Source organism: Klebsiella sp. HMSC25G12, from assembly GCF_001807705.1.
Classification (GTDB): Bacteria; Pseudomonadota; Gammaproteobacteria; order Enterobacterales; family Enterobacteriaceae; genus Klebsiella; species Klebsiella variicola.
Window position 1 is genome coordinate 171,510 of record NZ_KV789904.1, and the last position, 55,470, is coordinate 226,979.

The 55,470-nt window shown below is 55.8% G+C and carries 55 protein-coding genes, 6 tRNA genes and 2 pseudogenes (2 of these 63 running past the window's edge); 44 read left to right on the plus strand and 19 right to left on the minus strand.

The window, feature by feature from the left end:
* From HMPREF3096_RS18040 to HMPREF3096_RS18050, 3 genes and pseudogenes are all read right to left on the minus strand, one after another.
* Positions 1–842: the 5' portion of a nucleoside recognition domain-containing protein gene (locus tag HMPREF3096_RS18040; protein ID WP_064144066.1), read on the minus strand. Its footprint begins 91 nt before the window's first position; the window shows 842 of its 933 coding nt (coding positions 1–842); its start codon is at positions 840–842; its stop codon lies off the left edge, out of view.
* A gap of 118 nt (positions 843–960) precedes the next feature.
* The gene (locus HMPREF3096_RS18045; protein ID WP_227538824.1) at positions 961–1,923 is read right to left on the minus strand and encodes an MDR family oxidoreductase; all 963 of its coding nucleotides are present in this window, start codon (positions 1,921–1,923) and stop codon (positions 961–963) included.
* Positions 1,814–2,639, minus strand: a pseudogene (locus tag HMPREF3096_RS18050) (TetR family transcriptional regulator C-terminal domain-containing protein). Before HMPREF3096_RS18050 ends, HMPREF3096_RS18045 begins: the two are co-directional and overlap by 110 nt.
* A gap of 559 nt (positions 2,640–3,198) precedes the next feature.
* On the opposite strand from HMPREF3096_RS18050, the gene HMPREF3096_RS18055 reads away from it, so the two are divergent.
* The 8 genes from HMPREF3096_RS18055 to HMPREF3096_RS18090 all read left to right on the plus strand — a co-directional run bounded on the left by HMPREF3096_RS18055 (position 3,199) and on the right by HMPREF3096_RS18090 (position 11,589).
* The gene (locus tag HMPREF3096_RS18055) at positions 3,199–4,833 is read left to right on the plus strand and encodes a Na+/H+ antiporter (RefSeq protein WP_012541138.1); all 1,635 of its coding nucleotides are present in this window, start codon (positions 3,199–3,201) and stop codon (positions 4,831–4,833) included.
* Between the two features lie 455 nt (positions 4,834–5,288).
* Positions 5,289–6,218: a serine O-acetyltransferase EpsC gene (epsC, locus tag HMPREF3096_RS18060; RefSeq protein ID WP_008804177.1), complete on the plus strand. Its 930-nt coding sequence runs from the start codon at positions 5,289–5,291 to the stop codon at positions 6,216–6,218.
* Between the two features lie 63 nt (positions 6,219–6,281).
* Complete coding sequence (locus tag HMPREF3096_RS18065) at positions 6,282–7,187, plus strand: PLP-dependent cysteine synthase family protein (RefSeq protein WP_064144111.1); 906 nt, start codon at positions 6,282–6,284, stop codon at positions 7,185–7,187.
* Entirely contained in the window at positions 7,180–7,608 is a 429-nt protein-coding gene (locus HMPREF3096_RS18070) for a M67 family metallopeptidase (RefSeq protein ID WP_077266367.1), read from the plus strand. Before HMPREF3096_RS18065 ends, HMPREF3096_RS18070 begins: the two co-directional genes overlap by 8 nt.
* A 59-nt stretch (positions 7,609–7,667) precedes the next feature.
* A complete protein-coding gene (locus HMPREF3096_RS18075) occupies positions 7,668–7,958 on the plus strand; it encodes a MoaD/ThiS family protein (RefSeq protein WP_008804180.1) in 291 nt (96 codons plus the stop codon).
* The gene (gene moeB / locus HMPREF3096_RS18080; RefSeq protein WP_064144068.1) at positions 7,955–9,130 is read left to right on the plus strand and encodes a molybdopterin-synthase adenylyltransferase MoeB; all 1,176 of its coding nucleotides are present in this window, start codon (positions 7,955–7,957) and stop codon (positions 9,128–9,130) included. Before HMPREF3096_RS18075 ends, moeB begins: the two co-directional genes overlap by 4 nt.
* 37 nt (positions 9,131–9,167) lie before the next feature.
* Entirely contained in the window at positions 9,168–10,112 is a 945-nt protein-coding gene (locus HMPREF3096_RS18085; RefSeq protein ID WP_008804182.1) for a family 2A encapsulin nanocompartment shell protein, read from the plus strand.
* Entirely contained in the window at positions 10,099–11,589 is a 1,491-nt protein-coding gene (locus HMPREF3096_RS18090) for a cysteine desulfurase (protein ID WP_064144069.1), read from the plus strand. The genes HMPREF3096_RS18085 and HMPREF3096_RS18090 overlap by 14 nt, the downstream gene beginning before the upstream one ends.
* Positions 11,590–11,661: 72 nt before the next feature.
* Here the strand turns inward: HMPREF3096_RS18090 and HMPREF3096_RS18095 are convergent.
* Positions 11,662–11,737: transfer RNA gene (locus tag HMPREF3096_RS18095), tRNA-Asn, on the minus strand.
* A gap of 330 nt (positions 11,738–12,067) precedes the next feature.
* Here HMPREF3096_RS18095 and nac point away from each other — a divergent pair.
* The 3 genes from nac to ldtA all read left to right on the plus strand — a co-directional run bounded on the left by nac (position 12,068) and on the right by ldtA (position 15,061).
* A complete protein-coding gene (gene nac, locus HMPREF3096_RS18100; protein WP_002911729.1) occupies positions 12,068–12,985 on the plus strand; it encodes a nitrogen assimilation transcriptional regulator NAC in 918 nt (305 codons plus the stop codon).
* 106 nt (positions 12,986–13,091) lie between these two features.
* A complete protein-coding gene (gene cbl, locus HMPREF3096_RS18105; RefSeq protein ID WP_004180456.1) occupies positions 13,092–14,042 on the plus strand; it encodes an HTH-type transcriptional regulator Cbl in 951 nt (316 codons plus the stop codon).
* Positions 14,043–14,119: 77 nt separating this feature from the next.
* A complete protein-coding gene (gene ldtA / locus HMPREF3096_RS18110) occupies positions 14,120–15,061 on the plus strand; it encodes a L,D-transpeptidase (RefSeq protein WP_012967646.1) in 942 nt (313 codons plus the stop codon).
* A 44-nt stretch (positions 15,062–15,105) separates the two neighbouring features.
* On the opposite strand, the gene HMPREF3096_RS18115 is transcribed toward ldtA, so the two are convergent.
* Positions 15,106–16,116 carry a GntR family transcriptional regulator gene (locus tag HMPREF3096_RS18115; RefSeq protein WP_016161421.1) on the minus strand — a complete coding sequence of 337 codons (1,011 nt, stop codon included), beginning with the start codon at positions 16,114–16,116 and terminating at the stop codon, positions 15,106–15,108.
* Between the two features lie 319 nt (positions 16,117–16,435).
* Here HMPREF3096_RS18115 and HMPREF3096_RS18120 point away from each other — a divergent pair, with 319 nt between their 5' ends.
* From HMPREF3096_RS18120 to HMPREF3096_RS18155, 8 genes are read left to right on the plus strand one after another with little or no spacing between them, the layout of a single operon-like run.
* Positions 16,436–17,842, plus strand: coding sequence for an amidase family protein (locus HMPREF3096_RS18120; RefSeq protein ID WP_064144070.1), 1,407 nt, complete (start codon positions 16,436–16,438; stop codon positions 17,840–17,842).
* Positions 17,843–17,844: 2 nt separating this feature from the next.
* Entirely contained in the window at positions 17,845–18,726 is an 882-nt protein-coding gene (locus HMPREF3096_RS18125) for a polysaccharide deacetylase family protein (RefSeq protein ID WP_016161418.1), read from the plus strand.
* A gap of 32 nt (positions 18,727–18,758) precedes the next feature.
* Positions 18,759–20,132 carry an MFS transporter gene (locus HMPREF3096_RS18130; protein ID WP_022065160.1) on the plus strand — a complete coding sequence of 458 codons (1,374 nt, stop codon included), beginning with the start codon at positions 18,759–18,761 and terminating at the stop codon, positions 20,130–20,132.
* A 9-nt stretch (positions 20,133–20,141) separates the two neighbouring features.
* Positions 20,142–20,918 carry an SDR family NAD(P)-dependent oxidoreductase gene (locus HMPREF3096_RS18135; RefSeq protein ID WP_016161416.1) on the plus strand — a complete coding sequence of 259 codons (777 nt, stop codon included), beginning with the start codon at positions 20,142–20,144 and terminating at the stop codon, positions 20,916–20,918.
* A 9-nt stretch (positions 20,919–20,927) separates the two neighbouring features.
* Complete coding sequence (locus HMPREF3096_RS18140; RefSeq protein ID WP_016161415.1) at positions 20,928–21,674, plus strand: SDR family NAD(P)-dependent oxidoreductase; 747 nt, start codon at positions 20,928–20,930, stop codon at positions 21,672–21,674.
* A gap of 10 nt (positions 21,675–21,684) precedes the next feature.
* Positions 21,685–21,996 (plus strand): hypothetical protein, encoded by a 312-nt coding sequence (locus HMPREF3096_RS18145; RefSeq protein WP_016161414.1) that lies wholly within the window; start codon positions 21,685–21,687, stop codon positions 21,994–21,996.
* On the plus strand, positions 21,986–23,008 hold the full coding sequence (locus HMPREF3096_RS18150; RefSeq protein WP_064144071.1) for a CobW family GTP-binding protein: 1,023 nt from the start codon (positions 21,986–21,988) through the stop codon (positions 23,006–23,008). Before HMPREF3096_RS18145 ends, HMPREF3096_RS18150 begins: the two co-directional genes overlap by 11 nt.
* A gap of 4 nt (positions 23,009–23,012) precedes the next feature.
* Entirely contained in the window at positions 23,013–24,203 is a 1,191-nt protein-coding gene (locus HMPREF3096_RS18155) for an ABC transporter substrate-binding protein (RefSeq protein WP_064144072.1), read from the plus strand.
* A gap of 89 nt (positions 24,204–24,292) precedes the next feature.
* On the opposite strand, the gene HMPREF3096_RS18160 is transcribed toward HMPREF3096_RS18155, so the two are convergent.
* A tRNA-Asn gene (locus HMPREF3096_RS18160) sits at positions 24,293–24,368 on the minus strand.
* Positions 24,369–24,468: 100 nt separating this feature from the next.
* Complete coding sequence (gene mtfA, locus HMPREF3096_RS18165; protein ID WP_008804199.1) at positions 24,469–25,269, minus strand: DgsA anti-repressor MtfA; 801 nt, start codon at positions 25,267–25,269, stop codon at positions 24,469–24,471.
* A 90-nt stretch (positions 25,270–25,359) separates the two neighbouring features.
* On the opposite strand from mtfA, the gene HMPREF3096_RS18170 reads away from it, so the two are divergent.
* A tRNA-Ser gene (locus HMPREF3096_RS18170) sits at positions 25,360–25,449 on the plus strand.
* A 274-nt stretch (positions 25,450–25,723) separates the two neighbouring features.
* On the opposite strand, the gene ompC is transcribed toward HMPREF3096_RS18170, so the two are convergent.
* The gene (ompC, locus tag HMPREF3096_RS18175; RefSeq protein WP_012967656.1) at positions 25,724–26,869 is read right to left on the minus strand and encodes a porin OmpC; all 1,146 of its coding nucleotides are present in this window, start codon (positions 26,867–26,869) and stop codon (positions 25,724–25,726) included.
* A 538-nt stretch (positions 26,870–27,407) separates the two neighbouring features.
* On the opposite strand from ompC, the gene drpB reads away from it, so the two are divergent.
* The 4 genes from drpB to HMPREF3096_RS18200 all read left to right on the plus strand — a co-directional run bounded on the left by drpB (position 27,408) and on the right by HMPREF3096_RS18200 (position 30,391).
* Positions 27,408–27,689, plus strand: coding sequence for a cell division protein DrpB (gene drpB, locus HMPREF3096_RS18185; protein ID WP_012541220.1), 282 nt, complete (start codon positions 27,408–27,410; stop codon positions 27,687–27,689).
* Positions 27,690–27,731: 42 nt separating this feature from the next.
* On the plus strand, positions 27,732–28,439 hold the full coding sequence (locus tag HMPREF3096_RS18190; RefSeq protein ID WP_008804202.1) for a phosphohydrolase: 708 nt from the start codon (positions 27,732–27,734) through the stop codon (positions 28,437–28,439).
* Positions 28,440–28,515: 76 nt separating this feature from the next.
* On the plus strand, positions 28,516–29,916 hold the full coding sequence (locus HMPREF3096_RS18195) for a DNA cytosine methyltransferase (protein WP_012967658.1): 1,401 nt from the start codon (positions 28,516–28,518) through the stop codon (positions 29,914–29,916).
* Entirely contained in the window at positions 29,897–30,391 is a 495-nt protein-coding gene (locus HMPREF3096_RS18200; protein WP_023340419.1) for a very short patch repair endonuclease, read from the plus strand. The genes HMPREF3096_RS18195 and HMPREF3096_RS18200 overlap by 20 nt, the downstream gene beginning before the upstream one ends.
* Here the strand turns inward: HMPREF3096_RS18200 and yedA are convergent.
* On the minus strand, positions 30,366–31,277 hold the full coding sequence (gene yedA / locus HMPREF3096_RS18205) for a drug/metabolite exporter YedA (RefSeq protein WP_008804205.1): 912 nt from the start codon (positions 31,275–31,277) through the stop codon (positions 30,366–30,368). The two genes, HMPREF3096_RS18200 and yedA, sit on opposite strands and share 26 nt — an antisense overlap.
* Before the next feature lie 182 nt (positions 31,278–31,459).
* Here yedA and HMPREF3096_RS18210 point away from each other — a divergent pair, with 182 nt between their 5' ends.
* Both HMPREF3096_RS18210 and dgcQ read left to right on the plus strand, forming a co-directional pair.
* Positions 31,460–32,371, plus strand: coding sequence for a DUF808 domain-containing protein (locus HMPREF3096_RS18210; RefSeq protein ID WP_008804206.1), 912 nt, complete (start codon positions 31,460–31,462; stop codon positions 32,369–32,371).
* A 115-nt stretch (positions 32,372–32,486) separates the two neighbouring features.
* A complete protein-coding gene (dgcQ, locus tag HMPREF3096_RS18215; RefSeq protein WP_040975950.1) occupies positions 32,487–34,166 on the plus strand; it encodes a cellulose biosynthesis regulator diguanylate cyclase DgcQ in 1,680 nt (559 codons plus the stop codon).
* Between the two features lie 299 nt (positions 34,167–34,465).
* On the opposite strand, the gene HMPREF3096_RS18220 is transcribed toward dgcQ, so the two are convergent.
* Positions 34,466–34,687 (minus strand): YodD family protein, encoded by a 222-nt coding sequence (locus tag HMPREF3096_RS18220; protein ID WP_032691215.1) that lies wholly within the window; start codon positions 34,685–34,687, stop codon positions 34,466–34,468.
* Between the two features lie 133 nt (positions 34,688–34,820).
* Here HMPREF3096_RS18220 and dsrB point away from each other — a divergent pair, with 133 nt between their 5' ends.
* Positions 34,821–35,012 (plus strand): protein DsrB, encoded by a 192-nt coding sequence (dsrB, locus tag HMPREF3096_RS18225; protein WP_012541227.1) that lies wholly within the window; start codon positions 34,821–34,823, stop codon positions 35,010–35,012.
* A gap of 32 nt (positions 35,013–35,044) precedes the next feature.
* On the opposite strand, the gene rcsA is transcribed toward dsrB, so the two are convergent.
* The gene (gene rcsA, locus HMPREF3096_RS18230) at positions 35,045–35,668 is read right to left on the minus strand and encodes a transcriptional regulator RcsA (RefSeq protein ID WP_008804210.1); all 624 of its coding nucleotides are present in this window, start codon (positions 35,666–35,668) and stop codon (positions 35,045–35,047) included.
* Positions 35,669–36,039: 371 nt separating this feature from the next.
* On the opposite strand from rcsA, the gene yedD reads away from it, so the two are divergent.
* A complete protein-coding gene (yedD, locus tag HMPREF3096_RS18235) occupies positions 36,040–36,474 on the plus strand; it encodes a lipoprotein YedD (protein WP_162823124.1) in 435 nt (144 codons plus the stop codon).
* Between the two features lie 46 nt (positions 36,475–36,520).
* On the opposite strand, the gene amyA is transcribed toward yedD, so the two are convergent.
* Complete coding sequence (amyA, locus tag HMPREF3096_RS18240; RefSeq protein ID WP_008804212.1) at positions 36,521–38,008, minus strand: alpha-amylase; 1,488 nt, start codon at positions 38,006–38,008, stop codon at positions 36,521–36,523.
* Positions 38,009–38,208: 200 nt separating this feature from the next.
* On the opposite strand from amyA, the gene tcyJ reads away from it, so the two are divergent.
* The 5 genes from tcyJ (at position 38,209) to sdiA (ending at position 42,565) form a co-directional block, all read left to right on the plus strand.
* The gene (tcyJ, locus tag HMPREF3096_RS18245; RefSeq protein ID WP_008804213.1) at positions 38,209–39,009 is read left to right on the plus strand and encodes a cystine ABC transporter substrate-binding protein; all 801 of its coding nucleotides are present in this window, start codon (positions 38,209–38,211) and stop codon (positions 39,007–39,009) included.
* 95 nt (positions 39,010–39,104) lie between these two features.
* Positions 39,105–40,091 carry a D-cysteine desulfhydrase gene (gene dcyD / locus HMPREF3096_RS18250; protein ID WP_012541230.1) on the plus strand — a complete coding sequence of 329 codons (987 nt, stop codon included), beginning with the start codon at positions 39,105–39,107 and terminating at the stop codon, positions 40,089–40,091.
* A 15-nt stretch (positions 40,092–40,106) separates the two neighbouring features.
* Complete coding sequence (gene tcyL, locus HMPREF3096_RS18255) at positions 40,107–40,775, plus strand: cystine ABC transporter permease (protein WP_008804215.1); 669 nt, start codon at positions 40,107–40,109, stop codon at positions 40,773–40,775.
* The gene (tcyN, locus tag HMPREF3096_RS18260) at positions 40,772–41,524 is read left to right on the plus strand and encodes an L-cystine ABC transporter ATP-binding protein TcyN (protein WP_008804216.1); all 753 of its coding nucleotides are present in this window, start codon (positions 40,772–40,774) and stop codon (positions 41,522–41,524) included. The genes tcyL and tcyN overlap by 4 nt, the downstream gene beginning before the upstream one ends.
* 318 nt (positions 41,525–41,842) lie before the next feature.
* A complete protein-coding gene (sdiA, locus tag HMPREF3096_RS18265) occupies positions 41,843–42,565 on the plus strand; it encodes a transcriptional regulator SdiA (protein WP_008804217.1) in 723 nt (240 codons plus the stop codon).
* A gap of 67 nt (positions 42,566–42,632) precedes the next feature.
* Here sdiA and HMPREF3096_RS18270 read toward each other — a convergent pair whose 3' ends face one another.
* The gene (locus HMPREF3096_RS18270; protein WP_004122104.1) at positions 42,633–42,857 is read right to left on the minus strand and encodes a DUF2594 family protein; all 225 of its coding nucleotides are present in this window, start codon (positions 42,855–42,857) and stop codon (positions 42,633–42,635) included.
* Between the two features lie 461 nt (positions 42,858–43,318).
* Here HMPREF3096_RS18270 and uvrY point away from each other — a divergent pair, with 461 nt between their 5' ends.
* The 6 genes from uvrY (at position 43,319) to HMPREF3096_RS18300 (ending at position 46,850) form a co-directional block, all read left to right on the plus strand.
* Positions 43,319–43,975 (plus strand): UvrY/SirA/GacA family response regulator transcription factor, encoded by a 657-nt coding sequence (gene uvrY, locus HMPREF3096_RS18275; RefSeq protein WP_002911539.1) that lies wholly within the window; start codon positions 43,319–43,321, stop codon positions 43,973–43,975.
* A complete protein-coding gene (gene uvrC / locus HMPREF3096_RS18280; protein WP_064144074.1) occupies positions 43,972–45,804 on the plus strand; it encodes an excinuclease ABC subunit UvrC in 1,833 nt (610 codons plus the stop codon). Before uvrY ends, uvrC begins: the two co-directional genes overlap by 4 nt.
* Positions 45,805–45,861: 57 nt before the next feature.
* Positions 45,862–46,410, plus strand: a complete 549-nt coding sequence (gene pgsA / locus HMPREF3096_RS18285) for a CDP-diacylglycerol--glycerol-3-phosphate 3-phosphatidyltransferase (protein WP_008804219.1) — start codon at positions 45,862–45,864, stop codon at positions 46,408–46,410.
* A 150-nt stretch (positions 46,411–46,560) separates the two neighbouring features.
* Positions 46,561–46,636, plus strand: a tRNA-Gly gene (locus tag HMPREF3096_RS18290).
* A 40-nt stretch (positions 46,637–46,676) separates the two neighbouring features.
* Positions 46,677–46,750: transfer RNA gene (locus HMPREF3096_RS18295), tRNA-Cys, on the plus strand.
* A 13-nt stretch (positions 46,751–46,763) separates the two neighbouring features.
* A tRNA-Leu gene (locus tag HMPREF3096_RS18300) sits at positions 46,764–46,850 on the plus strand.
* A 263-nt stretch (positions 46,851–47,113) separates the two neighbouring features.
* Here the strand turns inward: HMPREF3096_RS18300 and HMPREF3096_RS18305 are convergent.
* Positions 47,114–48,004 carry a DUF1796 family putative cysteine peptidase gene (locus HMPREF3096_RS18305; protein ID WP_023322903.1) on the minus strand — a complete coding sequence of 297 codons (891 nt, stop codon included), beginning with the start codon at positions 48,002–48,004 and terminating at the stop codon, positions 47,114–47,116.
* A gap of 329 nt (positions 48,005–48,333) precedes the next feature.
* Between HMPREF3096_RS18305 and HMPREF3096_RS18310 the strand changes: the two genes are divergently transcribed.
* Positions 48,334–49,215, plus strand: coding sequence for a dihydrodipicolinate synthase family protein (locus HMPREF3096_RS18310; protein WP_070544540.1), 882 nt, complete (start codon positions 48,334–48,336; stop codon positions 49,213–49,215).
* A gap of 90 nt (positions 49,216–49,305) precedes the next feature.
* Complete coding sequence (locus HMPREF3096_RS18315; RefSeq protein WP_008804222.1) at positions 49,306–49,974, plus strand: YecA/YgfB family protein; 669 nt, start codon at positions 49,306–49,308, stop codon at positions 49,972–49,974.
* Positions 49,975–50,001: 27 nt separating this feature from the next.
* Here the strand turns inward: HMPREF3096_RS18315 and tyrP are convergent, their stop codons facing one another.
* A complete protein-coding gene (gene tyrP / locus HMPREF3096_RS18320; protein WP_012541234.1) occupies positions 50,002–51,213 on the minus strand; it encodes a tyrosine transporter TyrP in 1,212 nt (403 codons plus the stop codon).
* Positions 51,214–51,403: 190 nt separating this feature from the next.
* Between tyrP and HMPREF3096_RS18325 the strand changes: the two genes are divergently transcribed.
* Positions 51,404–51,643, plus strand: coding sequence for a YecH family metal-binding protein (locus HMPREF3096_RS18325; RefSeq protein ID WP_004200338.1), 240 nt, complete (start codon positions 51,404–51,406; stop codon positions 51,641–51,643).
* Positions 51,644–51,679: 36 nt separating this feature from the next.
* Here HMPREF3096_RS18325 and ftnA read toward each other — a convergent pair whose 3' ends face one another.
* Positions 51,680–52,177, minus strand: coding sequence for a non-heme ferritin (gene ftnA / locus HMPREF3096_RS18330; RefSeq protein WP_008804225.1), 498 nt, complete (start codon positions 52,175–52,177; stop codon positions 51,680–51,682).
* A gap of 57 nt (positions 52,178–52,234) precedes the next feature.
* Positions 52,235–52,345, minus strand: a pseudogene (locus tag HMPREF3096_RS31510) (hypothetical protein); the annotation flags it as partial.
* A 244-nt stretch (positions 52,346–52,589) separates the two neighbouring features.
* Here HMPREF3096_RS31510 and HMPREF3096_RS18335 point away from each other — a divergent pair.
* Entirely contained in the window at positions 52,590–53,228 is a 639-nt protein-coding gene (locus HMPREF3096_RS18335; RefSeq protein ID WP_012967669.1) for an RpiB/LacA/LacB family sugar-phosphate isomerase, read from the plus strand.
* 36 nt (positions 53,229–53,264) lie between these two features.
* Here the strand turns inward: HMPREF3096_RS18335 and HMPREF3096_RS18340 are convergent, their stop codons facing one another.
* Entirely contained in the window at positions 53,265–54,686 is a 1,422-nt protein-coding gene (locus HMPREF3096_RS18340) for an MFS transporter (protein ID WP_012541236.1), read from the minus strand.
* A gap of 150 nt (positions 54,687–54,836) precedes the next feature.
* Between HMPREF3096_RS18340 and HMPREF3096_RS18345 the strand changes: the two genes are divergently transcribed.
* Entirely contained in the window at positions 54,837–55,088 is a 252-nt protein-coding gene (locus tag HMPREF3096_RS18345; RefSeq protein ID WP_002911524.1) for a DUF2766 family protein, read from the plus strand.
* 37 nt (positions 55,089–55,125) lie between these two features.
* Here the strand turns inward: HMPREF3096_RS18345 and HMPREF3096_RS18350 are convergent, their stop codons facing one another.
* On the minus strand, positions 55,126–55,470 hold the final stretch of the coding sequence (locus HMPREF3096_RS18350; RefSeq protein WP_070544541.1) for an MFS transporter. Its footprint extends 1,176 nt past the window's final position; 345 of the gene's 1,521 nt are visible here — the last part of the coding sequence; its start codon lies off the right edge, out of view — the gene reads right to left on this strand; its stop codon occupies positions 55,126–55,128.

The window sequence follows — 55,470 nt, forward strand, 5'->3', positions numbered from 1 at the left end:
CTGATGCCGAGAAAAATACCGATACCGGGGAGGTCAAAGGTCTGGATCAGCAGGCCGGCCGAGGCGTTGACCTGGCTGACGGTCACTTTGCCCTGCTGGATCAGCTCAGAAATGACGCCAAAGTAGGCGGTGCCCCCGGCGACGCACTTCACCAGCGCCGGCAGCACAAAGTTCTGCGGGATATGCAGCCAGCCAAGTACCGGCTTCAGCGCCTGCTGTAGCAGGTCAATGGCCCCGGCGCCCTGCAGCAGTCCGACGATGGTTAACGACAGGATCAGCATCGGGACTGCGCCGAGCGCCAGGCGGATGGCGTCGGAGCCGGCGCTGTTGATCACCGCCAGTATGCCCTGGCTGTTTTGCTCGGCGTTGGGCAGCGCTTCCGCGCGGGGATTCTCGGCGACCGATAAGCGCCGTCCGGTGACGTGCCAGGCGACGGCGGCCGCGCACAGCCCGCCGACCACCGAGATAACGATCGAGGCCAGCCAGTGCAGACCAAAAGGGGTGAGGGGATAAAAGACGTTGCCTTGCCCCATGGCGAACACCATGGCCAGCGTGGCGGCCATTTGCCGGTCCGAGACGCCGCGTTTGTCCATAATCGACAGCGTCGCAAGCGGGGCGGCAAAGCTGACAAAGTTAATCTGGATCAGGGCGAAGGCGCTCATCCCGGTTAAGCCGAAGGGCTTCAGCAGCGGGGTAACCCAGCGAACAATCACATCGAGGATGCCGCGGACCTCCAGATATTTCATGATGATCAGCATGATCACCATAATCGGCAACAGCGTATACAGCGCAACGTCAACGGATGATTTACCCGCCGCCATAATGATGCTTATGACATCCATTTACTTTTTTACCACTCGCAAAGGCATCGGTTCGCGTCATCATAATCCCGTGGGGAAGGAAATGATATGCCTTGATCCTCTCGAAGTCCGGCGCCCCACGGGCGCCGGGAGAAGAGGATTACTGGCCGATATTGACCAGCGTCCGGCCGTGAATCGTGTTGCTGAGAAAATCTGCGGCATACGCTGGCGCCTGCTCCAGCGTGATTTCGGTGGCCGCCTGCTGGTAGTAGCTTTCCGGCAGGAGCTGGGCCAGACGCTGCCAGACGGCGTCGCGTTCAGCGGTCGGCACCATCACCGAGTCCACCCCCTGCAGGCGCACGTTGCGCAGAATAAACGGCATCACGGTGGTCGGCAGATCGAAGCCCCCGGCCAGACCGCAGGCGGCGACGCAGCCGCGGTATTGCGTCTGCGCCAGCACTTTGGCCAGCATCGTGCCGCCAACGGTATCCACCGCGCCCGCCCACAGCTGTTTCTCCAGCGGACGGGTCTCCGCGAAGTCGCTGCGCGGCAGGATCGCACCGGAGCCCAGCTGACGCAGGTAATCGTGCGTCGATTCCCGGCCCGATACCGCCGTCACCCGGTAGCCCAGCGCTTTCAGCAACACCACGGCGGTGCTGCCGACCCCGCCGCTGGCGCCGGTAACCAGGATATCCCCGCTTTCCGGAGTGACGCCCGCATTGACGAGGGCATCAACGCACAGCATTGCGGTAAAGCCGGCGGTGCCGATGATCATCGCCTGGCGCGCGCTGAGCGCCGCCGGCTGGGCAACCAGCCAGTCGCCTTTGACGCAGGCTTCGGTGGCCAGGCCACCCCAGTGGTTTTCGCCTACGCCCCAACCGGTCAGGATCACGTCCTGACCGGGAACAAAGCGCGGATCGCGGCTTTCACTCACCCGTCCCGCAAAATCGATGCCAGGCACCATTGGGAACTGACGGATGATTTTGCCTTTGCCGGTGATCGCCAGGGCATCTTTATAGTTGAGACTCGACCAGTCGATAGCGACCCGAACGTCGCCTTCGGCAAGGGCGGGCAGGTCGATCGCTTTGATGGCGGCGACGGTGCGGTTGTCGATCTGGTCCAGAACTAATGCTTTCATGACAGAGTATTCCTCGTCGGAAGGGGGTTATCGGCGCTAACGCCGTCCTGTGCAGGTGTTTTTGTTGTCATACTGTGCGCAAAAAATTCCCAGTACTGGTCAAGCGGTGCGGCGGACTGGCACAGCCTGGCGCGCATCACCGCGCCTTCCCAGCCGATCCAGAAGACCTGGGCCAGCGCGTCCGGTGAGGCGTCGCGGGCGATCGCTCCGGCAGCCTGCGCCTCGTGCAGGCAGCGGGCCACGCGCGACTCCCATGCCGTCAGGATCGCTTTTAATCGCCCGGGAAAGGTGTCGGGTAACAGCGGGGCCTCCTGCAGCAGGTTGCCCACCAGGCAGCCGCGGCGAAACTGGTATTTCTCCATCCCCTGGCCGGCATGACGCACAAAAGCCGCCATCCGTTCCAGCGGCGGCACGGCGTCGTCCAGCAGGAATTTATCTAATTTATGCGCAAAAAAGTCGCCATAGGCGCTAAGCACGGCCAGGCCAAAGGCCTCTTTGCTTTTAAAGCAGTGATAAAACGATCCCTTGGGCACATCGATATTTCTGATAACGGCCTCGATACCTGCCGCGAGATAGCCCGTTTCGGTCAGCACTTCAAGGCCTGAGCGAATCAGCGCCTGGCGCGTATCGTCAAACTGGCGATCGACCTTGGGTGGACGGCCGCGGCGGGGCTTCAGGACGGCGGAGGTATCGGGATTCATCATTTAGACCGTGTGGTTTAATTGTCGGTCAGGGTACGCCCAAACCCGGGATGGGGCAAGCGCAGCGTGGCGGAGGAGAGGGATGTCGAAAACCAGGGTCAGGAAGGCGGCCTGGCATGAGCATGTTCTGGCACTGTACGCCGATAACCGTTGTTTTCGGCAGTGAAATATTACTCTGCGAATTCTATTATGTTGCCTGGTAATATCCGTATTCGAAATACGATAAGAAGAACTAATAATATAAAAATATATTGATCCGTGATGACCATCAGGTGGGATAGACGAGCGCCAGAGATACCTGCATTGCGCTGTCGCAGACGCGGATTGTCAATTATTTGCAGACGATGGCGGATTGACAAAGGCGGTACGATAAAACACATTGTCACCCCTGGTTCGGCATGAGGCGCACCGTAGTTTAAATAACATCGCCATCATACAGAGATTGCTGACCTCTATTATCGGCGTCTGAAGCAATAAACCGGCGATGAAACAACACCTGCAAGGAAAGGAATAAAAGCGTGATGTACAGAATGAGTATTGCCGTCAGAGGAGGGGGCGAATGTCGCTAATTACTATTGTGTTGGTCTTTATGATGGCCATCGTCGTGACCGTGTTCGTGTCTCATCTTCTGCCCGTTAAGGTGCCGCTGCCGCTGATCCAGATCGCCGCAGGCGCTGCGCTGGCCGCCGGCGGATTTCAGGTCGATTTCGATCCGCATATCTTTTTGCTGCTGTTTATTCCGCCGCTGCTTTTCCTCGATGGCTGGCGGATCCCCAAAGACGCCTTTTTCAGGGATATGAAGCCGATTCTGTCGCTGGCGATAGGCCTGGTGATGGTGACGATCCTCGGCATTGGTCTGTTTATACACTGGCTGATCCCGGCTATCACCGTGGCCGCGGGGTTCGCCCTCGCGGCTATTCTGTCACCCACCGATCCGGTGGCGGTATCGGCAATGACCGCCAGCTCGCCGCTTCCCTCAAGGATGGCGCATATTCTCGAAGGGGAGTCGCTGTTAAACGATGCTTCAGGCCTTGTCGCCTTTAACTTCGCCATCGCCGCGGTGCTGACCGGCAGCTTCTCGCCGGGAGACGCAGTGGTGAAGTTTTTCCTGATGGCGTTTGGGGGGATCCTCAGTGGCCTCGTGGTGGTGTGGGTCACCGGCAAATGCAACAACTTTCTCGTGCGGCGCACCCGCGAGGAGCCGGCAATTCAGATCCTGATAAGCCTGCTTATCCCCTTCGCTGCCTATTTGCTGGCCGAGGCGTTCCATGTCTCAGGCATTCTTGCTGCGGTGGCCGCCGGCATTGCGATGCACTATGAGCAGCTGTCGGGTCCCCGACTGCCGGCGACGCGTATGAAAAGCAGCGCGGTGTGGACCATGCTGCAGACCACCCTCAACGGCATGATTTTTCTCATGCTGGGCGAGCAGCTGCCGCGCATGCTGAAAACGCTTCCTGCGGTGGCCAGTCAGGCCGGCGTCTCGTCTCCCTGGTATCTGCTGCTGTACGCGGTGGCCATCACCCTGGCGCTTGGCCTGATGCGCTTTGCCTGGGTATGGCTGTCGATGACCCTGACGATTTTCCGCCGTAAGCGCCGGGGCAAGGCTATCACTATTCGTCCGCGATTCAGCATTATGGCCGTCATGGCGCTGGCGGGGGTAAAAGGTTCCGTCACCCTTGCCGGTATCCTGACACTACCGGTATTGCTGGCGGATGGCTCGCCGTTTCCGGGGCGGGAACTGCTGATCTTTCTCTCAATGGCGGTGATCCTGATGTCGCTCATCGTGGCGGCCGTCGGCCTGCCGTACATGACCCAGTATCTGGCCGATGATTTACCCCATGACACCGGGAAAGACAATATCGGTGCGGTGATGACCGAAGTGGCGATTAACCGCCTGAATGCGCTGCTGGACGAGTCGGTGGACGATCCGAATGAGCAGGCTTTGCGGGTCGATGCGGGCAATATGCTGCTGGAAACGTACCAGCGGCGGCTGCACTATAACGACAGTGACGAGGAGCAGGACGTCGGGCTGGAGCTGGCGAAGCGCGCCAGGCTGGAGAAGTATATGCAAAGAGAGGTCATTATCGCTCAGCGCCAGGAGCTGTTCCGGCTGCGGCGCGCCCATAACATCAGTGATACGACCTTTTATGAAGTGCTGCGGGAGATAGACCTCAAGGAAGAAAGCTTGCGCTAACAAACATGGCCGGTGGGCCGGGGCGTAAGCGCTGAAAGGGGCTGGTTCGCCTTCCGGAAGAGGTGTTCTGCCGCGGTATAAAACAAAGCCTGCTGGAAAAGCAGGCTTTTTTTATGTTGGCGGCCTGGACTGGCGAACAGTGGCAGATGGGGCGAGTTGCTCTGAAAGCAAACCTCTGGCTCTACTTATTGCAAGGAACCTGCTTTTCCCCATCTCACTGGGGTTTGACGCCTGCAATGCTTGACCAGGCGGGATGCAATGTCGCGACTGAGCGAGGTGAGGGGGGAAGAATACCTTGATTTTTAACTATTTATTCTTTTCAGCTATTTAAAGTCAATAAGGTTATTTGTTTTTAATGTGGGTAATGCATAAAAGTGAGGTAACGCCAAAAAGAATTTTATCGATGTGCTTTTATGAAGGATATTATTATGCCGGAAGCGGGTGAATTGTATCTCTTGCCGAAAAGAGAAAATAACTGGCATTTAAATAATGTCGTCAATGAATTGCGTCGCGTTCGCCAGGCGTGGCGCGATGAGCACGCGAAGAATAATTATCGTAATAAACGGAGTTTACCTTCCCGGGAAAGCGTTAATTCCGTTGCGGATACATTGATAAAAGTGCTTTATCCGATGCGCTTAGGCGACGTGGACTTACGCAAAGAGGGGGAAGATTATTACGTCGGCCATTTGCTCGGCACGGCGCTGGACAGGCTCACCGAAGAAGCGCTTCTGGAACTCTATTATCAGTCGGATGAGCAGGCGGAAAATGAGGTCCTGTTGCAGGAGGCGGTCAGACGCGTTCAGCAGTTTGCCAACCGTTTACCGGTGATTCGTCAGCGTCTTGACGGTGATATCCTCGCCGCTTATCAGGGCGATCCTTCCGCGCGCAGCATGGATGATGTGCTGCTCTGCTACCCGGGAATTCATGCGGTGATGCACTATCGGCTGGCCCATGAGCTGCATCAGCTCGACCTTCCGCTGCTGGCGCGCATCATCACGGAAAAGGCGCATAGCCAGACCGGAATCGATATTCATCCCGGTGCGCAGATTGATGACGGATTCTTTATCGATCACGGAACTGGTGTGGTCATTGGTGAAACCGCCATCGTCGGTAAACGAGTACGTATTTATCAAGCCGTCACCCTGGGGGCCAAACGTTTTCTCGTCGGTGAGGACGGACAATTGCAAAAAAATTATCCTCGCCACCCTATTATTGAAGATGACGTTGTGATTTATGCCGGCGCGACAATCCTCGGGAGAATTACCATCGGGGCGCGCTCCAGCATCGGAGGAAATATCTGGCTAACTCGTGATGTGCCACCGGACAGTAATGTTCAACAGGCGCGAATACAGCAGAGACATTTCAGCGACGGCGACGGCATTTAATCATTACAAGAATAAATAAACCTATCGTTCCCGTACCATTAAAATAGCAGCGTGATCATTATTATGAATTTACTTGAAACGATTGGCGAGACGCCTTTAATAGCCTTGCCCTCTTTTTCTGCAGAATTATCGGGTGTCACGCTGCTGGCAAAAGCTGAATTTATGAATCCCAGCGGCTCGGTGAAAGACCGCGCGGCAAAAGCGATGGTACTGGACGGAATTGCGCGGGGGTTATTGACGCCGGATAAAACTATTATTGATGCGACCAGCGGTAATACCGGAATTGCGTACGCGATGATCGGCGCCGCGCTGGGGTATCACGTTCGGCTGTATCTCCCGCAGAATACCAGCCCGGAGCGTAAAAAAATAATTCGTCAGTATGGCGCCACGATTGTGGAGACTGATCCGCTTGAAGGTTCCGATGGCGCTTATCTTGAAGTCCAGGCCCAGGTCGCCGCACACCCGGAGCGCTATTTTTATCCCGACCAGTATAACAACCCCGTTAATCCGCAAACGCATTTCGCGACCACCGGGAAAGAGATCTGGGAGCAAAGCGGAAAGCAAGTCACCCATTTTGTCGCCGGGATGGGCACGTCAGGCAGTTTTGTCGGCACCGCCCGGCGGCTGAAGTTTGAGGATCCGCGGGTGAAAACCCTCGCCGTTCAGCCCGCTTCGCCATTCCATGGCATTGAAGGGACTAAGCATATGGGCAGCAGTATTAAACCCGGCATTCTCGACGAAACCCTGTTTGATGATGTGATTTCCGTCACCACCGAGGAGGCCTATGCGAGCGCGCGACGCCTCGCCCGGCGGGACGGCATTTTTGTCGGTATTTCATCTGGCGCCAATGTTGCCGCCGCCGCACGGCTGGCCCGCACGCTGCCGGTTGGTTCGGTGGTGGTCACGCTGCTGTGCGATGTGGGCTCCCGCTATTTGACCGACCCTTTCTGGAATGAAACCCATGATTGAATTAACTCGCGAAATCGCCAGACAGATTGGCGCTGAAGGGGAAAAGACCTATCCCAATGAATGCTGTGGTGCGCTTTTTGGTCATTTATCAGCGCAGGGCGATGGCCGCGTGACGGCGATTTTCCCCATCGTCAACGCGCGGGAATCGGAAGAGCAGTACCACCGCTTTGTTATCACCGCCGACGACGCCTTGCGGGCGGAGCATGCTGCGCTGGCGGAAGGTGTGGATGTCATCGGCTATTACCATTCGCACCCCGATCATCCGGCCATTCCATCGGAATTTGACCGTGAACATGCCCTGCCGTTTTACGCCTACATCATCGTGGCGGTCGCGCAGCGGCAGGCGGGGGCGCTGACCAGCTGGCGGCTCACGCACGACCGTCTGCGCTTTTTGCAGGAGGAAGTGCACATCGTTTCATGACGTGAATAACAGGCACAACGTTGCCGGAAACCAGAGCAAAACACGGAGAGATTATCACTATGGCATCGACATTACTGATCCCCACTGCGCTACGCGCGTTCACCGACGGTCAGGGGAAGGTGACCCTCGAAGGTCACACCGTTGGGCAACTGGTCGCGGCGCTGGCGGCGCGATATCCGGACATTCAGCCGCACCTGTATGACGACGCAGGCGCGTTGCGCAGCTTTATCAATCTGTATGTGGGCGAACACAATATTAAAACTACCGGTGGGCTGGAGACGCCGGTTAGCGATGGGGCGGAAGTGTTGCTGGTTCCCGCCATTGCCGGTGGCGTCGGGAAGGCGATATGAGCAGACCGAGCATTATCCCGGACGACCGTCTGTCTGAGCTGACGCATGCTGAAATTGCCCGCTACAGCCGCCACTTGCTGCTGCCGGAAGTCGGGCTTGAGGGGCAAAAGCGTCTGAAGGCCGCCCGCGTGTTGCTTATTGGCACCGGCGGGTTGGGGGCGCCAGTGGCGCTTTATCTGGCCGCGGCGGGTGTCGGTAAGCTGGGGATTGTCGACTTTGATTTTGTCGATATCTCCAACCTGCAAAGGCAGATTATTCACAGCACCAAAGATATTAACCGGCCCAAAGTCGCTTCGGCGAAAGACAAGATTAAAGCAATCAACCCCGAGATTCAGGTGGAAACCTATAACACCACCCTGAGCAGTAAAAACGCGCTCGAGATCATCCGCGAATACGACCTGGTGGTCGACGGCACGGACAATTATCCCACCCGGTATCTGATCAACGATGCCTGCGTGTTACTGGGTAAGCCGCTGGTCTACGGCTCCATCTTCCAGTTTGAAGGGCAGGCCAGCGTTTTTTATGCCGGGCTAGGGCCCTGCTACCGCTGCCTTTATCCCGAGCCACCGCCGCCGGGGCTGGTGCCCTCCTGCGCGGAAGGCGGCGTGGTCGGTGTGTTGCCGGGAATTATTGGCACCATTCAGGCCGCGGAAGCCATCAAGCTTATCGTCGGCGGCAGCGAGAGCTTGATCGGCCGTCTGCTGCTCTTTGATGTGTGGCAGACGAAGCAACGTGAACTGCGGCTGGAGAGGGACCCCGGCTGCCCGGTCTGCGGTGAGCATCCGTCGATCCATGCGCTCATCGACTATGAGGAGTTTTGCGGACTGAAACCCGATGAGTCAGAAGCACCCATTGAAAGCGTCACGGCGCTTGAGCTTCATGCGTGGATAGAGGAGGGAAAACCCCTGCAACTGATCGACATTCGTGAGCCCCACGAAAGAGCGATCGCAAAATTTCCGCAGGCCAAAGTGATGCCGCTGGGCCAGATAGTCAGACGTATCGATGAATTCGATCCGACGGTCGATGCGGTGTTTCTGTGCAAGATAGGGCAGCGCAGTATTTTCGCCATTCGGGCACTCCAGCGCGCAGGTTATCAGGGGCGCGTGATGAATTTAAAAGATGGCCTAAACGCCTGGGCGCGGGATGTCGATACCCGTTTACCGCAGTACTAACCTTCAGCTCCACTCTTTCAAACACTAAGGACTTATCATGGCAGAACAAAAAAGCATTAATGCACTGGGGCGTGAAGCCGCGTATCAGTTAGCGAATGTGACCAAAACGGCGCCGCAATTTGCGGCAATTACTCCGCGCTGGGTCAGTCGTTTTCTCGATTATAAAGGGCTGGAGTCGGGCATTTATCGCGTCAACAAGGTCGTGGAGGGGGAGACGCCGCTGGACGTATTATGCAGCCAGGACCCTTCACGCGTAGAGATACCGCAGGGCTATATTGAGTATCAGACCACACCGCGCGAATATCAGCTGGATTCGATCTCGACCATTATTAACGTTGATACCAAAATTGCCGATCTCTACAGTTCGCCCTATGACCAGGCGTCAGAGCAAATTGCGCTGGCGATCGAAAGCCTGCGTGAACGCCAGGAAAGCCAGCTTATTAATAATGATGAATATGGACTGCTGAAAAATATTGATGACTCGCAGCGCATTCAGACCCGCAACGGCCGCCCGACGCCGGATGATCTGGATGAGTTGTTGTCAAAAGTGTGGAAAGAGCCTTCCTTCTTCCTCGCCCATCCGCGGGCCATTGCCGCCTTTCAGCGTGAAGCCACGCGACGCGGTGTGCCGCCGGTCACGGTGAACCTCCATGGCGGGACTTTTATTCTGTGGCGCGGTATTCCGCTGATCCCTTCCGATAAACTGTTTGTCGACGGACTGAAGAACCCAAAAAGCCAGGGCGGGAAAACCAATATTCTGCTGATTCGCTCCGGGGAAAGTAAACGCGGCGTGCTGGGGCTTTATCAGGAAGGGCTGCCAAACGAGCAGTCTCGCGGGCTGTCGGTGCGCTTCCGCGGGATCGATGATAACGGCGTGGCCTCTTATTTACTCTCACTTTATTGCTCCGCCGCGATCCTGGCCGATGATGCCATTGCTGTGCTGGAAGATGTTGAAGTGGGTGAATATTATGACTACGAGTAATTTATTCACGCTTCCCTTTGCGCCGGGCGGATGGCCCGGCGAGGCGGGTGACGCCCCCTCTGCACGCGATTATGGCCTGCCCGACGCGCGGGATCTGCAAGGGTTGTTGAGCGATACGCCCGCCCGTCCGCGCGGAGTGGAGGCGGCCTACGCGCCGCGGGTGGTGCCACTGGGCCAGGAGAGCAGGGCGGATATCGCCCCTCGCGGGATTGCAACATTGCCTGCTTTCGGCTCCCGGCCTGCGCCAGCGGCGCGGGTTGGGCAGATCCCGGTTGAGCGGATCCGTGCAGATTTTCCGATCCTTGCCGAACAGGTGGAGGGGCATCCGCTGGTGTGGCTGGATAATGCCGCGACGACCCAACGCCCGAAGCAGGTTATCGATCGCATCAGCCATTATTATTTGCACGAAAACTCGAACGTTCATCGGGCGGCGCATACGCTTGCCGCTCGTTCCACCGATGCTTATGAAGCCGCGCGGGAGAAAGTATCGCGTTTTATTGGCGCCCGCGGCCCGGAGAATATTATCTTCGTGCGCGGCACCACGGAGGGACTCAATCTTATCGCTCACAGCTACGTGAAGCCGCTGCTACGCCCTGGGGATGAAATTATCCTCACGCAGCTTGAGCATCACGCCAACATTGTGCCGTGGCAACTTATTGCGCAGGAGACGGGCGCGACGATCCGCGTTGCGCCGGTTGATGAGCACGGACAGCTGATTGTCGAGGAGTATATTCGGTTATTCAACGATAAAACCCGTTTTGTGTCCGCTACTCACGTTTCCAACGCCCTGGGGACCGTGACGCCGGTTCAGGAACTGGTGCAGATCGCCCATCGTTTTGGCGTGCGTATCGCCATCGACGGCGCGCAGTCTATCTCACATATCCCGACCAACGTCACGGCGCTGGATGCCGATTTCTTTGTCTTCTCCGGGCATAAAATTTTTGGACCTACCGGGATCGGCGTCGTCTATGGCAAGCAGGAGGTACTGGAAGCGGCGCGCCCGTATCAGGGCGGCGGGAACATGATTGCCGACGTGACCTTTGAGCTGACGCGCTACCAGCCTTCGCCGAATAAATTTGAAGCGGGAACGGGCAATATTGCCGATGCCGTCGGGCTGGGGGCGGCCATCGACTATGTGACCTCACTGGGGATCGAAAATATTGCGCAGTATGAGCATGCCTTACTGGAGTATGGGATAGCGAAGCTGTCGGCTATTCCGGGCCTGACGTTGGTCGGCACCGCGGCGAACAAAACCAGCGTCTTGTCTTTTGTGCTGGCGGGGCATGAAAATGAAGCCGTGGGGCGCTATCTCAGTCAGGTTGGCATCGCTGTGCGGTCCGGGCATCACTGTGCGCAACCGATCCTGCGTCGTTTGGGCTATGAGAGTACCGTCCGGCCTTCGCTGGCTTTTTATAACACGCCGCAGGAAATCGATTTTCTCGCCGAACAGGTTGCCCGATTTGCCGCGCGGCAATGACGCCGTAAACCGCGTAAGGCCGCATGAAAAGCGAAAAGCAAAAAGCCTGCTCGAAAGCAGGCTTTTTAAATGTGGCTCCTCTGACTGGACTCGAACCAGTGACATACGGATTAACAGTCCGCCGTTCTACCGACTGAACTACAGAGGAATCGTGTGAACGGGGCGCATATTAACGATGCCATCCGGCCTTGTCAAAGCCTGATTCAAAGAATTGCGTTCAACTGCTGACAATTTCAACAACCCCTGGCTGGGCGCCGCTTTTTTCACCATTACGCACCGTTGCGGTGCAAAAATACCCCTAATGGGGCATACCACAATCTGCTTACCGGGCAAATAAAAGCTGGATTGTTATCACTATCCCTTATAACACGGCCTCTGGCGGGCAGCGGCAGCGCAATTGAAAAGCTGGCAAGCAAATTGCAGAACCAGTTACATCATACTTCCAGCGTTGACGCTGGCGTTCCTTACAGGAGGCAAAATGAACTTAAGACGACTGAAATATTTTGTGAAAATCGTCGATATCGGCAGTCTGACCCAGGCCGCTGAAGTCTTGCACATCGCACAACCGGCCCTGAGCCAGCAGGTCGCGACCCTGGAAGGTGAAATGGACCAGCAGTTGCTGATACGCACCAAGCGAGGGGTCACGCCAACGGAAGCCGGTAAAATACTCTACACCCATGCGCGAACCATCCTGCGCCAGTGTGAGCAGGCGCAGCTGGCGGTCAATAACGTCGGCCAGACGCTGCGTGGTCAGGTCTCGATTGGCCTGGCGCCGGGCACGGCGGCTTCTGCCATTACTATGCCGTTGCTGCAGACGGTGCGTAATGAGTTGCCCGAGGTGATGGTCTATCTGCAGGAGAGCAGCGGCACTGCGCTGAATGACAAGCTGCTGGCGGGTCAGCTGGATATGGCGGTGCTGTATGAGCGTTCGCCAGTGGCCGGTATCGTCAGCCAGCCGCTGCTGAAAGAGGACCTCTATCTGGTGGGTACCCGCGACTGCCCGGGACAGAGCGTGGATCTCACGGCGGTGGCGGAGATGAACCTGTTCCTGCCGCGGGATTACAGCGCGGTACGGGCGCGGGTCACCGAGGCGTTCACCCTGCGTCGTCTGTCGGCGAAAATTATCGGCGAGATCGAATCCATTACCACCCTGACTGCGGCTATCGCCAGCGGCATGGGGGCGACGGTCCTGCCGGAATCCGCTGCCCGCTCCCTGTGCGGCGCGGCAAACGGCTGGATGGCGCGGATTAGCACGCCGTCGATGAGCCTGTCGCTGTCGCTGAATATGTCGGCACGCGGTAGTCTGTCGCCGCAGGCGCAGGCGGTGAAAGAGATCCTGCTGTCTCTGGTGAGCCGCCCGTCGCTGGAGAACCGTGAACTGCAGCTGGTTAGTTAGGCTATATTCTCTTAAGGAATAAGTTGCTGGTTTTTATTATTTGTTACCTGGGACAACAGACTTTAACAATAGCAGATATGTTAAGTCCATTGGCCCGGAGGAAAGGGTGAACTTCCAGCAACTGAAAATTATCCGTGAGGCGGCCCGTCAGGATTACAACCTGACGGAAGTCGCGAATATGCTCTATACCTCGCAGTCAGGCGTCAGCCGCCATATCCGGGAACTGGAAGAGGAGCTGGGGATTGAGATCTTTATCCGTCGCGGTAAGCGCCTGTTAGGCATGACCGAGCCGGGTAAAGCGCTGTTATCCATTGCCGAGCGCATCCTCAATGAAGCCAGCAACGTCCGGCGGCTGGCGGATCTCTTTACCAATGATGCCTCCGGTGTCTTAACCATCGCCACCACCCACACCCAGGCGCGCTACAGCCTGCCGCCGGTGATTAAAGCCTTCCGCGAGCTGTTCTCAGATGTTCGCGTCGAGCTGGTGCAGGGCACCCCGCAGGAAATCGAAGCGCTGCTGCATAACGGCGGGGCGGATATCGGTATCGCCAGCGAGCGCCTGAGCAATGACCCGACGCTGGCGGCTTTCCCCTGGTTCCGCTGGCATCACAGCCTGCTGGTGCCGAAGGATCATCCGCTGACCCAGGTGTCTCCCCTGACGCTGGAGGCGATCGCCCGCTGGCCGTTAATCACCTATCGCCAGGGGATCACTGGCCGTTCGCGAATCGATGAGGCCTTCAACCGCAAGGGGTTGATGCCGGATATCGTGCTGAGCGCCCAGGATTCCGATGTCATCAAGACCTATGTCGAGCTGGGGCTGGGCGTCGGGCTGGTTGCCGAGCAGTCCGGAGATGCCCGGGAAGCGGACACCTTTACGCGTCTCGATACCCGCCATCTGTTCGATGCCAATACCGTGTGGCTGGGGTTGAAGCGGGGCCAGCTGCAGCGTAACTACGTCTGGCGCTTTATCGAACTGTGCAATGCCGGACTGTCGCTGGATGAAATTAAGCGTCAGGCGATGGAGCCGGAAGAGGCCGCTATCGACTATCAGATTTAAGCCATCGCGGTCAGCGGATCGAGGCGAGGAAATAACGCTATAATTCACACACGAGAGTCGCGACTGAGGAAGGGAAAATGACGATGCGGCGTGTGAAATTACTTTGTTCTGCGCTGATGCTGCTCGCCAGCCACGGCGCGCTGGCCGTCAGTTATCCGCTGCCGCCGGAGGGAAGTCGTCTGGTGGGCAGCGCATTTACCATCGCCGTCCCGGAGAACAACACCCAACCGCTGGAAAGTTTTGCTGCCCAGTACGGCCAGGGGTTGAGCAATATGCTGGAGGCCAACCCCGGTGTCGATGTCTATTTGCCGCACTCCGGTTCGACGCTGATTATTCCGCAGCAGTTGATCCTGCCTGACACCGTGCGCGAAGGGATCGTCATCAACGTCGCCGAAATGCGTCTCTATTATTACCCGCCGCTGGGCAATAGTGTGGAAGTGCTGCCAATCGGCATTGGCCAGGCCGGACGCGAAACCCCGCGTAACTGGGTGACGGCGGTAGAGCGCAAGCAGGAGGGACCGACCTGGGTTCCGACCGCCAATACCCGGCGCGAGTATGCGAAAGAGGGCAAAACCCTGCCGGCGCTGGTGCCGCCCGGGCCTGATAATCCGATGGGGCTGTATGCGATCTACATCGGCAGGCTGTACGCCATCCACGGCACCAACGCTAACTTTGGCATTGGGCTGCGCGTCAGCCAGGGGTGCATTCGCCTGCGCAATGACGATATTAAATTCCTGTTTGATAACGTACCGGTGGGGACGCGCGTCCAGCTAATCGATCAGCCGGTGAAGTACACCGTGGAGCCGGACGGCAGCCATTGGCTGGAGGTGCACGAGCCGCTGTCGCGCAATCGGGCGGAATTTGAATCCGACAGAAAAGTCCCCTTGCCGATGACCTCGGCGCTGCGCGAGTTTACTCAGGGGCCGGGAGTGAGTCCTTCGCAGGCCGAGCAAACCCTGCAGCGCCGCTCCGGCATGCCGGTGAATATCAGCGCTGCAGCGGTGCAGGGGAGTTTGTAAGTGTCGAACGACTGGCTGTCCCTGGCGGGCTGACCGCCCTCTGCTTAGTTCGCTTCCATAAAGTTGGGTAAGTCGGGGACAGGCAGCACGGAAAGCACTTTTAAACGCTGAAGGGTCCGGGATTGCGCGCGTTCGAGGTGATCTTTCAGGCAGGCGGCCGCCAGCGCCCAGTTTCCTTTCAGCAACATGTCATACACCAGAGCGTGTTCTTCCAGGGTGGCGGTTTCTACCGGAATGGCCAGTAAATCATAGAAGATACGCGTGATGATGAAAGGAGACTGATGCTGGCGCAGGATCTGCATCATCAGCTTATTACCTGCGGGCTCGAGGCAGCGGATGTGAAGATCTTCTTCCAGTAACTCCAGTTCCGCGGCAGTCAATTGTCGACCTTTATAACCTTGCGTCTTTTGCAGCATGGACGCCAGCCACGCCGACGAAAGGTGAGGTCCAGCCTTGCACAACGCTGCGGGTTCGAGGCTGGCGCGGATCTCGAAGTGATCGGCGATTTCGCGCGCGGTAAGCGGGCCGGTCAACCACTGTGAGTAAGGCTCTTTTTCTACCAGTCCCTTGTCGCGCAAACGCATCAGACTTTCACGGATTACCGAGCGGCTAACATTATAATATTGTGCCGCTTTTTGCTCATTTACCGAATAACAGCCAAATACCATGGCTGTTGAGAGTACAACCTGCAGGTTCTCCAGCACCTTTTCACCACTGGTGCGGGTATCCACCAATGGCTGCTGTTCATCAAGGCCGAAGAGCTCCCTGGTCAAGGCGAGGCGCAATGGCTCGACCTCTTCGTCAGGCTGTGCCACGATAAAACCACGCCCCTCGAAGCGGGTAATTAACCCTTCTTCATGTAACAGACTGAGCGCCCGACGCACCGGCACCCGGCTGGTACCGAATAGTTGTGCTAACGGACCCTCCAGAAGTACCAGCCCCTTTGGCACTCGCTGGGCAACCAGAATATGACGTAAAAACTGACGAATAACTTCATAGCGCGCAGCGGCGGTATCTTCCGTTGCCGCATGCGAAGGGTTTGTCTGCATGACCATATTTTCGATCCTTACCTCATCAAACTTACCTTATCACATCCTGAGCGGTGTCATACCAACCCCCATCATTAGCACCGCGGTAGTGCAGGCTGCCCATTAATGGATCATTACATAAAATATACATTTATAACTCCTGTTCATGATGCTCTTCTACACTTGTTATCTCATTACCCTACCCGCTTATATCTTCTTGAAATTACTGCAATAAAACAAAATTAATACGATATGATCACATTTTAGACACTTTGTTGTCATTCTTCTGGCACTTGTTTTGCTATGTTTAAATGGATTTTTATTTAAATATACATTTAAGGGTGATATGAACGCGAATACGATTCGCCTGCAATTTCAGCGGGGCCAGATTGATGCCTGTGCCATTGCGGCGTTGTTTGCCAGAGGTCAGCTTTCGCCACTTGCGTTTACGGAAGCCTGCCTGACGGCGGCCAAAGAGACCCAGGGGATTTTTATTACACTGACTCCCGAACGCGCCCGTCAGGAGGCTGCCGCCTCGACGCAGCGCTGGCGCGAGGGCGCGCCGCTGAGCCCATTGGATGGTATTCCGGTCTGCTGGAAAGATTTATTCGATATCGCCGGGACCCGAACCACTGCAGGATCCGCAACCCGCCTGGATGCGCCTCTCGCGACACACGATGCCGGAATGGTGGCGCGCCTGACGCAGGCGGGAATGGTGACTATCGGCAAAACCAATCTGAGTGAGTTTGCCTTTTCCGGTCTGGGTATTAACCCAACGTTTACCACGCCGGCATTACTGGCAACCGATGGCGAGGAACATGTTCCTGGCGGCTCTTCCAGCGGCGCGGCGCGAGCGGTTGCTCAAGGGGTGGCCTGCATTGCAATAGGAACGGACACCGCGGGTTCCGTGCGCATCCCTGCTGCGTTTAGCGGAGTGATCGGTTTTCGCGCCAGCCGTCATCGCTATGACGCGAGCGGAGTGTTTCCCCTGGCGGCGTCTCTCGATACGCTCGGGCCTCTTTGTCGCAGCGTCCGTGATGCTTACGCCCTTGATGTCATTCTCTGTGGCGAGGAGACGTCGTCGTCGACGGTGTCACGGTTAATTGTCGATCCGGAAATTCTCAATGCCGCTGATATTAGCGTCCGTGACAACAGTGCTTCGTTGCTGTCCCGATTAGCGGCGTCAGGCGTCGTTGTTGAATATCGGCGCCTGCCAGCCTTACATGAAGCACTTAACTGGATTGCTCACCATGGCTGGCCAGGGGCGATTGAAGCCTTTCAGTTACATGCCTCTCTGCTGGCGTCACCGGCAGCAACAGCGATGGATCCCCTCATTCGCCGCCGACTGCTGGCCTCCGGCACGATTGATCCGGCGGTGCTCACCACCTTTTTGCGTCTACGTCCGATCTGGCAGCAGGCACTGGCTGAAGAACTCAATGGCGCGATTTTAGTGACACCAACGGTCGCGCATACCGCGCCGCGGCTGGCGCCCTTGCAGGCGGATGCCGAGGCATTTGCCTTCGCCAATAGCGCCACGCTGCGCTTAACCATGCCAGGCAGTTTACTGGATATGCCCGGTCTCGCTGTGCCAAGCGGTACGACCGCGAACGGCCTGTATACCAGTCTGCTTTTCTCTTCACCGAACGGTGAAGATCGCTCGCTTTTAAGCGCTGCCTGTGCGGTAGCGCATCTGCTGGCGCCTTCCAAAGGTGATGGCGCTAATTCGTTATCCCTCAACTCAAAAGGAAAATAAACATGGCCAAAGAAATCCTTTGCGCATTTGGTGTGGACGTTGATGCCGTTGCCGGCTGGCTGGGGTCATACGGTGGCGAAGATTCTCCGGATGATATTTCACGCGGCTTGTTTGCCGGCGAAGTGGGCGCGCCGCGGCTGCTGAAACTGTTCGCGGAGCAGCAATTACGTACGACGTGGTTTATTCCCGGGCATTCGATAGAAACCTTTCCGGAGCAGATGAAAGCGGTTGTGGAGGCAGGACATGAGGTGGGGATCCATGGTTATAGCCATGAGAACCCGATTGCCATGACACCTGCCCAGGAGGAAGCGGTGCTGGATCGTAGCATCGAACTGGTGACGCAGTTAGCCGGTAAACGCCCAACCGGGTATGTGGCGCCGTGGTGGGAGTTTAGCAATGTGACTAACGAGCTGCTGTTAAAAAAGGGCATTAAATACGACCACAGTCTGATGCACAACGACTTCCATCCGTACTATGTCAGGGTTGGCGACAGCTGGACAAAAATCGACTACAGCAAGCATCCCGATGCGTGGATGAAACCATTGCAGCGCGGACAGGAGACGGATCTGGTTGAAATTCCAGCCAACTGGTACCTCGACGATCTACCACCGATGATGTTTATCAAAAAATCCCCTAATAGCCATGGCTTCGTTAACCCTCGTCATCTGGAGGAGATGTGGCGCGACCAGTTCGACTGGGTCTATCGCGAAAATGAGTACGCCGTCTTCACCATGACTATCCATCCCGATGTTTCCGGCCGTCCTCAGGTGTTGTTAATGCTTGAACGCCTGATTCAGTACATCCGTAGCCACGATGGCGTTCGCTTCGTGACCTTTGACGAAATTGCAGATGATTTTAAAGCGCGCAAACCGCGCTCGGCATAATGTCATTTACCCCCTGACAGAGGGATTACGCTATGAGCATTTTTAACAAGACTTCCGTAAACGGCTGGCAGCCGCAGCAGTTAACCATCAAGGATGTGAAATTTGCCACCTGGATTGCCTTTTTTGCCTGGGTTTTCGCTGTCTACGATTTCATCCTTTTTGGCACATTATTGCCGGAAATCGGTCTCCATTTTGGCTGGGATGAGGTAGAGCAAGCGGAAATCGCCACCTGGGTGGCGGTTGGCGGCGCAGTGATTGCGCTGGCGATTGGTCCGCTGGTCGATCGTCTGGGACGCCGGATGGGGATTGTCATTACCGTTGGCGGTGCCGCGTTGTGCTCATTATTGACCGCTGTGGGCGGTGCATGGGGGAAAGGGGCGCTGACGGCCATTCGCTCTGTCGCGGGGTTGGGCTACGCGGAACAAACGGTGAACGCTACCTATTTATCAGAACTGTATACCGCGCTCGACGATCCAAAACTCAATAAACGTAAAGGGTTTGTCTACAGTCTTGTGCAAGGTGGTTGGCCGGTCGGTGCACTAGTCGCTTCAGCGCTGACCGCCATTTTAATGCCCATCATCGGCTGGCAGGGCAGCTTCATTTTTGCAGCATTACCCTCACTGGTTATCGCTGTGCTGGCGCTAAAACTTAAAGAAACACCTCAATTCCAGGTACAAAAGAAAATCCAACATTTGCGTGAACAAGGGCAGGTCGCCGAAGCCCGTCAGGTAGCCCAGGATTATCAGATTTCATGGGAGGAACATCACCGCGGTGGGATTGCCGCAGCGTTTCGAGGCACATCGCTGCGCGCCACCCTGGTACTGGGGGCGGCGGTACTGATCAACTGGTTTGCCATTCAGATTTTTAGCGTGCTCGGTACGACGGTCATCACCAAAACCCATGATGTTTCTTTTAACAACTCGTTGCTTATCTTAATCCTGTCCAATCTGGTGGGCTATTGCGGTTACCTGGCCCATGGCTGGCTGGGTGACCGGATTGGGCGTCGTAATACTATCGCGGTCGGCTGGATGCTGGGGGGGGTGGCGTTTGCTGGCATGCTCTACTGCCCGGACAACTTTGCCACTATCGTCACGCTCTACAGTATTGGTTTGTTCTTCCTGATTGGTCCCTACGCTGCAGCGCTGTTTTTCATTAGTGAAAGCTTTCCTACCGCCATCCGTGCTACGGCAGGGGCGTTGATTGGCGCGATGGGACCGGTCGGGGCGATCATCGCCAGCGTTGGTACCACCGCAGTGTTAAGCCATGGAGGGCACTGGCAGGATGCTGCGCTGTGGTTTGGCGCCATACCCTGCTTTATCTCAGGTGTGGTGATGTGGCTGGCGCGTGGCGATGTCCAGCGCGCGTCAGGGATGAACAAGACCGTTAACACACAACCTCAGGCGTAAGGAGCGATGATGGAAACCACAAACATCAGTCAGCGAGTAGCGGCAATCAGTGGTGCGGCAAGCGGCATTGGTCTGGCGCTGGCCACCCTGTATGCCCGCCGCGGAATACGGGTGATCGCCGGTTACTACCCGGATGATCCGCATGACCCTACTGTCGCTGCTGCACAGGTTGAGGAGGCTGGTGGCGATGCACTCTGGCTGCCGCTGAATGTCGCCGATACGGCGTCGGTTGATACGTTTATAGCGCAAGGCGTCGCTCATTATGGCCGTCTTGATTATGTCATCGCCAATGCGGGGATCTTACGCTGCGCGTCTATTGAAGAGATGAACGACGACCGCTGGAACGAAATGCTTAATGTGGACCTCACCGGCGTGATGCGGTGTTTCCGGGCGGCTACGCCACGACTGATCAGCGGTGGGAGTTTGGTCGCAATCTCATCGATTGCCGGGGGCGTCTATGGCTGGCAGGAGCACGCCCACTACGCGGCGGCGAAAGCCGCAGTCCCAGGGATTTGTCGCTCACTGGCCGTTGAGCTTGCACCGCGAGGTATTCGCTGCAACGCCGTGATCCCCGGATTGATTGAAACCCCACAGTCGCTGGATAAGCAGAACTCTCTGGGGCCGGAGGGGCTGGCAAAAGCAGCCAGATCGATTCCACTGGGACGGGTTGGCTGTCCGGATGATATCGCTCGCGTAGTGGCTTTTCTCACCAGCGACGAAAGCCGCTATCTGACCGGGCAAAGCCTTATTGTCGACGGTGGTTTGACCGTCCGCTGGCCGGATTAAGGAGCCACTATGCAGTTGCAAAACAGACGTTGTGTTGTGACGGGCGCGGCAAGTGGTATCGGCGAGGCTATCGCACTGCTTTTTGCCGGCGAAGGGGCACGACTGATACTCACCGACCGGGACCGTAATAAACTGGAAGAGGTGGTACAGCGTTGTCGGTTAATTGGGGCGCATTGCTATGGCGTGGTGGCTGATGTCGGCGAGGTCGACGGGGCAACGGCTGGCGTGGATGCCAGCCTGGGGCACTATGAAGGGATTGATGTGCTGGTCAACAACGCAGGCATGCTTACCCAGGCTCCCTGCACCGATATCACTCTGGATATGTGGGAAACCATGATGGCCGTCGATCTGCGCAGCGTGTTTCTGGCCTGCCAGCGAGCTCTGCCAGTGATGTTAAGCCAACGCTGGGGACGCATTATCAATATCGCTTCCCAACTGGGCATCAAAGGTGGGGCAGAGCTGTGTCACTATGCGGCCGCTAAGGCTGGCGTGATCGGCCTGACGAAATCTCTGGCGCTGGAAGTCTCCAGCCGAAATGTGCTGGTTAACGCTATCGCCCCAGGACCGATTGAAACCCCGCTTATTGAGGGTATTCACCAGGCGTGGAAAACGGCCAAAACGGCGGAGCTGCCGCTGGGGCGCTTTGGGCGAGCAGAAGAAGTGGCGCCGGTGGCGCTGCTGCTGGCCAGCGAGCCTGGGGGTAACCTGTTCGTTGGCCAGACGCTGGGGCCAAATTCGGGTGATGTGATGCCTTGAGGAGTGGATGATGTGCGGAGTGTGCGGCCTGCTTGATAACGGGCCGCAGTGGAGCGATCCGCTGCGGCAGGATATTCCCCTACGCCAGCTGCGTCTGCGGCAGCTGGCATTACTAAACCGTACGCTGAAGCCCTGGCGCCTCTCGCTGACGGAGTTTCATGGTCAATGGCTACTGGCCAGCCCGACGGGACAACAGGTGCTGGTCCACTCCCTGGATCGGTTGTGGAAAGAAGCCGAGAACATGCTGCATCAGGCGATTGATCCGCTCGATGATGCCTGGTTAGCCTCGCTTGAGGCCAAAGGGGAAAACGATGCCTGCTGAAGAGAAATTACCCCTCCATGTGCTGAGCGGGTTCCTGGGTAGCGGTAAAACAACGCTGCTGAAAAACTGGCTCGCCCGGCAGAACGTGAACGATATTGCTCTGCTGGTGAATGAGTTTGGCGAGGTGGGGATCGACCATCACCTGCTTCACGCAGTCGCGCCGGATACTGTGTTATTGCCGAGCGGTTGCGTATGCTGTCAGATTCGTGGGGAATTGCAGGCCGCTCTGCTGGCGCTTTATGAACGGCGGGCGCGCGGCCTGATCCCGGCGTTTCGCTACGTTGTTCTGGAAACCAGCGGGCTGGCCGATCCGGCTCCCATCTTATCGACACTTCTCCACGATCGTCAGTTGCAGAGCCATTTCACGCCAGGGACGCTGGTCACACTCGTCGATGCGGAACATGCCCACCGTCAAGCCGATCTTCAGCCCGAGTGGCTTGCGCAGGTGACGGCGGCGGACAAACTGCTGGTGAGTAAAAGCGATCGCATTGCCCCCGAGGAGACGGTGACGCTCGAGCAATGGCTGCGTCAGCTTAATCCGCTGGCGGAAGTGAGCACTACGCGGCTGGCGCAGGATACCCCGGACTGGCTGTTCCGAAGTGAAGTATTTCGCGGCTCTTATGAACAGCGTTTCCGCTGGTTAGGGTCATGTGCTGACAACACGTTTTCGTTGGTGCCAAAGCGCGATGGCGGGGCGCATCCCACGACAGAAACATGCGTGATTTCGCTTGAGCAGTCGTTAAACTGGCCCGCTTTTGCTATCTGGTTATCCATGCTATTACATTGCCATGGTAACGCGGTGCTGAGAATGAAAGGCATTTTGCGTGTAAGCGACAGTGAGACTCCGGTGGTTATTCATGGTGTACAGCACACGTTGCATCCTCCGGTGCATTTGGATGACTGGCCTGGAGCCTTAAGCCATTCAACGTTGGTATTTATCTTACGTGGACTGGAGGCGCATCGCTTGCAGCAAGCCTTTAGCCGCTTTATGCAAGTATCACAGGAGTCCTGAAGGGATGAGTTCTGCGGCGATTATTTCTCCTCCATTAACGCTTCGGGTGTTGGGCACGTCGGTGACATTACTGGAGATAGTGCGTGTTCGCGCTGAGCAGGAGCTGGGGATTAAGATCGAATACCTGCTGCATAGCGTGGAAGATGCCCAGCGCATCGCGGTTATGCAACCTGACAGTTACGATCTCTATGACCAGTGGTTTCATAATATCGATTTTGTCTGGCCGGCCCGTGCTATTCAGCCGCTGGAGGTGAAGCGGCTGAAATATTGGGACGAGGTGAACGAACTGGCGAAGCAGGGCACCCTGAACGGCGTTGTGGCCGATGGCAGCGTACCGTCCCAGCGCTTGTACGTTCAACGGGATCGCCATTTAAGCAGCCAGCCGAGCGATCTCATCAGCATGCTGCCATTGACGCATAATGCCGATAGCTTTGCTTATCATGTCGACCGTCTTCCCGAGGCGCTTCAGCAGGAAGAAGAGAGTTGGGGATGGTTGCTGCATAGCGCGCTTACTGGCGCGGTCGCCCTGCAAGAGGATGCAGCTATGGGAGGGATCGATGCCGCTCTGGCCATGCAGGGCGCGGGGATGGCGCAGTTTGCCGATATTGGCAATTTGACGTTGGAAGAGATCGATGTTTTGACACAAGGATTAGCCCATCTTAATCGCCAGGGACACTTTGCCGCATTCTGGTCGTCCCAGGAGCAGGCATGCGATTTAATCGATAATCGATGCGTTGAGGTCCAGAGCTTATGGGCTCCCATCTATTTCCGGCACCATTTCCATCAGCGAGGCTATAAAATGGCGCGCCCACGTGAAGGCTATCGGGCGTGGTATGGCGGCATGTCGCTGTCTCGCTGCGTGACTGGGAAGGTAAAAGAAGCGGCCTATGATTACCTTAACTGGTGGCAGTCTGGTTGGCCCGGCGCAGTAATGGCCCGGCAGGGGTATTATATTTCCAACCCTCAGCGAAGCCGCGCTTTTCTGTCTCAGGCCGAATGGGACTATTGGTATGCAGGAAAACCGGCAGCTGAATTACTCCTCGATGCCTCTGGCGCGCCGCTTATTCCTGCGGGTGAGCGTCGGGATGGTGGAAGCTACGAGCAGCGGATGGGACATATTGCGGTATGGAATTCGGTGATGGATGAACATAACTATCTGACGCGACGCTGGCAGGAGGCGCTGATGCGCCGCTAGCTCTTATGCGGCTGGGCCGGACAGAACTGAGGCAGACCTGACGGAAGCTAAAAAGCAAAAAGCCTGCTCGAAAGCAGGCTTTTTTAATGTGGCTCCTCTGACTGGACTCGAACCAGTGACATACGGATTAACAGTCCGCCGTTCTACCGACTGAACTACAGAGGAATCGTGTGAACGAGGCGCATACTACTGGCCTCGCATTTTTGTGTCAACACTAAAATTAACTTGCTGATTCAACTGGCTAAATTTAGCTCAAGGCGTTGTTTTAGTGAACAATGCGCCGATTGTCTTCATCCTGCAGGCCATTCTCACGTATCCGCTGCAGCGGATCCTGCTGGTAGAAGTGGCAAAAACGCTGCCACAGGGCGGGGAAGCGGGGCGCGAACAACTCGGGCGCGCTGAAAAAATATTCCGAGAGGACGGCAAAGCACTCCGCGGGGTCGGTGGCGGCATAGGCGTCAATGCTGGCGGCGCTTTCCCCCACCAGGTCTATCTCATCCTGAATATTGTTCATTGCCGCGTGGAGATCGTGCTCCCAGCCGGCAACCTCGCGTAATGGGATAAGCGGCACGCCGCTGGCCCGATCGCCATTCCTCGCATCCAGCTTATGCGCCACCTCGTGCACCACGAGGTTAAAGCCTGACGCATCAAAGGAGTCCTGAATATCCAGCCAGTTCAGCACTACAGGCCCCTGCTGCCAGCTTTGTCCCGATTGCACCACTCGCTGGTTATGGACCAGACCAATATCATCTTCCCATTCATCATCCACGACGAACGGGGCTGGGTAGATCAGCACTTCATGGAAACCGTCCAGCCACTCTATTCCCAGCTCAAGCACTGGCAGACAAAAGAGCAGGGCAATGCGTGCCTGATGCAGCGGGGTGAGCTCCAGCCCCTGCAGCGCCACCAGACGTTTTTGCTGTAAGAAACGGGCAGCCAACTGAGTAAGCTTGCGCTGCTCAGTGGGAGAAAGATGGGCTAAAACCGGAATGGCAAGCGCTTGCTCCCAGGGCATCTCTGCGTTGCCGGACTCATCATCTGCTTTCCAGGGCCATTTAAACATCATATTGCTCGCAAAGTCGTCACTTGAACACGATTACCGAAACGGGAGCTATTAAAATGCCAAAGATCCTGGCATTATAGCAACCACAACAGCGGAGAGATGCCGGAGCGGCTGAACGGACCGGTCTCGAAAACCGGAGTAGGGGCAACTCTACCGGGGGTTCAAATCCCCCTCTCTCCGCCACTTTTCTCTTAATGACCATTCCCCTTCAATCACACCGTTAGCTTCAGGTATAACGCCTGCGCTGGGGTATCGCCATCATCATCGTCCTGGTTTGAGCGTAGAGACGCGGTAGCGCGCTTTATCCTTTTAGGACCTTATCGCCGCTTTTTGCCCGAACGAGCTTAAACGCATCATAAAGAGGGAAGGTACGCCTGGAAAGCGGCAATGTCGAAAAGAGTGATCTCAACGGAGCGGGAACATCAAAAAGCCCGCTGAACGCGGGCTTTGACGGGGATCAGAACTGATAGACCAGGCCGAGGGCGACGATGTCATCGGTCGCGATACCGCTGTTTTTGTAGAAGCGGTCATCTTCATCCAGCAGGTTGATTTTGTAATCCACATAGGTGGACATATTTTTGTTGAAGTAGTAGGTCATGCCCACGTCGACATACTTGACCAGATCCTTGTCGCCGTAGCGAGAATAGGTGTAGAGATCTTTACCCTTCGACTGCAGATAGGCGACAGACGGACGCAGCGGTAAATTAAAGTCGTCAAACTGATACTGCGCGACCACTTCGAAGTTCTGCGTTTTGTTGGCAATCCCACCAAAACTATCGTTGCCGTAGAAGGTCATGTTGCGGGTTTCAGCATACATGGCGGCCAGATAGATGTTGTTGGCGTCATATTTCGCGCCGACGGTCCAGGCGTCGGCTTTATCGCCATTGGCGTAGCGCTGGCTGCTACGAGCCTCTGCCAGCTGGTTATGGGTACGGTCAGAAGACGAATAGGCCGCACCGAAGCTGATGCCCATATCGAGATCGTAGTAGCTGGAGATACCGAAACCGTCGCCATTTTCCCGCGCCAGTTTACGTTTGCCGCCGTTATTAGTGCCTTCGCCAGAACCGGCGTTTTCATTATTACCCTGATACTGCAGAGCGAAATGCAGACCGTCGACGAGGCCGAAGAAGTCGCTGTTACGGTAGGTTGCCACGCCGTTGGTACGGCCGGTCATGTAGACGTCGGTCTGGGTGTAGGTATCGCCGCCGAATTCCGGCAGCATATCGGTCCAGGATTCGATGTCGTACACCACGCCGTAGTTACGACCGTAATCCAGTGAGCCGTAGTCGGCAAACTTCAGACCAGCGAAGGCCAGACGGGTCCAGGAGTTTGCGCCTTCTTTTTCAGTGGTATTTGCCTGAATGTTGTATTCCCACTGACCGTAGCCGGTTAACTCGGAAGCGATCTGCGTTTCGCCTTTTATACCAAAGCGAGCATAGGTCTGATCGCCATCCTCTGAAGTGTCGTCAGAGAAGTAGTGCAGGCCGTCGACTTTTCCGTAAAGGTCCAGTTTGTTGCCGTTGTTGTTATAGATTTCCGCGGCATTAACGGCATTGGCCATTAATAATGCCGGTACCATGAGTGCCAGTACTTTTCTTTTCATTATATATTCCCTTTTAATAATAATTTCTATGAATTATGACAATCCCTCCGGAATGACTATCAGATACTAACGACTAAGTTCATTTTTATTTAAAATAAAAGATGTAAATAAATAAAATAAAACATTTCAATTTATTTCAATTTGGTTCTTTATATTATTTATGAATAATTTTTGGTGGAGTATTATTTTGCTATATAGCAATGGGATATGGCTTGGTTTGATTAATTTTGTTAACTTAATGAAATGGGTTGTATGAATTAACATCAAGGCATCATTCATCACGAAAATTGCTTTTTGACCGGCAAAAATAATCAATAGATTATCAATGCAACACGCGACCTCCCGCGCCGGAATAAACTTTTCGCATGGGGAGAAGAATAAATAAAACACTTCAGCGCCCGCTCACCGGCAGCATAAGTCGCAGGTTGACGCAGAAGATGGGGATGAAACTGCTGCCTGCTGCGCAGGTTGGCGGTATAATGTGATGCTTGTCACGTTTTGAGTGGCGGTAGTGTGTTGTGTCACGGAGAGGAATGAGATGGAAGAGCAGGCAAAACGTAGCCCCGGAGGGAAGCTCGCGTTATGGGCGTTGTATGCTTTTTGCGGATATTGTGTCTGGGTCATCGTGCGTTACTGGTGGGTGGTCGGAAAAATTCACAGCGTTCCCGGCACCAGCGTGGAGGGCGATTTGGGAACCACAGCGGGAAAATGGCTTGGCGCGCTGTTGGGGATGTTAGTCCTTGCGGGCATTGGCGCGATCCTCGGGGCGGTTGTCTGGTATACCCGGCCGTCTCGCGGCGAGCGGGATCATCAGCGGTAAAGTTGCTATGCTCGAGGCTGACCTTCACATAAAGGAAAGCCTATGAACCTGGTTGACTGGCAGCAACGATATGAGCACTGGATACTGACGCACCACGCGCAGGATGATGCCGCACACGATCTGTCCCATTTTCGTCGCGTCTGGGCCACGGCTACCCAGCTGGCCGCCGGGGAGGAGGTCGACCGACTGGTACTCCTCACGGCCTGCTATTTTCATGACATCGTCAGCTTGCCGAAGAATCATCCGGAGCGAAGCCGTTCCTCGATGATGGCCGCCGAGAAAACCCTCGCGATCCTACAGTCCTCTTTTGCCGATTTTCCCGTGGAGCGTTACGCGGCGGTCAGCCATGCCATCGAGGCGCACAGCTTCAGCGCGGCGATCCCGCCACGCACGCTGGAGGCGAAAATCGTCCAGGATGCCGACCGTCTTGAGTCGCTGGGGGCGATTGGTCTGGCGCGCGTCTTCGCCGTCGCCGGCGCCCTGAATACCATCTTGTTTGATGCTGAAGATCCATTTGCTGACCGGCGGGCGCTGGATGACCGCAGATATGCCCTTGACCATTTCCAGTGCAAACTCCTGCGCCTGCCGGAGACCATGCAGACGACCAGAGGAAAAGAGATGGCGCAGCACAATGCCCGCTTCCTCGTCGAATTTATGGCCAAGCTTAGCGCGGAGCTGCAGGGGGAGCCGCTGGCGCTGGATGAAGCGGTTTTACGCCGCTTTGCACCGCAGGCGTCAACCGACCGGTGATTTATGGTACTCTCTGCAAAAATCGTCCGCGCTGGTTGAGGATATGCCGCAAAAGTTAATTAAGGAAAACAGGTCGTTGCCGCTGGCTGAGCAGGCCGGGGAAGAGGCTCAGGCGCTGCTGCGTCAGCTGATGACGATCTATGATGTGAAAACGCTGGTCGCCGAACTGGTAAGCGTCGGCGAACAGCACTGGAGCGCGGCGATCCTCAAGCGCGTGGCGGCGCTCTCCCGCGCGGCGGGGCGTTTGCGTCCGCAGGAGATCGCCCATCTGGCGACGCTGCTGCCGGCGCCGCCAGCTCATCACCCGCATTATGCGTTCCGCTTTGTCGATTTGTTTGCCGGTATCGGCGGGATCCGCAACGGCTTTGAAGCCATCGGCGGGCAGTGCGTCTTTACCAGCGAGTGGAACAAGCACGCGGTGCGTACCTACAAGGCCAACTGGTACTGTGATCCGCAACAGCATCGTTTTAATGAAGATATCCGCGATGTCACGCTCAGCCACCGCCCCGATGTCAGCGATGAAGAAGCGGCGCAGCATATCCGCGAGACGATTCCTCAGCATGATGTCTTACTGGCCGGCTTTCCCTGCCAGCCTTTCTCACTCGCTGGCGTCTCCAAAAAAAATGCCATGGGGCGCGCGCACGGCTTTGCCTGCGAAACCCAGGGGACGCTATTTTTTGATGTCGTGAGAATTATCGCCGCGCGTCAGCCGGCGATTTTTGTGCTGGAGAATGTCAAAAACCTCAAAAGCCACGATCAGGGGCGCACCTTCCGCATCATCATGCAGACGCTGGATGAGCTGGGGTATGAGGTGGCCGATGCCGGGCATACCGGGCCGGATGACCCTAAGGTCATCGACGGGCGCCATTTCTTACCACAGCACCGGGAGCGCATCGTGCTGGTGGGTTTCCGCCGCGACCTGCAGCTGCATGAAGGATTTACGCTGCGCGATATCGCTGCGCTCTATCCGGCGGTGCGGCCGACGTTTGGCGAGCTGCTGGAGCCGACGGTGGATGCCAAATTTATCCTTACGCCGGTGTTGTGGAAATATCTCTATCGTTATGCCCGCAAGCATCAGGCGCGGGGTAATGGCTTTGGTTATGGTCTGGTAGACCCCGGTAATCCCCACAGCGTGGCTCGAACACTCTCTGCCCGCTACTATAAAGACGGTGCCGAAATTCTCGTCGACCGCGGCTGGGACCGGCCGTTGGGCGAGCAGCATTTTGACGATCCACAGAACCAACAGCGGCGGCCTCGCCGGTTGACGCCGCGCGAATGCGCCCGGCTGATGGGCTTTGAATCGCCCCAGGGTTCACGGTTCCGCATTCCAGTGTCGGATACCCAGGCCTATCGTCAGTTCGGCAACTCGGTGGTGGTTCCGGTCTTCGCCGCGGTGGCGAAGCTCCTGGCGCCGCGTATCGCCCAGGCGGTGGCGCGTCGCGAAGCGGATGATAACGATGGCGGATGTTCACGATAAAGCCACGCGCAGTAAAAATATGCGGGCTATCGCCACGCGCGATACGGCGATTGAAAAGCGGATAGCGGCGCTGCTGACCGGGGCGGGATTCACCTTTGTCGCCCAGGATCGCGCGCTGCCGGGACGCCCCGATTTCGCCTTACCCGACTACCGCTGCGTTATCTTTACTCACGGCTGTTTCTGGCATCACCATGACTGTTATCTGTTTAAGGTGCCGGCCACCCGGACGGCTTTCTGGCTGGATAAAATCGCCGGCAACGTGGCGCGTGACGCCCGCGACCGGCAACAGCTGGCTGAGCAGGGCTGGCGGGTGCTTATCATCTGGGAATGCGCCCTGCGCGGCCGGTTGAAACTAAATGATGAGGCGCTCACCGAGCGTCTGGAAGAGTGGATCTGCGGCGCCGGGCACGACGCGCAGATCGATACGCAGGGGATCCGCGAGCTGGCGTTTACTTCGCCGCCTTACAAGGAGTAGCCTCGCTGCGGGCGGGGAAGAGATATTTTCCCAGCGTCACCAGCACTACGGCGAAAATAATCACTGCCAGCGCCAGCCATTCAATGAGCGACAGGCTTTCACCGCCAAACCCGGTGCCGAGCAAGACGGCCACCACCGGGTTAACATAGGCATAGCTGGTGGCTACCGCCGGGGTGACGTTGCGGATCAAAAACATGTAGGCGTTGATGGCGATTAGCGAGCCAAAGATAGCCAGGTAGGCCAGGGCGGCGATCCCGGACCACGAGGGGACATGGGTTAACGTCTCACCGGTCAGCCATGACGAGACCAGCAGGACGATCCCGGCGGCGAGCATCTCGATAGCCCCCGCCATCATGCCGGTCGGCAGCTCAATCCGCGACCCGTAAACCGAGCCGAACGCCCAGCTTAGCGAACCAATCAGGATCAGCAGCGCGCCCCAGGGGTTGCCGTTCAGGTTGCCACCGCTGTTGAGCATGACGATACCTGCCAGGCCAATGGCAATGCCCAGCCACTCCAGTTTACGGGTGGCGATGCCGAAAAAGCGGCTGAAACATAGCGTGAACAGCGGCACGGTGGCGACCATCACCGCCGCGATCCCTGACGGAACGTGCTGATGTTCGGCGAGAGTGACGAAGCCGTTGCCGACGGCAAGCAGCAAGACCCCAATCAGCGCGGCGTTAAGCAGCGGCCGGCGGGCTGGCAGCTTATGGCCGGTGGCCAGCAGCCAGCCCAGCAGTAGCACGCCGGCTGAGAGAAAGCGAATACCGGCCATCATCAGCGGCGGCCAGCTGGCGACGCCGACGGCGATGGCAAAATAGGTAGAGCCCCAAATGATATACAGCGCAAACAGCGCCCCGATAAGCGGTAACAGCTGACGGGTAGACATAATTCCTCACGACGGTGCAGAGATAGAAAGGGGACATATAGTAAACGTGAAAACTATCGCGCTGGCGAGCGCTTAATTTGCCCGAGTTTGTTAAATTTATATTGACTAATTGTACCTTGGGCACCGGCCGTTTTTTAACGCATACTCGAGGGAGACATTGATGAAAAGAGAAGGAAATTATTTTGGCAGGAAGTAGTCTTTTAACATTACTCGATGATATCGCCACGCTGCTGGACGATATTTCCGTGATGGGCAAGCTGGCGGCGAAAAAAACAGCCGGGGTATTGGGCGACGATCTGTCGCTCAATGCTCAGCAGGTGACCGGCGTGCGAGCGAATCGTGAACTGCCGGTCGTCTGGGGCGTGGCGAAAGGTTCGTTCATTAATAAAGTGATCCTCGTGCCGCTGGCGCTATTGATCAGTGCTTTTATCCCCTGGGCGATTACGCCGTTGCTGATGCTGGGAGGCGCATTCCTCTGTTTTGAAGGGGTGGAGAAGGTCCTTCACAGCCTGGAGGCGCGTAAGCACAAGGAAGACCCTGCGCAACGGCAGCAGCGTCTTCAGGCGCTGGCGGAACGTGACCCGCTGGCCTTTGAGCGTGACAAAGTGAAAGGGGCGATTCGCACCGATTTTATTTTGTCCGCGGAAATTGTCGCCATCACCCTCGGCATTGTGGCGGAAGCGCCGCTGCTCAATCAGATCCTGATCCTCTCGGGGATCGCGATTCTGGTCACCATCGGGGTCTATGGCCTGGTGGGGGTGATCGTTAAGCTGGACGACATGGGCTACTGGCTGGCAGAGAAACGCGCTGCGCTGGCGCAATGGCTGGGCAAAGGATTGTTAGTGGTAGCCCCCTGGCTGATGAAAGTGCTCTCCATCGTTGGGACGCTGGCGATGTTCCTTGTCGGCGGCGGGATTGTGGTTCACGGCATTGCGCCACTGCATCATGCCATTGAGCACTGGAGCGCGGGGCTGGGCGGGATATTGGCTTCCCTGCTGCCGGTCATTGCCAACCTGGTGCTGGGTTTTATCATTGGCGCAGTGGTGCTGGCGGGCGTGAAAGTGGTGAGCAGTCTGCGCCGGTCGGTGAAGTAGAGTGGCTGCACGCAGCGTGACGGCGCTGCGTCGTCTACGCTAAAAGCGCGCCCGGCGTCGACACCAGCCGGGGCGCTGATGTCGTCAGGTTTGCGCAACGTACTGCGAGATAATGATGGATAAGCCACTTCGGTTGAAGATAAACAAGCTCCGCCACCTGACTCGCCCGGCGCATGTGGTTAACGTTTGTTTTATTGTGGTGCTTTTTTTCTCCACGTTACTGATCTGGCGTGAAATCAACGTTCTGGAAGAGGCCTATGTGGCCAACCAACGCAATAATCTGGCTAATGTCGCCCATGAAATGGATGGGTTGCTGCAGTTCAATATTGACCGGATGATGTTTTTTCGCCACGGCATGCAGTCTGCCCTTGAGCAGCCGCTCGATATCGACGTATTGCGTAGTGCCAGTCAGCGCTATCTGAGCCAGCGTCACCAGGAGGCCTGGCGAGTGGCGCTGCCGAATCGTCGTACGCTGCCGGTGTTTGGCGTCTCGGGGAGCGTCGTCGGTAACAACCCTATGCTGCTGAAGGACGATCCGCTCGCGGCTGATGAGTTGATGGCGACGCTGGAGCTGGGGTATCTGTTGAATCTGACGCAACATGACCGCGATTTCGCCGAGCGGATGCAGTATATCTCTCGCAGCGGCTTTTTCACCTCGACCCTGCCGCTGCGGGACGAGTCGCAGGTGATGACCCACTATTCGCAAGCCATCAGCGCCCTCTGGTTTACCCGACAGAGCCAGCGGAATAATCCGGGGCGGGGCGTTATCTGGCAAACCTTTCCTGACGATGACCCGCAGCTGGAAGAGCAGGTGGTCACCGCTTCGATACCGCTGGATTTCGCCGGTTACTGGCGCGGGGTGCTGGCGATGGATTTCTCGGTCAGTGAAATAAAAGCGTTTTTGGTCAGCGCCATGCAGGGCGGGCAGGAAGGGGAGTACCAGCTTTATGATAGCCATTTGAACCTGCTGGCCTCTTCCGCGCCGGGGAATGTCCTGACGCTATTGTCCCCCAGGGAACAGGAACTGCTCAGCCGCGCGTTTGTCCATGATAACCAGGGGGGGCTGCGCTTGCTGACGCGCTATATCAGCTGGGCCAAACTGCGCAATTTTGACGGCGTGTTGCTGCGGATCCACACCCTGCGGGAAGGCGTGCGGGGCAATTTTGGCACCATCACCATCGCCCTGACCCTGATGTGGGTCCTCTTCACCTTGATGCTGTTGCTCTCCTGGCTGGTGATCCGCCGCATGGTCCGCAATATGAGCGTCCTGCAAACCTCCCTTGAATGGCAGGCATGGCATGATGCCTTAACCCGTCTGCTCAATCGCGGGGCGCTGTTTGAACAGGCGATGGCGGTAGCCAGCGCCTGCCAGCGCAGTGGACGGCCGCTGTCGGTGATCCAGCTCGATCTGGATCACTTCAAGCGCATCAACGATCGCTATGGCCATCAGGCGGGTGACAGAGTGCTGTCGACGGTGGCCAGTACCCTTGCCAGCACCGTTCGTGAGGGTGACTTGCTGGGCCGCGTGGGCGGGGAGGAGTTTTGTGTCGTGCTGCCGAATACCACACTACAGGACGCGGTGGCGGTGGCAGAGCGGCTACGCCTGCGAATTCAGGGCCGGGAGGTCTTTTTACATAACAATGTGACGCTGCGGGTCAGTGCCTCACTGGGGGTCAGTACCAGCGAAGAGCAGGGGGAGTATCAGTTTGAAGCCTTACAGTCGGTGGCCGATCGTCGTCTCTATCTGGCAAAGCAGAACGGCCGCAATCAGGTCTGTTTTCGCAGCGAAGCGTGAGCAAAACGTTTCGCCCGAATCAGGCAAAATGAGATTTTTCTTAAAGTGTTCGACGGGGATCGCGCTATCGAATGAAACCGGTTTGCGGCGAAGCCTTCTCGCATCAGCCCTGCAGCCCTGCTCAAAGCAAAGCGCTAACATTCTCAATAATTTGCGTCATGAATATCGCTTGTCATGCAAAATAATTGAGGATAATGTTTTAACGCATCGGATTTCCCGGTGTAACGAATTTTCAAGTGCTTCTTGCATTAGCAAGTTTGATCCCGACTCCTGCGAGTCGGGATTTTTTTCGCCTGCCGTTAGCGGTTAACTTCACTGGCGCTGAAATCGTGAATGTCGAGCTCAAATGCCTCCGCCAGTTCGCGCCAGGTATGTGACCCGCGGCCATCAATGCTGGCGCGCTGTGGGTCGTCCAGAGTGCGATGGATTTCACTTTCGCTAATCTCATTAATCGCTGCCAGTAGCGCATCCACGTTGACATCAACGTCATTTCCGGCCTGGCCAGTCAATCGATTCTTCATCATTACCCCCTCGCTGAGCGTCGCTCAAGCCTCTTTAAGTATAGTCGGTCTAAAAAAACACCAGTCATGGGCCGCGACGCTGCGAGTTGCGTGGTTTTGTTCTACACTGGCTGAAAAATAGAGGAGAGTGAATATGCAGGTGAACGATCGTGTCACGGTGAAGACCGACGGTGGCCCACGTCGATCGGGGGTAGTGCTGGCAATTGAGTCGTTTAGTGAAGGGACGATGTATCTGGTTTCGCTGGAAGACTATCCTTTAGGGATCTGGTTTTTCAACGAAATAGGGCATCCGGATGGGATCTTCGTCGAAAAAGAAGCCTCATAAAACGGGACTGGCGGTACCACCGCCAGTCTGTTTTAACGCAGATTCACCTGAATACCTGACGTTACGTTTTCGGTCAGCCGAACGATATGGTAAATCACCTGCTTATTGTGCGTTTGTATTTTCTTTTTAATATTGCCTTTATGCGATGATACCGTCTTCGCTTTGATGTTCATTTGCGTTGAAATTTGTGACGTGCCGTGCCCGGCCATCCACATTTGCAGCATATTTGATTCTGTTTTACTCAGCGACAACGTCGGTAAATTTAATTGCCCCAGACTGCTATTTTTGTATTTTAGATAATTAACCAGAATAACATCAAGGTCTTTTGGCGTTATCGATTTCGAACTGATCAGCAGGTTTTTCCGTACCCGCAAATAGCGGTCAAAATGAATGTTTGCCAGCGACATAAAGATAACAAACAGCGTCGCCGGGTTTTGCGTAATGATCTGGCGAATAATGCCATTACTTTCATCATCATGCACGAAGCAGTCTTCATTAAGAAACACCACTGCCGGACAACACGACGCGCAATGTTTTTGCAAATCTGTCGCGCAATGGACCTCAACGATTTCCTGTTTTTTTATTCCCCGACTGGTCAGATAACCCGTTAAGCCTAACCGGGTATAACTGCACAAATCCATAATCATCGTTGACATGACCCATCCTCAATCAACACGTAACGATATTCTCTTCACACGCATTGTGCGAAGCAGTCCTTGCGAGCAGTAATAGTAGGTTTACGAAAGAACCTATTAGTTCCGTTAAACTATTCCGCATCTATGCATATAATTTGCCAGGAAAACTCTTAAAGTAAAGTCGAGAACCGGTAGTGTGAGCGGATTAAAAACAAAAAGTGCCCATAGATGCTATGGTTACGCCCCAAACATTATTTTATTTTCGGAATTTCCTTATTTCAAATGAAGGCGGTGCTGCCCGTTCCTGTTTTGCCCGGTTTTTCCGCCGGGAGCGGGGGTGGAAGGCTTAACGCTTTAATGCCACAATACTTTTTTATCGGCTTGTGGGATGAATGATGAAACAGTTAGTTTTTGCGGGCATGGTGGTGGCGCTGGCCGGATGTGTGCAGGTTGATCATTACGATGACGTCGTTAAAGCACCGGCGCCGGCTGGCCTTGAGGGCTACTGGCAATCGAAAGGGCCGCAGAGTGAAATGATGAGCCCTGACGCGATCGCCAGCCTGATCGTCACTAAAGAAGGGGATACCTTCGACTGCCGCCAGTGGCTGCGCGTGATCGCGCAGCCGGGTAAACTGATGAACCGCGATAACCAGATCTACAACGTTACCGCTTCCCTGGATATCTATCCAATCGAGCGTGAGGGCAATACCCTCTCCTACGATCGTATGACGTTGACTCGCGTTGAACGCCTCACCCCTGAGTGCGAAAAGGCGTGGGCCAAAGCGCGTACGACAGGGGCCGTCAGCGCGCCGGCTTCCGTGCGCTGAGGTTCCGGCGGGCCCGTTCCGGCCCGCCAGGTACATCGCCAGCTGACTACAGCACGGCTTCCATCACCCACACGCTCACGCTACCCCCGTTGCAGGTAAAGATCGCGCTACCCTCAGCGTCGGTTTCGACAATCTCTTCCCGGTTGCCGAGAAAATCCCGCCAGCGTTTATTGCCATAGTTCTCGCCCAGCGTCAGGGTTTTTTCTCCCTCATCGCCATTGGACATCACCACCACGCAGCCGGGATCCTCGTCGGTGCCGCTACGGCTGAAGGCAATACAGTTGGGGTGATCGAACCACAGCGTTTGCACGCCATGGGCAAAGCGCTGACGGGCGTCGATCAGTTCATGCAGTTGTTCGATAACGGGCATCTCAATGGCGTAGGTTTGTCCATCGCCGCCGGTATCTTCATAGGATGCGCCGAAAAGATCGGCATAAAAGACCGACGGCACACCATTTTCACGCAGCAGGATCAGCGCATAGGCCAGCGGCTTGAACCAGGGTTCAACCGGCGCCTCGAGGGCCTGCAGCGGCTGCGTATCGTGGTTTGTCACCAGCGTCACGGCGTGAAAAGGGTCTGCTTCCACCAGCGTGCCGCTGAATATCTGGCTCATGTCATAATCGCGCCCCTGGCGTGAGGCTTCATGAAATTTCATCTGCAGCGGGGCATCGAACAGCATCGTCTTGCCCTCGACCAGGTCGATATACTGCTGGAGCTTTTCCACCTCATGGGACCAATACTCTGCGACAATAAACAGCGGCTGCGGTGCCACCTCCTGGACGTGCTCGATCCACGCTTTGTAAAACCAGGCGGGGATATGCTTCACGGCGTCAAGACGAAAACCATCGCAGCCGGTCTGCTCCATGACCCAGCGCGCCCAGTATTTGATCTCCTCGGTAACGGCGTGATTACGAAAATCAATGTTGGCGCCCATCAGGTAGTCGAAGTTACCAAGCTCATCGTCGACCTGCTCGTTCCAGCCTTCACCGGTGTAATCGTTGACGATTTTAAACACACCGTCTTCCGTCGGATTCTCAATGTGGTCGATACCGCTAAAGCATTTGTAGTCCCAGACAAATTGCGAATACTGCCCGGCCCGCACCGGAAAGGTATAGCGAGTCCATGCCTCACACTCAATGATCTCCTCGGCAATCTGGGTGCGATCGTGCTCATCGACGCGCTGCACCTGCAGAGTTTCTTTTTCATCGGCGCCCATTTTGTGGTTCACCACCACATCCAGCAGCACGGCGATATCATGCTCTTTCAGAGCCTTCATCGCCGCCAGCAGCTGCGCTTTATCGCCATATTTGGTGGCGACTGAACCCTTTTGATCAAACTCACCAAGGTCGAAGAGATCATAGGTGTCATAGCCGACGGAATAACCGCCCGAGGCGCCTTTATAGGCGGGCGGCAACCAGACCATATTGATGCCGATTTCATTCAGGCTGGGGGCCAGCGCTTCGACTTCACGCCATAGCTCGCCGCCGGCGGGGTAGTACCAGTGAAAACATTGCAACAAAGTGGGGTTTTTCATCTTCCATGCTCCAGACGTCAACAGGCTGACCTTTGCAGTATGGGAGATATCCCGCAAAACGGGAGAGGAAAGCCCTGATTTTCGCTATACCCTAATCGGGATCATATATAATAAATTGGCATAAGATGTAGCGTAACGATGTTGGTGCCGGGCCGTTAAGCGCCTTACACTACAGGAAAATCCTAACCTTCGGGGTATCTATGAAATTAGCACTTCTGGGTCGTCAGGCGCTGATGGGCGCGATGGCCGTTGTTTTGATGGCTGGCGTTAGCGTGAAAACTTTTGCAGCGGAAAACCTGCTCAATCAGGTTAAAGAGCGCGGTACCCTGCGCGTGGGCCTCGAAGGCACCTATCCTCCTTTCAGCTTCCAGGGCGATGACGGCAAGCTGACCGGATTTGAAGTGGAGTTTGCCAACGAGCTGGCGAAACATCTTGGCGTGAAAGCCGATCTCAAACCGACCAAATGGGACGGTATGCTGGCCTCGCTGGACTCCAAACGCATTGACGTGGTGATTAACCAGGTCACTATCTCCGATGAGCGTAAGAAGAAATACGATTTCTCAACCCCGTACACTATCTCCGGTGTGCAGGCGCTGGTGAAGAAAGGTAACGAAGGCGCGATTAAAACCGCGGCGGATCTGAAAGGCAAGAAAGTCGGCGTCGGGCTGGGCACTAACTATGAAGAGTGGCTGCGTCAGAACGTCCAGGGCGTTGATGTTCGCACCTATGATGATGACCCGACTAAATACCAGGATCTGCGTGTAGGCCGTATTGACGCCATTCTGGTTGACCGTCTGGCCGCGCTGGATCTGGTGAAGAAAACTAACAATACGCTGGCGGTAACCGGTGAAGCATTCTCCCGTCAGGAGGCCGGCGTGGCGCTGCGCAAAGGCAACGACGATCTGCTGAAAGCGATTGACGCCGCGATCGCGGATATGCAGAAAGATGGCACCCTGAAGGCGCTGTCAGAGAAATGGTTTGGCGCTGACGTGACGAAATAACGGTCAGTGGTGAAAAAAGGCGCTCCTGGAAGCGCCTTTTTTTATTTAGCGCGTAACTGTGTGCATAATGAAGCATAACTGAGTCAGGAGGGGCCATGTCACTGCAAAATTTAACCCGCTTTCCGCGTCTGGAATTGATTGGCGCGCCGACGCCGCTGGAGTATCTGCCGCGTTTGTCCGATCACCTTGGGCGCGAGATTTTTATCAAACGCGATGATACAACGCCGCTGGCGATGGGAGGCAATAAACTGCGCAAGCTGGAGTTTCTCGCCGCCGATGCGCTGCGGGAAGGGGCAGATACCTTAATCACCGCCGGCGCGATCCAGTCCAACCATGTGCGTCAGACGGCGGCGGTTGCCGCGAAGCTGGGGCTGCACTGCGTGGCGCTACTGGAAAACCCCATCGGCACCGGGGCGGAGAACTATCTGAGCAATGGCAACCGCCTGCTGCTGGATCTGTTTAATACCCAGGTTGAGATGTGCGATGCCCTGACCAATCCTGCCGAACAGCTCGACGAGCTGGCGACCCGCATCGAGGCGCAGGGCTATCGCCCCTACGTCATCCCGGTCGGCGGATCCAATGCGCTCGGGGCGTTAGGCTATGTGGAAAGCGCGCTGGAAATCGCCCAGCAGTGTGAAGGCGCGGTGGAGATCTCATCGGTGGTGGTGGCTTCCGGTAGCGCCGGTACGCATGCCGGGCTGGCTGTGGGACTCGAACAGCTGATGCCGCAGGCGGAACTGATTGGCGTGACGGTATCGCGCTCCGTCGCTGACCAGCTGCCGAAAGTGGTGGCGCTGCAGCAGGCCGTGGCCAACAGCCTCGAGCTGCAGGCGAAAGCCGACATCACGCTGTGGGACGATTACTTTGCCCCAGGCTACGGTACGCCGAACGAGGAAGGCATGGCCGCCGTGAAGCTACTGGCGCAACTGGAAGGTATTTTGCTCGATCCGGTCTATACCGGCAAAGCGATGGCCGGGCTTATCGACGGCATTACGCAGAAGCGTTTTAAGGATGAAGGACCGATTTTGTTCGTCCATACCGGCGGGGCGCCGGCGCTGTTTGCCTATCATCCTCACCTTTAATACAGAAACGACAGCATGCAAGAAAGTATCCAACTGGTCATCGATTCCGCTCCTTTTCTGCTCAAAGGGGCCGTCTTTACGCTGCAGCTGAGCATTGGCGGGATGTTTTTCGGCCTGGTGCTGGGCTTTATCCTGGCGCTGATGCGCATGTCGCCCCTCTGGCCGGTAAAATGGCTGGCGCGCATGTATATTTCCATTTTTCGCGGCACGCCGCTTATCGCCCAGCTGTTTATGATCTACTACGGCTTGCCGCAGTTTGGCATCGAGCTTGACCCGATTCCGGCGGCGATGATCGGCCTGTCGCTCAATACGGCGGCCTACGCGGCGGAAACCCTGCGCGCGGCCATCGCCTCGATCGACAAAGGGCAATGGGAAGCGGCGGCCAGTATCGGCATGACGCCGTGGCAGACGATGCGCCGGGCCATCTTACCCCAGGCGGCACGGGTCGCTTTGCCGCCGCTGTCCAACAGTTTTATCAGCCTGGTTAAAGATACCTCGCTGGCGGCGACGATCCAGGTGCCAGAGCTGTTCCGTCAGGCGCAGCTTATCACCTCGCGAACCCTTGAGGTCTTCACCATGTATCTCGCGGCCTCGTTGATCTACTGGGTGATGGCGACCGTCCTCTCCTCGCTGCAGAACTATTTTGAAAACCAGCTGAACCGCCAGGAGCGTGATCCGAAATGAGTGCGATAGAAGTGAAAAGCCTGGTGAAGAAATTCCATGGCCAGACGGTGCTCCACGGTATCGACCTGGAGGTACAGAAAGGGGAAGTCGTGGCGATCATCGGCCCCAGCGGCTCGGGTAAAACCACTCTGCTGCGCAGCATCAACTTGCTGGAGCAACCGGAGAGCGGCACCATCCGCGTTGGCGATGTGACCATCGACGCCGGTCGCAGCCTGGGGCCGCAGAAAGGACTCATTCGCCAGTTGCGCCAGCATGTCGGCTTTGTCTTCCAGAACTTTAATCTGTTTCCCCACCGTACGGTGCTGGAGAACATTATTGAGGGGCCGGTCATCGTAAAAGGTGAAGATAAGCAGGAGTCGATTGTGCGGGCGCGCGATCTGCTGGCGAAAGTGGGTCTCAGCGGTAAAGAGAATAGCTATCCTCGTCGCCTCTCCGGCGGTCAGCAGCAGCGGGTGGCTATTGCTCGCGCGCTGGCCATGCGTCCGGACGTGATCCTGTTTGATGAGCCAACCTCGGCCCTCGATCCTGAGCTGGTGGGGGAGGTGCTCAACACCATCCGCCAGCTGGCGCAGGAAAAACGCACGATGGTTATCGTGACCCATGAAATGAGTTTCGCCCGCGACGTTGCCGATCGGGCCATCTTTATGGATCAAGGACGCATTGTCGAGCAGGGAGAAGCGAAAGCATTGTTCGCCTCCCCGCAGCAGCCGCGTACTCGCCAGTTCCTCGAAAAATTTCTGATGCAGTAAACCATGCGCTGACGTGGCGGCTTTCCCGGGGGAGGGCCGCCGCGTACAGCCTGTCTTCCCTGCGGCGCGCCACGCTCCTCGTCACCTCTTTGTGCTATTTCTCCCTGTGGCCGTATACACCGCTTCCCATCCCCCCTTGTAGGGTGTAGAAAATGACGGGAAAGTGAGCACGAGGTTCTGCGCTGAGAACGGGAAAAAGGCAAGCCTTCAGACTAATAAATGCGACACCGACAATATTTTATACATATAAATAAGATTTATGTGTTAGTTTTCTGTATTTATAATAATGATTATCAATCAGGAGTTATTTGCACAGCTATGAGGGACAATGATTTTTTCAGCTGGCGGCGGGATATGCTGCATCAATTTCAGTCCGTGGCCGCTGGTGAGGAGGTTTATAATCTCCTGCAACGAGAAACCGAAGCGCTGGAATATGATTACTACACGCTTTGTGTACGCCACCCGGTGCCTTTCACTCGCCCCCGCGTCACCTTCCAGTCGACCTATCCCCGCGCATGGATGTCGCACTACCAGGCCGAGAATTATTTCGCGATAGATCCGGTATTACGCCCGGAGAATTTTATGCGTGGCCATCTGCCATGGGAGGATGGGCTGTTTCGCGATGCGGCGGCATTATGGGACGGCGCTCGCGATCATGGACTGAAAAAAGGGGTGACCCAGTGCCTGACGTTGCCCAACCATGCGCAGGGTTTTCTCTCCGTCTCCGCGAATAACCGTTTACCGGGCTCTTATCCTGATGATGAACTGGAGATGCGCCTGCGCATGCTGACGGAGCTAAGCTTGTTGGCGCTCCTGCGTCTGGAAGATGAGATGGTCATGCCGCCGGAGATGAAGTTCAGCCGCCGTGAACTGGAAATTCTGAAATGGACCGCGGAAGGGAAGACCTCGGCGGAGGTGGCGATGATTCTTTCTATTTCGGAAAATACGGTGAATTTCCACCAGAAGAATATGCAACGGAAATTCAATGCGCCGAACAAAACGCAGATAGCCTGTTACGCGGTGGCGACAGGGTTAATCTGAGAGCGCCTGTCGTTCTGCGTGCCAGACGTGACACCGGCTGTCAGGGATACTTTCAGCCGGTACAGGATTACTGACGGTAAGCTTGTTTAATTTGCTTAACGGTGCTGGAGAATACGGCAGCCTGAGCCTCATCTTCCATCTGCGCGATCTGCTTTTCCATTTTAATAATCACGCGACCCGCATCCGCCTGGCCCATCGCCTGCAGCATCAGCGTTATCATCGCTTTCAGGCAGGAGACTTCCTGCGCCAGTTCTTGATTATTTTCTGCAGTGGAAAAATCTGGTGTGCTCATCGATATCCTCGTTTACTCGCTGCGCTAATGCGCCTTACCCAATGTGAAGGCCGCGCAGTATACCACAAGCGACGGGAAAAAAAGGAGTGCTTAATTTCTGTTCTCTCATCTGAGCTGTGAATGATTCAGTGCTTCGGATAATACGTAATAGCCGCCAGGCCGCCATTAATTTATTCCATCTATTTAGCACGTTAATATTTGTTACATATTTTGCTGCGTATTTATGCGCTACGTAATCTGTTGTGTTTTTTGTGCTTTCTGTATGAGGATTGTTAAAAAATAAGACGACGGCAACTGACTGTTCTCAATGACTTTCCACTACGTGTGCACAGACATTGCCATAAATGAGCGGCAAATCGAGGTGAGGGCATTTTTTTGCCTTTTAAATTAGCAATAAAACCCGGTAATATGTGGGAGATAAAGTATCAGTAGCGTTATCCCTCATTCTGGAGATTATTCCTTTGATCAACGTTCTTCTTGTTGATGACCACGAACTGGTGCGCGCAGGGATACGACGCATTCTGGAAGATATAAAAGGGATTAAAGTCGCTGGCGAAGCCTGTTGCGGCGAGGACGCCGTGAAGTGGTGCCGGGCTAATTCCGCAGATGTCGTCCTGATGGACATGAACATGCCCGGGATCGGTGGTCTTGAAGCCACGCGCAAAATCGCGCGCTCCGTGGCGGGCACGAAAGTGATCATGCTCACCGTGCATACCGAGAATCCTCTACCTGCCAAGGTCATGCAGGCGGGGGCGGCGGGCTATCTTAGCAAGGGTGCTGCACCGCAGGAAGTGGTGAATGCGATCCGCTGCGTGGCGTCCGGACAACGTTACATTGCCTCCGATATTGCTCAGCAAATGGCGCTAAGTCAGATTGAACCGGAAAAAACGGAATCGCCGTTTGCCAGTTTGTCTGAACGCGAATTGCAGATTATGCTGATGATCACCAAAGGTCAGAAGGTGAATGAGATCTCAGAGCAGCTCAATCTGAGTCCCAAAACGGTTAACAGCTATCGCTACCGAATGTTCAGCAAATTAAACATTCATGGCGATGTGGAGCTGACCCACCTGGCAATTCGCCATGGCCTGTGTAATGCGGAGTCGTTAGCAAGCCAGTGAGTGATGTTTTTGACGCAAAAGCTTTCCTGAAAACGGTGACCAGCCAGCCCGGTGTGTATCGGATGTATGATGCTGGCGGGACCGTCATCTATGTTGGCAAAGCCAAAGATCTGAAAAAGCGGCTCAGCAGCTATTTCAGCAGCAATCTCGCGTCGCGTAAAACCGAAGCGCTGGTGGCGCTGATTGCGCAGATTGACGTGACCGTCACTCACACCGAGACGGAAGCGCTGCTGCTGGAGCACAACTATATCAAGCTGTACCAGCCGCGTTACAACGTGCTGTTGCGCGATGATAAGTCTTATCCTTTTATTTTCCTCAGCGGTGATACTCATCCACGTCTGGCGATGCATCGCGGCGCCAAACATGCGAAAGGCGAGTACTTTGGTCCTTTCCCCAACGGCTATGCCGTGCGGGAGACCCTGGCGCTGCTGCAGAAAATCTTTCCTGTTCGCCAGTGCGAAAATAGCGTCTATCGCAACCGCTCGCGTCCCTGCCTGCAGTATCAGATTGGCCGCTGTCTGGGGCCGTGCGTGGCGGGGCTGGTCAGCGAAGAAGAGTATGCTCAGCAGGTTGAGTATGTACGGCTGTTCCTTGCCGGCAAGGACGATCAGGTCCTGACCCAGCTCATCGCCAGAATGGAGAAAGCGAGCCAAAGTCTGGAGTTTGAAGAGGCCGCGCGCATTCGCGACCAGATTCAGGCGGTCCGCCGGGTGACGGAGAAACAGTTTGTTTCTAATACCGGCGACGATCTTGACGTTATCGGCGTCGCCTTTGAGGCCGGAATGGCCTGCGTCCATGTGCTGTTTATCCGCCAGGGCAAAGTGCTGGGCAGCCGGAGCTACTTCCCGAAAGTGCCGGGCGGCACTGAGCTGGGAGAGGTCGTGGAGACGTTTGTCGGTCAGTTCTACCTGCAGGGTAGCCAGATGCGTACCCTGCCGGGGGAGATTTTGCTCGACTTCAGCCTTGGTGATAAGACGCTGCTGGCCGAGTCGCTGTCGGAGCTGGCGGGACGTCGAATCAATGTACAGACTAAACCGCGCGGCGACAGAGCGCGTTACCTTAAGCTGGCGCGCACCAACGCCGCGACGGCGTTAACCACTAAGTTGGCTCAGCAGTCGACCATTCATCAGCGCCTGCAGGCGCTGGCCACCGTGCTGGAACTGCCGGCCGTGAAGCGAATGGAGTGCTTTGACATCAGCCACACCATGGGCGAGCAGACCGTGGCGTCCTGCGTGGTGTTTGACAGCAATGGTCCGCTGCGTGCGGAGTACCGGCGCTATAATATCACCGGCATCACCCCTGGCGATGACTATGCGGCGATGAATCAGGTCCTGCGCCGTCGCTATGGTAAAGCGATTGATGAAAATAAAATTCCGGATGTGATCCTGATAGATGGCGGAAAGGGGCAGCTGGCGCAGGCGAAAGCGGTGTTTGCCGAACTGGATGTTTCCTGGGATAAACATCATCCGCTGCTGCTGGGCGTGGCGAAAGGCAGCGATCGTAAAGCCGGCCTGGAAACGTTATTCTTTGAACCGGAAGGCGAGGGGTTTAGCCTGCCGCCGGATTCGCCCGCTCTGCACGTAATCCAGCACATCCGCGATGAATCGCACGATCATGCGATTTCCGGACATCGTAAAAAACGGGCGAAAGTGAAGAGCACCAGCTCGCTTGAGACTATCGAGGGAGTAGGGCCGAAGCGTCGCCAGATGCTGCTGAAGTATATGGGTGGGCTGCAGGGGCTGCAGCAGGCCAGCGTCGAGGAAATTGCTAAAGTACCGGGCATCTCTCACGGTCTGGCAGAAAAGATCTTCTACTCGTTGAAACATTAGGGGCTCTGTAGCAACATAGGGCTAATTTTTACTTACAACAGATAGTTACCCGTCACTATGCAATTTAATATCCCTACGTTGCTTACTCTGTTTCGCGTCATCCTCATCCCGTTCTTTGTGCTGGCGTTTTATCTCCCCTTTAGCTGGGCGCCGTTTGCCTGCGCGTTAATTTTCTTTGTCGCCGCCGTGACCGACTGGTTTGATGGTTTTCTGGCTCGTCGCTGGAATCAGAGCACCCGGTTTGGCGCCTTCCTGGACCCGGTGGCGGATAAAGTCATGGTGGCTATCGCCATGGTGCTGGTTGCCGAGCACTATCACACCTGGTGGGTCACGCTGCCGGCGGCGACCATGATCGCGCGTGAAATTATTATTTCGGCACTGCGCGAATGGATGGCTGAGCTCGGGAAACGCAGCAGCGTAGCGGTCTCGTGGATTGGCAAAGTTAAAACGACCGCACAGATGGCCGCCCTGGTATGGATGCTGTGGCGTCCTTATCCATGGGTAGAGTGGGCCGGGATCGCGCTTTTCCTCGTGGCGGCGGTGCTGACGCTGTGGTCGATGCTGCAGTATCTGAACGCGGCGCGCGGCGATTTGCTTGATCAGTGATCGTTTCGCCGTTATTTTCAGCAAACGATGCAAAGTTGCGAAAAATACCGTTGACTCACCGCGAGAGATAAGTAGAATGCAACGCATCGAACGGCGGCACAGTCTTCCAGACGATAACAAAATCAAGTGATTAGCAAATAACTTGATAATGCGGGAATAGCTCAGTTGGTAGAGCACGACCTTGCCAAGGTCGGGGTCGCGAGTTCGAGTCTCGTTTCCCGCTCCAGATTAACAGCATCGGCAGTAGCGGGTGCTTCAGTATTAAAGGCGCGTTAGCAAAGCGGTTATGTAGCGGATTGCAAATCCGTCTAGTCCGGTTCGACTCCGGAACGCGCCTCCACTTTCTATCCCGAGCCCGGATGGTGGAATCGGTAGACACAAGGGATTTAAAATCCCTCGGCGTTCGCGCTGTGTGGGTTCAAGTCCCACTCCGGGTACCATTGGGATAAAAGCAGAATAATCAAAGCAATAAGCAGTGTCGTGAAACCACCTACGGGTGGTTTTTTGTTTCAAAACCACCCATTTCATAATATCACTTCATACTAGTTTTCTTGTCCACCTTGCTCTTCCCCCAGGATAACCGCACCCGGCTAAACCGTCGCGCCTCGTGGAATAATGTCGTTGGGATGATTTCGCTCCCCCAAACCGGCAGGGGGAGGCAAATCGATACTCTGCGTGCCAGAGGCCGGAGGTGAAACCGTCTCTAGAGTTCGAGGTTGAACGAAAGGACTTTCGATATAATTACCATCTCATCCGTAAGCGAGGAGAATTTTCCGGTAAATCTTTCTTCAGACTCAGGTGTCAAACTATATAGTGAATAATTTTCATCCGAAGATATACGCTCCAGTTGAAGATAGGCGGGTTTCTGCAAGGCAAAAGCCAACAGATAGAAATTAGTCGTGTGGTGAGAAAGTTCAGTGACTAATTCAGGGAGTTGCTTTGCTATATCTATTTCCTCTCTACAGCAAATCACAAAAAGCTTCCCTTCTTTGCTTTTTAATATGTTTCTGAATCTTTTAACCGCGCGGACGTAATACTCATAATCAGCAGGAGTATTTGGGTCGCGATGCGTGAATATTTCATTCAGACGATATTTTTCTTTGTATTTATTGTGGTGTGCTCCGGGTTCTCGCGACTGGCGACGTAATGAGCTGTACTCATTTTTATCTAAAAATGAGGTAAAATCATCCCTCAGGCAGTCGATAATCATCGCCGGACAGGAAAATAGCCAGTCAAAAGGCAGTGATATCTTTTTCAGGTTGAATTTTTTCAATGTCCATGAAGTTAAACAATGGCTGCCCAGGGAGACAATATGTTTGACGTGCATTGAATCATCAGGAGCACTCTCTGTTAACGCTTGTGGTGTGTAACTGAATTTATCAGATGACATTCTGGATTTCGTGAAAGCAATAAACTCGTCGCTATGCATCAGCGATGAGTTAAGAAGTTCTGCTGATTCTGCAAGTGACTTATTAGCAATGGCGTTGAGGTAGTTTTTCAGACCATCGCTATCTGCCGGTCGACCGAGTAGCGTTTTATAGGTTGTTTTTATTAGATGTATTTTTAGGTATTTTTCTTTAATGTCATATCTCATTTTTTATCCAATTGAAGCTGTAGTCTTTCTTTATTTTATTGCTGCTAAAACAGGTAGGCATACAAATCGTGTGGGATTATGTCAAATAGACAGGATATTGGCAATCGAGGAAATACGGGCGGCTACAGAGGAAGCGGTTATTGAAGACGCTCGCCAGAATCTACGGATCCTGATGCCTGAACTGACAGGGAAAATATCCCGGAGGAGAGCATCGCACGCAGGCGAATGAATACATCACGCTCAGCGGCGATCGTTCATTTGTCCCAGGACAAAACGATCTCTCCTTGCTACTATCAACCGGACTTTTATCCCAGCCTGCCGGAGGCATCATGTTCACAGGGCTTTGCGCATTTCCGCTGACGCCGCTGCATCAGCAGCATCTTGATGAAAAGGCGTTTATCCGTATTCTCTCTCGTCTTACCGATACCGGAGTCGACTCTCTGGGCATCTTAGGCTCGACCGGCAGCTACGCGTATCTGAATCGTGAGCAGCGCAAGCGGGTGGTGCAGGTGGCGAAAGCGCATGTTGGGTCGATCCCGATGATGGTTGGCGTCGGCGCCATCGCTACCAGCGAGGTGCTGCGCCTGGTGGAGGATGCCCAGCAGGCCGGGGCGGATGCGTTATTACTGCCGATGATGTCCTATCAGCCGCTTTCTGCGGAGGAGATCTTTGCCTTCTACGAAGAGGTCTGTCGGCACGTCACGGTTCCGGTTTGCCTGTATGACAATCCCCGCACCACTCACGTCACGCTGGCGGATGAGCTGCAGGGGCGCATCGCCGCCTTGCCGGCCATCGCTTCGATTAAAATTCCCGGCTTGCCTGAGCCGCAGGCGAGTGAGCGGGTGGCAACGCTACGCCGTCATCTTCCTGCCCGCGTTACGCTTGGCGCCAGCGGCGATGCCCTGGCGACGGCGGGATTGCAGGCCGGTTGCCAAGTCTGGTACTCGGTTTGCGGCGGGCTCTTTCCCCAGCTTTCAGGGGCGCTGGTAAGGGCGATTCGTTCTGGCGACGCGGCACGGGTTGCGGCGCTGAATGCGCAGCTGGCCCCGCTCTGGCGATGCTTCGACCGCTATGGCGGCAGCCTGCGGGTAATCGCCAGCGCGGCGGCCATTCTGGGGCTGTGCGACCCTGACTGCCTTCCCCGCCCCTTGCTGCCGTTAGGGGAGGAGGCCATTCGCGACGTGGCGGCGGCGCTGCACGGCCTGGCCTGATGGGCATGGGAAGGCGGATTGCCGCGCCTGGTGGCTTTCTGTCGGCAATTCGGCTACTGTAGGCCCGATTTTTACCATGCGAGCCTGTGAATGAATACCGGACCTTTAAACGAAAACGAACTGGAATGGCTGGACGAGACGCTGGCGAAATACGCCACCGAAGGCGCTATTCTGGATGTGTCTGAACTGGATGGCCTGCTGACGGCTATCCTCTCTGCGCCGACCGATATCGAACCAGCCCAGTGGCTGGTGGCGATCTGGGGCGGGGCGGATAATGTGCCGCGCTGGGCCAACGACCGCGAGCGCGATCGCTTTGTCGATCTGACGCTGCAGCATATGAGCGACATCGCTGAACGCCTGGAGTCCTATCCCGATCAGTTCGAACCGCTGTTTGGCACCCGCGAAGCGGAAGGTCAGGAGCTGACGATCGTCGAAGAGTGGTGCTTTGGCTACCTGCGCGGCGTAGCGCTGAGCGACTGGTCGACGCTGCCCGCTGAACTTAAGCCGGCGCTGGACGCTATCGCGCTCCACGGCAGCGAAGCGCAGTTTACCGCGCTGGATAATCTGACGGCGGATGAGTTTATTGACAGCATCGAGCGTATCACGCCGGCGGCGCTGGCGCTTTACCAGTACTGGATGGCGAATCCCCTGCCGGTGGTGGTTCCGCAGCCGGTCAGAAATGAGGCGAAGGTCGGACGCAACGATCCCTGCCCGTGCGGGAGCGGAAAAAAGTATAAGCAGTGCTGCTTAGCAAAATAAAACCAGGGGGCCAGCCGGCCCCTTTTTTTATCCCACCGCAGGCAGCAGTCCGGCGACGATACTGAACTGAATCGCCACAATACCGATCCCGCACAGCAGAACCAGCCACAGCGCCGGCGCGCCGCCGACCACCCGCCAGGCAGCCTGCGGATGTTGTCGGCGGCTCTTCATTGCCAGCAGGGCAGGCAACATCAGGGCCAGCACGGCGAGTGCCACCCCGGCGTAGCCCAGGGCCATAACAAAACCGCGGGGATAGAACAGGGCGAACGCCACCGGCGGCAGGAAGGTGATCGCGCCGCTCTGCAGACGTCCGCTGACGCTGTTTTTGCGTTGAAACACATCGGCCAGGTAATCAAACAAGCCGAGCGAGACGCCGAGGAATGAGGTCGCCAGCGCGAGGTCGGCAAACAGGTGTACGGCCAGCTCCACGTGCGGCGACGCCACCACTTCGCGGATCGCCTCCAGCAGGCCATTAAGACCGGCGTTTTTGGCCAGCAGAGCGGTAAAAGCGGGAGGGTTGATACTCCCCAGCGTCGCCAGCTGCCAGAAAATATAAGCCACCAGCGGAATAAAGCTGCCGATAATAAATACCCGGCGCAGTTTACGGATATCGCCGCCAAGATAGCTGACGATGCTCGGCACACTGCCGTGAAAACCAAAGGAGGTAAAGATCACCGGAATGGCGGACAGGGCCAGGCCTTGCTCAACCGGCAGCGTCAACAGATTGACCTGATGAATATGCGGCATCAGTAGCGCCAGCATAATCACCAGAAAGATGATTTTGGCGCTGAACAGGAAGCGATTGAATAAGTCGACCAGCGAGGTACCGATGCACACCACCGCCCCGCCCAGCGCCGTAAATAACAGTACGCCGGCCGCCGGCGGCAGCTGCCAGTCCAGCCACTGGTTGAGGCTGGAGGCGAGCAATTCACCGGCGCCACTGATATAGGCCGCCGTGAGGGCATACAGCAGAAACAGCATGCAGAACCCGGTAACCCACTGCCCGTAACGGCCCAGATAGCGTGCGGCCAGGGAACCGAGCCCCATGTCGGCAGGCACGTGCTGGTAGACTTCCAGCAGCAACAGGGCGGTATAGCACATCAACGCCCACAAGGTGAAAAGTAAACCCAGCGTGACGGCAAACCCGACGCCGGCGGCGGCCAAGGGCATCGCCAACATTCCTGCACCGATAGTGGTGCCAGCTACGATTAAAATACTGCCCAGAGTGCGGTTTTTCACGCTTTTCGCTATCCCTACAGCTAATAACAATAAATTATGCCGCGCAGAGTAGGGGATATTACAGCGTTCGTCAAATGAGGGTTACAAGTTCTGTAACTTTATCTTTACGAATTTAAGGGGGCGAAAGCCTGCGCTGGCGCAAGGCGCCGATGGCATGGCTGGCCTAAGCTGGTGGTTTTCAGGAGGGGTTATGTCTTCTATTCATGGTCATGAAGTTTTACAGATGATGCTCGCCTCGGGTGAGTCCTGGACGGTCGCCTCGCTGGAGGCCGCCATTCGCCGCCGCTTTGGCGAAGAGGCGCGGTTTCACACCTGTTCAGCAGAGAATCTAAGCGCCGCAGAGCTGGTGGCGTTTTTAGAGAAAAAAGGCAAATTTATTGCCAGAGAGGAAGGTTTTACTACCGCAGAAAATAAGATTTGCCGGCATTAAAATGGCCGCGACACGGGGGTGTCGCGGCGCGGAAGATTAATTCTGTGTGTCGAGGGTCGCCAGTTCTTTATCGATAAAGTACAGGCCTTCGCCACTTTTTCCAACGAGGGTCAGCTTATCAATCACCGATTTAAATAATTTCTCTTCTTCGTGCTGTTCAGCGACATACCACTGCAGGAAATTAAAGGTCGGGTAATCCTGACTGGTCATGGCGGCGTGCGCCAGTTCATTAATTTTTTGCGTGATCAGCTGCTCGTGCTCATAGGTCTGGCGGAACAGCTCGTCCAGTGAGGCATATTCGGCAAACGGGGAGGCGATCGCGTTGATGCGTGGCAGGCTGCCGGTGTCGGTCAGGTAGTCGAACAGGCGCTGCATATGGGTCATCTCTTCCTGGGCATGGCGACGCAGGAAGGCTGCAGCCCCTTCAAAACTGTGGTAACTGCACCAGGCGCTCATCTGCTGATAAAGAAGAGAAGAATAAAGTTCAAGATTCATCTGTTCATTCAGTTTGTCGATCATTTCCGTTTTCAGCATTGTCGCGCTCCTGGAATTAAAAAATAGATGTTATCGGCTGCCACTATAATTTGTTATTTAATTATTTGCAAAAAGTAAATTTAAAAATGTTTTATTTAAAATGCTAATGGGAATAACACGCATTGGCAATTTAATAATAAATGAGAATGGTTTTAATTTATTATTAATTGTGGTGGAAAATGGTATGACCGGCCAACGGGCTGCGAGGTAGAGCGCGCGAGGTGAGGGGGGGCATGCCTGGGGGCGGGGACCTGGCGACTGGACTGGCGGAGAGGGTGAAAGTGTGAAGCGCTGCGTAATTTTTAAAACAACTTTTCATAAAATTTGAAAGTTTGTTTTCCAGGTAGTAGAGTGCAGTCAACGCCAATGACATTCTGCGGGCAGGCCCGCACAGCATTCAGGAGAGTAAACCATGAAGATTGCACTGATGATGGAGAACAGCCAGGCGAACAAAAACGCCATCATCCTTAAGGAGCTTAGCGCCGTTGCTGACGAAAAAGGATTCCCGGTGTTCAACGTCGGCATGAGCGATGAGCACGATCATCATCTGACCTACATTCACCTCGGGATCATGGCCAGCATCCTGCTGAATTCGAAAGCGGTCGACTTCGTGGTCACCGGCTGCGGTACCGGTCAGGGGGCGCTGATGTCGCTGAATATTCACCCGGGCGTGGTCTGCGGCTACTGTATCGATCCGGCGGACGCGTTCCTGTTTGCTCAGATCAACAATGGTAATGCGCTGTCGCTGCCGTTTGCCAAAGGTTTCGGCTGGGGCGCGGAGCTGAATGTACGCTTTATCTTTGAAAAAGCGTTTACCGGCCGCAACGGCGAAGGCTATCCGCCGGAGCGCAAAGAGCCGCAGGTACGAAATGCCGGGATCCTCAACCAGGTTAAAGCGGCAGTGGTAAAAGAAAACTATCTCGACACCCTGCGCGCCATCGATCCGGAGCTGGTGAAAACCGCGGTATCCGGCCCACGCTTCCAGCAGTGCTTCTTCGAAAACTGTCAGGATAAAGCCATCGAAGCCTTCGTTCGCCAGATCGTCGGTTAACCGTCATCAGGGCCAGCGCCGCTGGCCCTTCCATCATTATTTCTTCTTCTCCGACACGCTGCTGCCGGCCGTTTTGGCCAGATGCAGGCTGTCGATCATCCCTACCAGACAGATCACCGCGATAAAGACAAACGACAGACGAAAGCTGATCCCCGGTAGCGTGGAAAGGTGCAGCCAGTCGCCGACCTGCTCGCCCAGGCGAATGCCAATCGCCCCGAGCGTGATCCCCAGCCCCACCGCCAGCTGCGACGCGGTACTGAACAGCGTATTGGCATCACTCATCTGCGCGGCGGGGACATCGGCAAAGGCCAGCGTGCTTACGCCCGTAAACTGGATCGAGCGAAATACCCCGCCGAGATAAAGGATTAACATGATGGCCCAGACCGGCGTCTGCGGCGTGAGCAGCGCACAGGCCAGCAGTGAACAGACGTTCAGTGCACCGTTGATCAACAGCAGTCGGCGAAAGCCCAGCCAGCGGATCAGCGGCGTGGTGGCGGGTTTGATGGTCAAATTGCCGACAAACACCGCCAGCACCAGCAGGCCGGAGTGGAAGGGATCCATGCCGAACCCTACCTGAAACAGCAGCGGCAGCAGAAAGGGGACCGCGCTGATGGAGGAGCGGAACAGCGAGCCGCCATACATCGTCACCCGGAACGTTGGCACCTGCAGGGCGTCGAGACGAACCATGGGCGCCGTCGCCCGGCGGAAGTGGCGTATAGCATATGTCAGACAGCCGAAGCCAAGCACGGCGAGAGCCAGCGTCGGCCAGATCTGCGGCTGGCGATCGCCGAGCCGTTCCATCGCGGTGACCAGACTGACCATCGCGACTGCGGTGGTGATAAAGCCGGTGAGATCGAAGGAGCGCCGTTCCGTTTCGCGAATATCAGGGATAATGCGCAGCGCAAGGATGATGGCTGCGAGGCCCAGCGGGACATTGATAAAGAAGATCCAGTGCCAGCTGGCGTAGCGGGTGATAAAGCCGCCCAAAGGCGGGCCGATAATGGGGGCCACCAGCGCCGGCCAGGTGAGGGTAGCGATGGCTTTGATCAGCAGGTGTTTCGGCGTGGTTCGCAGTACCGCCAGGCGACCGACAGGGACCATCAGCGCGCCTCCGATCCCCTGCAGGATACGCATGGCGACAAAAGTATGCACCTCGGTGGAGAGGCCGCAGAAGACCGAGGCAAGGGTAAAGATCGCCAGGGCGAGGGTAAAAATAGCGCGGGCGCCGAAGCGATCGGCGATCCAACCGCTGGCCGGGATCAGTACCGCTAGGGTGATCAGATAGGCGCTGATGCCGATATTCAGCTCGACCGCGGTGACGCCAAAATCTTTCGCCATATCGGGCAGCGCGGTGGCGATCACCGTCCCGTCGAGAAACTCCATAAAAAAAGCACCGGCCACCAGCAGCGCAGGCGCTGAAAAAGCACGTTCGTCTCTGGAAGAGATCGCGGTATTCATGTTGTCACTGCCATCAAGAATGTGAGCCTGAGCAAAGCGGCAGGAGAAGTTCCGCCAGCCAGTAGGGTAGATAAAAAAACCTGCGACGGCAGGTTTTTTTATCTGTGAAAATTTAGGGTACTATTACGCTCCTGAAAAAAGGAGTAATTAATGTCTCAACATCTTACCGAACACGATGAGCTGGTTTCCGATGTGGTTGCTTGCCAGCTGGTTATCAAACAGATCCTCGATGTCATTGACGTCATTGCGCCCGTGGAAGTGCGTGAAAAAATGACTACTCAGTTGAAAGCTATCGACTTCGCCAGCCATCCGGCCTCTGCCGATCCGGTGACCCTTCGCGCGGTGCAAAAAGCGATCGCATTGATTGAGCTGAAGTTTACCCCGCAGGAAGAGACGCATTAATAACAGGCCTCGCCGTTTACCGGCGGGGCCTTCTTCTTTAATGGGAAACGACGGTCTGCGCAGGCGCAGGGGCAGCATCTTTGAACAACTTGCTGTTGCCCCAACACTCTTCGTAGCGATGACCGACCAGATCCTCCACGATAACTCGTACATCCGGCGCGATATCGCTGATTTTTCCGCCCGCTTTGATCCGCGCGACTTCCTGCAGCACCACCAGATGAGCTTTACGATCCAGCTTCATCTGCTTGCTGAAGACGATGGCGGCCAACGCTAACGCGATCACCCCGACGCAGAATACCACCGCGATAGCGGTCACCGCGCTTTCCGGTTGGCTGTGCGCTTTTGACTGGAAACCGTAGAAGCTCAGGATCGCCCCCATCGA

What these genes read in the sequence shown, in the direction of transcription:
- sdiA (WP_008804217.1), top strand. Translation starts at nt 41,843, where the DNA reads ATGAGGGACAATGATTTTTTCAGCTGGCGGCGGGATATGCTGCATCAA.
- amyA (WP_008804212.1), bottom strand. Translation starts at nt 38,008, where the DNA reads ATGAAAAACCCCACTTTGTTGCAATGTTTTCACTGGTACTACCCCGCC.
- yedA (WP_008804205.1), bottom strand. Translation starts at nt 31,277, where the DNA reads ATGTCTACCCGTCAGCTGTTACCGCTTATCGGGGCGCTGTTTGCGCTG.
- ldtA (WP_012967646.1), top strand. Translation starts at nt 14,120, where the DNA reads ATGACGATGCGGCGTGTGAAATTACTTTGTTCTGCGCTGATGCTGCTC.
- HMPREF3096_RS18090 (WP_064144069.1), top strand. Translation starts at nt 10,099, where the DNA reads ATGACTACGAGTAATTTATTCACGCTTCCCTTTGCGCCGGGCGGATGG.
- HMPREF3096_RS18155 (WP_064144072.1), top strand. Translation starts at nt 23,013, where the DNA reads ATGAGTTCTGCGGCGATTATTTCTCCTCCATTAACGCTTCGGGTGTTG.
- tcyN (WP_008804216.1), top strand. Translation starts at nt 40,772, where the DNA reads ATGAGTGCGATAGAAGTGAAAAGCCTGGTGAAGAAATTCCATGGCCAG.
- HMPREF3096_RS18200 (WP_023340419.1), top strand. Translation starts at nt 29,897, where the DNA reads ATGGCGGATGTTCACGATAAAGCCACGCGCAGTAAAAATATGCGGGCT.
- moeB (WP_064144068.1), top strand. Translation starts at nt 7,955, where the DNA reads ATGAGCAGACCGAGCATTATCCCGGACGACCGTCTGTCTGAGCTGACG.
- HMPREF3096_RS18220 (WP_032691215.1), bottom strand. Translation starts at nt 34,687, where the DNA reads ATGAAGAATCGATTGACTGGCCAGGCCGGAAATGACGTTGATGTCAAC.
- dsrB (WP_012541227.1), top strand. Translation starts at nt 34,821, where the DNA reads ATGCAGGTGAACGATCGTGTCACGGTGAAGACCGACGGTGGCCCACGT.
- yedD (WP_162823124.1), top strand. Translation starts at nt 36,040, where the DNA reads ATGATGAAACAGTTAGTTTTTGCGGGCATGGTGGTGGCGCTGGCCGGA.
- HMPREF3096_RS18140 (WP_016161415.1), top strand. Translation starts at nt 20,928, where the DNA reads ATGCAGTTGCAAAACAGACGTTGTGTTGTGACGGGCGCGGCAAGTGGT.
- ompC (WP_012967656.1), bottom strand. Translation starts at nt 26,869, where the DNA reads ATGAAAAGAAAAGTACTGGCACTCATGGTACCGGCATTATTAATGGCC.
- HMPREF3096_RS18145 (WP_016161414.1), top strand. Translation starts at nt 21,685, where the DNA reads ATGTGCGGAGTGTGCGGCCTGCTTGATAACGGGCCGCAGTGGAGCGAT.
- HMPREF3096_RS18085 (WP_008804182.1), top strand. Translation starts at nt 9,168, where the DNA reads ATGGCAGAACAAAAAAGCATTAATGCACTGGGGCGTGAAGCCGCGTAT.
- HMPREF3096_RS18310 (WP_070544540.1), top strand. Translation starts at nt 48,334, where the DNA reads ATGTTCACAGGGCTTTGCGCATTTCCGCTGACGCCGCTGCATCAGCAG.
- nac (WP_002911729.1), top strand. Translation starts at nt 12,068, where the DNA reads ATGAACTTAAGACGACTGAAATATTTTGTGAAAATCGTCGATATCGGC.
- HMPREF3096_RS18335 (WP_012967669.1), top strand. Translation starts at nt 52,590, where the DNA reads ATGAAGATTGCACTGATGATGGAGAACAGCCAGGCGAACAAAAACGCC.
- rcsA (WP_008804210.1), bottom strand. Translation starts at nt 35,668, where the DNA reads ATGTCAACGATGATTATGGATTTGTGCAGTTATACCCGGTTAGGCTTA.
- HMPREF3096_RS18190 (WP_008804202.1), top strand. Translation starts at nt 27,732, where the DNA reads ATGAACCTGGTTGACTGGCAGCAACGATATGAGCACTGGATACTGACG.
- HMPREF3096_RS18135 (WP_016161416.1), top strand. Translation starts at nt 20,142, where the DNA reads ATGGAAACCACAAACATCAGTCAGCGAGTAGCGGCAATCAGTGGTGCG.
- tcyL (WP_008804215.1), top strand. Translation starts at nt 40,107, where the DNA reads ATGCAAGAAAGTATCCAACTGGTCATCGATTCCGCTCCTTTTCTGCTC.
- HMPREF3096_RS18150 (WP_064144071.1), top strand. Translation starts at nt 21,986, where the DNA reads ATGCCTGCTGAAGAGAAATTACCCCTCCATGTGCTGAGCGGGTTCCTG.
- HMPREF3096_RS18315 (WP_008804222.1), top strand. Translation starts at nt 49,306, where the DNA reads ATGAATACCGGACCTTTAAACGAAAACGAACTGGAATGGCTGGACGAG.
- HMPREF3096_RS18065 (WP_064144111.1), top strand. Translation starts at nt 6,282, where the DNA reads ATGAATTTACTTGAAACGATTGGCGAGACGCCTTTAATAGCCTTGCCC.
- ftnA (WP_008804225.1), bottom strand. Translation starts at nt 52,177, where the DNA reads ATGCTGAAAACGGAAATGATCGACAAACTGAATGAACAGATGAATCTT.
- HMPREF3096_RS18075 (WP_008804180.1), top strand. Translation starts at nt 7,668, where the DNA reads ATGGCATCGACATTACTGATCCCCACTGCGCTACGCGCGTTCACCGAC.
- mtfA (WP_008804199.1), bottom strand. Translation starts at nt 25,269, where the DNA reads ATGATGTTTAAATGGCCCTGGAAAGCAGATGATGAGTCCGGCAACGCA.
- tcyJ (WP_008804213.1), top strand. Translation starts at nt 38,209, where the DNA reads ATGAAATTAGCACTTCTGGGTCGTCAGGCGCTGATGGGCGCGATGGCC.
- HMPREF3096_RS18055 (WP_012541138.1), top strand. Translation starts at nt 3,199, where the DNA reads ATGTCGCTAATTACTATTGTGTTGGTCTTTATGATGGCCATCGTCGTG.
- HMPREF3096_RS18305 (WP_023322903.1), bottom strand. Translation starts at nt 48,004, where the DNA reads ATGAGATATGACATTAAAGAAAAATACCTAAAAATACATCTAATAAAA.
- HMPREF3096_RS18270 (WP_004122104.1), bottom strand. Translation starts at nt 42,857, where the DNA reads ATGAGCACACCAGATTTTTCCACTGCAGAAAATAATCAAGAACTGGCG.
- HMPREF3096_RS18070 (WP_077266367.1), top strand. Translation starts at nt 7,180, where the DNA reads ATGATTGAATTAACTCGCGAAATCGCCAGACAGATTGGCGCTGAAGGG.
- HMPREF3096_RS18120 (WP_064144070.1), top strand. Translation starts at nt 16,436, where the DNA reads ATGAACGCGAATACGATTCGCCTGCAATTTCAGCGGGGCCAGATTGAT.
- HMPREF3096_RS18115 (WP_016161421.1), bottom strand. Translation starts at nt 16,116, where the DNA reads ATGGTCATGCAGACAAACCCTTCGCATGCGGCAACGGAAGATACCGCC.
- pgsA (WP_008804219.1), top strand. Translation starts at nt 45,862, where the DNA reads ATGCAATTTAATATCCCTACGTTGCTTACTCTGTTTCGCGTCATCCTC.
- HMPREF3096_RS18340 (WP_012541236.1), bottom strand. Translation starts at nt 54,686, where the DNA reads ATGAATACCGCGATCTCTTCCAGAGACGAACGTGCTTTTTCAGCGCCT.
- HMPREF3096_RS18345 (WP_002911524.1), top strand. Translation starts at nt 54,837, where the DNA reads ATGTCTCAACATCTTACCGAACACGATGAGCTGGTTTCCGATGTGGTT.
- HMPREF3096_RS18325 (WP_004200338.1), top strand. Translation starts at nt 51,404, where the DNA reads ATGTCTTCTATTCATGGTCATGAAGTTTTACAGATGATGCTCGCCTCG.
- dgcQ (WP_040975950.1), top strand. Translation starts at nt 32,487, where the DNA reads ATGGATAAGCCACTTCGGTTGAAGATAAACAAGCTCCGCCACCTGACT.
- drpB (WP_012541220.1), top strand. Translation starts at nt 27,408, where the DNA reads ATGGAAGAGCAGGCAAAACGTAGCCCCGGAGGGAAGCTCGCGTTATGG.
- dcyD (WP_012541230.1), top strand. Translation starts at nt 39,105, where the DNA reads ATGTCACTGCAAAATTTAACCCGCTTTCCGCGTCTGGAATTGATTGGC.
- HMPREF3096_RS18125 (WP_016161418.1), top strand. Translation starts at nt 17,845, where the DNA reads ATGGCCAAAGAAATCCTTTGCGCATTTGGTGTGGACGTTGATGCCGTT.
- HMPREF3096_RS18130 (WP_022065160.1), top strand. Translation starts at nt 18,759, where the DNA reads ATGAGCATTTTTAACAAGACTTCCGTAAACGGCTGGCAGCCGCAGCAG.